The sequence below is a fragment of the Laedolimicola ammoniilytica genome (assembly GCF_025567165.1).
GTDB lineage: Bacteria > Bacillota > Clostridia > Lachnospirales > Lachnospiraceae > Laedolimicola > Laedolimicola ammoniilytica.
Genome location: NZ_JAOQKC010000026.1, coordinates 1 through 49911, shown reverse-complemented (window position 1 = coordinate 49911; position 49911 = coordinate 1). Strand labels below are relative to the sequence as shown.

General features: G+C 51.6%; 46 protein-coding genes, 3 tRNA genes and 1 rRNA gene. 43 read left to right on the top strand and 7 right to left on the bottom strand.

Annotated features, from left to right (window positions below):
- Together OCV63_RS15025 and OCV63_RS15020 are read left to right on the top strand one after the other, a co-directional pair.
- Window positions 1-90: ribosomal RNA gene (locus OCV63_RS15025) — 23S ribosomal RNA — on the top strand; the annotation flags it as partial.
- A gap of 147 nt (window positions 91-237) precedes the next feature.
- Window positions 238-309, top strand: a tRNA-Asn gene (locus tag OCV63_RS15020).
- A gap of 198 nt (window positions 310-507) precedes the next feature.
- Here OCV63_RS15020 and OCV63_RS15015 read toward each other — a convergent pair.
- The gene (locus OCV63_RS15015; RefSeq protein WP_158365118.1) at window positions 508-1038 is read right to left on the bottom strand and encodes a transcription repressor NadR; all 531 of its coding nucleotides are present in this window, start codon (window positions 1036-1038) and stop codon (window positions 508-510) included.
- Window positions 1039-1368: 330 nt separating this feature from the next.
- Between OCV63_RS15015 and OCV63_RS15010 the strand changes: the two genes are divergently transcribed.
- The 3 genes from OCV63_RS15010 to OCV63_RS15000 all read left to right on the top strand — a co-directional run bounded on the left by OCV63_RS15010 (window position 1369) and on the right by OCV63_RS15000 (window position 2706).
- Window positions 1369-2334 carry a D-2-hydroxyacid dehydrogenase gene (locus OCV63_RS15010; RefSeq protein WP_158365117.1) on the top strand — a complete coding sequence of 322 codons (966 nt, stop codon included), beginning with the start codon at window positions 1369-1371 and terminating at the stop codon, window positions 2332-2334.
- A 180-nt stretch (window positions 2335-2514) separates the two neighbouring features.
- Window positions 2515-2586, top strand: a tRNA-Glu gene (locus OCV63_RS15005).
- A 49-nt stretch (window positions 2587-2635) separates the two neighbouring features.
- A tRNA-Cys gene (locus OCV63_RS15000) sits at window positions 2636-2706 on the top strand.
- 184 nt (window positions 2707-2890) lie between these two features.
- Here the strand turns inward: OCV63_RS15000 and OCV63_RS14995 are convergent.
- Entirely contained in the window at window positions 2891-3643 is a 753-nt protein-coding gene (locus tag OCV63_RS14995) for a sulfite exporter TauE/SafE family protein (RefSeq protein ID WP_331485573.1), read from the bottom strand.
- Between the two features lie 215 nt (window positions 3644-3858).
- Here OCV63_RS14995 and OCV63_RS14990 point away from each other — a divergent pair, with 215 nt between their 5' ends.
- From OCV63_RS14990 to OCV63_RS14950, 9 genes are all read left to right on the top strand, one after another.
- On the top strand, window positions 3859-4053 hold the full coding sequence (locus tag OCV63_RS14990) for a hypothetical protein (RefSeq protein ID WP_158365116.1): 195 nt from the start codon (window positions 3859-3861) through the stop codon (window positions 4051-4053).
- Window positions 4054-4070: 17 nt separating this feature from the next.
- Window positions 4071-4484, top strand: a complete 414-nt coding sequence (locus OCV63_RS14985) for a C-GCAxxG-C-C family protein (RefSeq protein ID WP_158365115.1) — start codon at window positions 4071-4073, stop codon at window positions 4482-4484.
- A 10-nt stretch (window positions 4485-4494) separates the two neighbouring features.
- Entirely contained in the window at window positions 4495-5076 is a 582-nt protein-coding gene (locus OCV63_RS14980) for a 4'-phosphopantetheinyl transferase family protein (RefSeq protein WP_158365114.1), read from the top strand.
- A 12-nt stretch (window positions 5077-5088) separates the two neighbouring features.
- A complete protein-coding gene (gene srtB / locus OCV63_RS14975; protein ID WP_158365113.1) occupies window positions 5089-5928 on the top strand; it encodes a class B sortase in 840 nt (279 codons plus the stop codon).
- A gap of 34 nt (window positions 5929-5962) precedes the next feature.
- Window positions 5963-6688: an NAD-dependent protein deacylase gene (locus tag OCV63_RS14970; RefSeq protein ID WP_262670899.1), complete on the top strand. Its 726-nt coding sequence runs from the start codon at window positions 5963-5965 to the stop codon at window positions 6686-6688.
- A complete protein-coding gene (locus OCV63_RS14965; RefSeq protein ID WP_158365111.1) occupies window positions 6678-6869 on the top strand; it encodes a DUF951 domain-containing protein in 192 nt (63 codons plus the stop codon). The genes OCV63_RS14970 and OCV63_RS14965 overlap by 11 nt, the downstream gene beginning before the upstream one ends.
- 328 nt (window positions 6870-7197) lie before the next feature.
- The gene (locus tag OCV63_RS14960) at window positions 7198-7896 is read left to right on the top strand and encodes an ABC transporter ATP-binding protein (protein WP_158365110.1); all 699 of its coding nucleotides are present in this window, start codon (window positions 7198-7200) and stop codon (window positions 7894-7896) included.
- A gap of 10 nt (window positions 7897-7906) precedes the next feature.
- The gene (locus OCV63_RS14955) at window positions 7907-10225 is read left to right on the top strand and encodes an ABC transporter permease (RefSeq protein ID WP_158365109.1); all 2319 of its coding nucleotides are present in this window, start codon (window positions 7907-7909) and stop codon (window positions 10223-10225) included.
- 158 nt (window positions 10226-10383) lie between these two features.
- Window positions 10384-12195 (top strand): hypothetical protein, encoded by a 1812-nt coding sequence (locus OCV63_RS14950; protein WP_158365108.1) that lies wholly within the window; start codon window positions 10384-10386, stop codon window positions 12193-12195.
- Between the two features lie 161 nt (window positions 12196-12356).
- On the opposite strand, the gene OCV63_RS14945 is transcribed toward OCV63_RS14950, so the two are convergent.
- Both OCV63_RS14945 and OCV63_RS14940 read right to left on the bottom strand, forming a co-directional pair.
- Complete coding sequence (locus OCV63_RS14945; RefSeq protein WP_158365107.1) at window positions 12357-13487, bottom strand: pyridoxal-phosphate-dependent aminotransferase family protein; 1131 nt, start codon at window positions 13485-13487, stop codon at window positions 12357-12359.
- A gap of 33 nt (window positions 13488-13520) precedes the next feature.
- Window positions 13521-14057 carry an ECF transporter S component gene (locus tag OCV63_RS14940; RefSeq protein WP_158365106.1) on the bottom strand — a complete coding sequence of 179 codons (537 nt, stop codon included), beginning with the start codon at window positions 14055-14057 and terminating at the stop codon, window positions 13521-13523.
- A gap of 454 nt (window positions 14058-14511) precedes the next feature.
- On the opposite strand from OCV63_RS14940, the gene OCV63_RS14935 reads away from it, so the two are divergent.
- From OCV63_RS14935 to OCV63_RS14910, 6 genes are all read left to right on the top strand, one after another.
- Window positions 14512-15075: a hypothetical protein gene (locus OCV63_RS14935; protein ID WP_158365105.1), complete on the top strand. Its 564-nt coding sequence runs from the start codon at window positions 14512-14514 to the stop codon at window positions 15073-15075.
- A 10-nt stretch (window positions 15076-15085) separates the two neighbouring features.
- Window positions 15086-15637 (top strand): signal peptidase I, encoded by a 552-nt coding sequence (gene lepB / locus OCV63_RS14930; protein WP_158365104.1) that lies wholly within the window; start codon window positions 15086-15088, stop codon window positions 15635-15637.
- A gap of 653 nt (window positions 15638-16290) precedes the next feature.
- Window positions 16291-17955, top strand: coding sequence for a putative manganese-dependent inorganic diphosphatase (locus OCV63_RS14925; RefSeq protein WP_158365103.1), 1665 nt, complete (start codon window positions 16291-16293; stop codon window positions 17953-17955).
- A gap of 3 nt (window positions 17956-17958) precedes the next feature.
- Window positions 17959-18603, top strand: coding sequence for a flavin reductase family protein (locus tag OCV63_RS14920; protein WP_158365102.1), 645 nt, complete (start codon window positions 17959-17961; stop codon window positions 18601-18603).
- Window positions 18600-19109, top strand: coding sequence for a shikimate kinase (locus OCV63_RS14915; protein ID WP_158365101.1), 510 nt, complete (start codon window positions 18600-18602; stop codon window positions 19107-19109). Before OCV63_RS14920 ends, OCV63_RS14915 begins: the two co-directional genes overlap by 4 nt.
- A 73-nt stretch (window positions 19110-19182) precedes the next feature.
- The gene (locus OCV63_RS14910) at window positions 19183-20811 is read left to right on the top strand and encodes a M23 family metallopeptidase (protein ID WP_158365100.1); all 1629 of its coding nucleotides are present in this window, start codon (window positions 19183-19185) and stop codon (window positions 20809-20811) included.
- A gap of 65 nt (window positions 20812-20876) precedes the next feature.
- Here OCV63_RS14910 and OCV63_RS14905 read toward each other — a convergent pair whose 3' ends face one another.
- Window positions 20877-21281 carry an amino acid-binding protein gene (locus tag OCV63_RS14905; RefSeq protein ID WP_158365099.1) on the bottom strand — a complete coding sequence of 135 codons (405 nt, stop codon included), beginning with the start codon at window positions 21279-21281 and terminating at the stop codon, window positions 20877-20879.
- Window positions 21282-21475: 194 nt separating this feature from the next.
- On the opposite strand from OCV63_RS14905, the gene OCV63_RS14900 reads away from it, so the two are divergent.
- The 5 genes from OCV63_RS14900 to fic all read left to right on the top strand — a co-directional run bounded on the left by OCV63_RS14900 (window position 21476) and on the right by fic (window position 27782).
- On the top strand, window positions 21476-22732 hold the full coding sequence (locus tag OCV63_RS14900; protein ID WP_158365098.1) for a class I SAM-dependent methyltransferase: 1257 nt from the start codon (window positions 21476-21478) through the stop codon (window positions 22730-22732).
- The gene (locus tag OCV63_RS14895) at window positions 22729-25278 is read left to right on the top strand and encodes a hypothetical protein (RefSeq protein ID WP_158365097.1); all 2550 of its coding nucleotides are present in this window, start codon (window positions 22729-22731) and stop codon (window positions 25276-25278) included. The genes OCV63_RS14900 and OCV63_RS14895 overlap by 4 nt, the downstream gene beginning before the upstream one ends.
- Before the next feature lie 168 nt (window positions 25279-25446).
- A complete protein-coding gene (locus OCV63_RS14890) occupies window positions 25447-26562 on the top strand; it encodes an aminopeptidase (RefSeq protein WP_158365096.1) in 1116 nt (371 codons plus the stop codon).
- 98 nt (window positions 26563-26660) lie between these two features.
- Entirely contained in the window at window positions 26661-27146 is a 486-nt protein-coding gene (locus tag OCV63_RS14885; RefSeq protein WP_158365095.1) for a DUF6548 family protein, read from the top strand.
- Window positions 27147-27167: 21 nt separating this feature from the next.
- On the top strand, window positions 27168-27782 hold the full coding sequence (gene fic / locus OCV63_RS14880) for a protein adenylyltransferase Fic (protein WP_158365094.1): 615 nt from the start codon (window positions 27168-27170) through the stop codon (window positions 27780-27782).
- A gap of 302 nt (window positions 27783-28084) precedes the next feature.
- Here fic and OCV63_RS14875 read toward each other — a convergent pair whose 3' ends face one another.
- Complete coding sequence (locus OCV63_RS14875; RefSeq protein WP_158365093.1) at window positions 28085-28351, bottom strand: hypothetical protein; 267 nt, start codon at window positions 28349-28351, stop codon at window positions 28085-28087.
- Between the two features lie 249 nt (window positions 28352-28600).
- Here OCV63_RS14875 and rpsF point away from each other — a divergent pair, with 249 nt between their 5' ends.
- The 15 genes from rpsF to OCV63_RS14800 all read left to right on the top strand — a co-directional run bounded on the left by rpsF (window position 28601) and on the right by OCV63_RS14800 (window position 46574).
- The gene (rpsF, locus tag OCV63_RS14870) at window positions 28601-28888 is read left to right on the top strand and encodes a 30S ribosomal protein S6 (protein WP_158365092.1); all 288 of its coding nucleotides are present in this window, start codon (window positions 28601-28603) and stop codon (window positions 28886-28888) included.
- Between the two features lie 39 nt (window positions 28889-28927).
- Window positions 28928-29389, top strand: a complete 462-nt coding sequence (locus tag OCV63_RS14865) for a single-stranded DNA-binding protein (protein WP_158365091.1) — start codon at window positions 28928-28930, stop codon at window positions 29387-29389.
- Between the two features lie 43 nt (window positions 29390-29432).
- Window positions 29433-29699, top strand: coding sequence for a 30S ribosomal protein S18 (gene rpsR, locus OCV63_RS14860; RefSeq protein ID WP_158365090.1), 267 nt, complete (start codon window positions 29433-29435; stop codon window positions 29697-29699).
- Between the two features lie 258 nt (window positions 29700-29957).
- Window positions 29958-31892 (top strand): SUV3 family DEAD/DEAH box RNA helicase, encoded by a 1935-nt coding sequence (locus OCV63_RS14855; protein WP_262670898.1) that lies wholly within the window; start codon window positions 29958-29960, stop codon window positions 31890-31892.
- 541 nt (window positions 31893-32433) lie between these two features.
- Window positions 32434-33627, top strand: a complete 1194-nt coding sequence (locus tag OCV63_RS14850) for a sugar ABC transporter substrate-binding protein (protein ID WP_158365089.1) — start codon at window positions 32434-32436, stop codon at window positions 33625-33627.
- A gap of 81 nt (window positions 33628-33708) precedes the next feature.
- A complete protein-coding gene (locus OCV63_RS14845) occupies window positions 33709-34656 on the top strand; it encodes an ABC transporter permease (RefSeq protein ID WP_158365088.1) in 948 nt (315 codons plus the stop codon).
- An 18-nt stretch (window positions 34657-34674) separates the two neighbouring features.
- Window positions 34675-36174, top strand: a complete 1500-nt coding sequence (locus OCV63_RS14840) for a sugar ABC transporter ATP-binding protein (RefSeq protein ID WP_158365087.1) — start codon at window positions 34675-34677, stop codon at window positions 36172-36174.
- 10 nt (window positions 36175-36184) lie between these two features.
- A complete protein-coding gene (locus tag OCV63_RS14835; protein ID WP_158365086.1) occupies window positions 36185-37156 on the top strand; it encodes an ABC transporter permease in 972 nt (323 codons plus the stop codon).
- 39 nt (window positions 37157-37195) lie between these two features.
- Window positions 37196-38320, top strand: coding sequence for a GntR family transcriptional regulator (locus OCV63_RS14830; protein ID WP_158365085.1), 1125 nt, complete (start codon window positions 37196-37198; stop codon window positions 38318-38320).
- A gap of 66 nt (window positions 38321-38386) precedes the next feature.
- The gene (araA, locus tag OCV63_RS14825) at window positions 38387-39826 is read left to right on the top strand and encodes an L-arabinose isomerase (protein WP_158365084.1); all 1440 of its coding nucleotides are present in this window, start codon (window positions 38387-38389) and stop codon (window positions 39824-39826) included.
- A gap of 179 nt (window positions 39827-40005) precedes the next feature.
- A complete protein-coding gene (locus OCV63_RS14820; RefSeq protein WP_158365083.1) occupies window positions 40006-42054 on the top strand; it encodes a DHH family phosphoesterase in 2049 nt (682 codons plus the stop codon).
- Window position 42055: 1 nt separating this feature from the next.
- Entirely contained in the window at window positions 42056-42502 is a 447-nt protein-coding gene (rplI, locus tag OCV63_RS14815) for a 50S ribosomal protein L9 (RefSeq protein ID WP_158365082.1), read from the top strand.
- Window positions 42503-42514: 12 nt separating this feature from the next.
- Window positions 42515-43858, top strand: coding sequence for a replicative DNA helicase (gene dnaB, locus OCV63_RS14810; protein WP_158365081.1), 1344 nt, complete (start codon window positions 42515-42517; stop codon window positions 43856-43858).
- A gap of 464 nt (window positions 43859-44322) precedes the next feature.
- Window positions 44323-45867: an alanine/glycine:cation symporter family protein gene (locus tag OCV63_RS14805; protein ID WP_158365080.1), complete on the top strand. Its 1545-nt coding sequence runs from the start codon at window positions 44323-44325 to the stop codon at window positions 45865-45867.
- A 113-nt stretch (window positions 45868-45980) separates the two neighbouring features.
- On the top strand, window positions 45981-46574 hold the full coding sequence (locus OCV63_RS14800) for a helix-turn-helix domain-containing protein (RefSeq protein WP_158365079.1): 594 nt from the start codon (window positions 45981-45983) through the stop codon (window positions 46572-46574).
- Between the two features lie 29 nt (window positions 46575-46603).
- On the opposite strand, the gene OCV63_RS14795 is transcribed toward OCV63_RS14800, so the two are convergent.
- Window positions 46604-46774, bottom strand: a complete 171-nt coding sequence (locus tag OCV63_RS14795; RefSeq protein ID WP_158365078.1) for a DUF362 domain-containing protein — start codon at window positions 46772-46774, stop codon at window positions 46604-46606.
- 273 nt (window positions 46775-47047) lie between these two features.
- Here OCV63_RS14795 and OCV63_RS14790 point away from each other — a divergent pair, with 273 nt between their 5' ends.
- The 3 genes from OCV63_RS14790 to OCV63_RS14780 all read left to right on the top strand — a co-directional run bounded on the left by OCV63_RS14790 (window position 47048) and on the right by OCV63_RS14780 (window position 49804).
- Window positions 47048-47260, top strand: a complete 213-nt coding sequence (locus OCV63_RS14790; protein ID WP_158365077.1) for a DUF1858 domain-containing protein — start codon at window positions 47048-47050, stop codon at window positions 47258-47260.
- A 289-nt stretch (window positions 47261-47549) separates the two neighbouring features.
- On the top strand, window positions 47550-48074 hold the full coding sequence (locus tag OCV63_RS14785) for a DUF8052 family protein (protein ID WP_158365076.1): 525 nt from the start codon (window positions 47550-47552) through the stop codon (window positions 48072-48074).
- 2 nt (window positions 48075-48076) lie between these two features.
- Window positions 48077-49804, top strand: coding sequence for a carbon starvation CstA family protein (locus tag OCV63_RS14780; protein WP_158365075.1), 1728 nt, complete (start codon window positions 48077-48079; stop codon window positions 49802-49804).
- Window positions 49805-49911: the final 107 nt, after the last annotated feature.

Below are 49911 nucleotides of genomic sequence, written 5' to 3'. Positions count from 1 at the left end.
CCCTTGAAGACGACAAGGTAGATAGGGCAGAGGTGGAAGTGTGGTAACACATGGAGCTGACTGTTACTAATAGGTCGAGGGCTTGACCAAGAGTGTGAAGCGAAAGCGGAACGCGAAGCGTCATAGGATAGAAAATGTCTAAAAGATATGCAGTATATAGTTTTGAAGGTACAAGGAAGTACCTGAACACTTGACAAGCGTTGAGTGATCAGGTATTATGGTATCTGAATTAAATATTCCTCGATAGCTCAGTGGTAGAGCGTTCGGCTGTTAACCGAAATGTCGTAGGTTCGAGCCCTACTCGGGGAGCTTTAAAAACCTGTAAGCGTTGCTTGCAGGTTTTTTCTATATAAAAATCATTTTACCAATAGCTTATCCGAGAAATTAATTATCACAGGAAATAGAGAATAAATATCAAGTAAAAATAATTTTTACAAAGGAAATATAGATATAGAAACGGGACTTCCCGAGTAAATTCAGGCGAAGTCCCATTTCTAAGTTAATATTTTACTGTACTTGTTCCCAGGGCTGCAATGGGGCCAGGAAGCCGGCCTCCTGCAGTTTCGCCTGAATCATATCCAGACGCTTCTGACTGTCGGCAGCGACCAGATGATAGTGGTAGCCGGAGGTGACGTTGCTTAAGACGCTGGAGCGGCTGTTCTTCAGGGTTTCCATGAATTCATTCACATCCTGCCGGGAACGGATATCCATGTCGGCGGAGATGCGGCCATAGAGACGGTGGCTGATACTGATATTTTTGATGTGACCGCCACAGTCTACGATGAGGTTCATCTCGTCGGCTGTCTGCTCCGGCGTGTGGCAGACCTTAAATTCCCGGGCACTGCCATTGTCCTGCTGAAGGACGTAGCCCCGGGTGGTGGACAGAATTCCGGGTGTGGAGACACGTATCACGGCCATATCCTGCACAATCACCTGACGGCTCACCCCAAAATGCGCTGCCAGCTCCTTGGCAGCCACCGGAGTATCAGCCTTTTTCAAAATCTGTAAAATCTCTGTTCTACGCTGTGAGGTTGTCATGATATTGTGAGACTCCTTTCCTTAACTTGCGCAATCCTTTTTGCGCATCCAGGTATACCCGAAGGGTATTTCATTAGTTTGCACGTCTTTTTCCCAACTTATCTTTTTATATTGTAACACCTGTCCTGCCAGGTGGCAAGACAGCGAGAGGGAGATTTTGCGCAATTTTTCATAGGGTCAGGTGAAAGATAGAAGAAAAGGAAAATCAAACACCGCATAAAAAGCAAGTTTTATGAAGGGATAGAATATGCTATAATAGCGGCAGATAGGATACCTTGTCGAATATGATAATATATTAGAATCTCATAAAAATTATAAGGAGAACATACAATGAAAATCGTAGTATTAGACGGCTATACAGAAAATCCAGGCGATCTGAGCTGGAGCAGACTGGAGGAGCTGGGAGAGTTTATTGTATATGACAGAAGCTCTCTGACTGATGAGGATGAGGCGATCTCGCGTATCGGAGAGGCAGAAATCGTCATTACCAATAAAACGCCCATCACAAAGAGGGTACTGGACAGCTGCCCGTCCATCCGCTATATCGGCGTACTGGCTACCGGTTACAATGTAGTAGACTATACCTACGCCGCTAAGAAAGGCATTCCGGTCACCAATGTACCGGGCTACGGCACGGATACAGTAGCCCAGTTCACCTTCGCGCTGCTGCTGGAAATCTGCCATCACGTGGCACATCATTCCGAAGCCGTACACGCAGGCCGCTGGGAGCAGAGCCCGGACTTCTGCTTCTGCGATTATCCCCAGATCGAACTGGCAGGCAAGACCATGGGTATCATCGGATTTGGCCGGATCGGCCAGAAGGTAGGAACTATCGCGAAGGCATTTGGCATGAAGGTACTGGCGCATTCGCCTCATGAGTACGCGAGCGGCAAAGCTATCGGAACTTATGTAAACTTAGATACACTGTTGGCAGAATCGGATGTGATTTCCCTGCACTGCCCGTTGTTCCCGGAGACAGAAGGCATTATTAATCAGGCGACTATTGCGAAAATGAAGGACGGCGTCATTCTCCTGAACAATGGCCGCGGCCCGCTCGTTGTGGAGCAGGATCTGGCAGACGCGCTGAACAGCGGTAAGATACGGGCTGCGGCAGTGGACGTGGTAAGTGCGGAACCCATTAAGGGCGATAACCCGCTGCTCACCGCGAAGAACTGTTTTATCACACCCCACATTGCCTGGGCGACAAAAGAAGCCCGTCAGCGTATCATGGACTGCGCTGTGAACAATGTAAAGGCATTCCTGTCAGGCGCGCCGGAGAACGTAGTGAACCAATAAAATCCAGAAAAAAGTTATCACCGGGTTTCTGCCAATCCACGCCTGGGTGGTGAAAATCTGGCGATAACTTTTTTCGAGAAAACCCGAAAAAACCCTTGCAAACAGATAGAAAGTATGATAATATAATCGGGCACGGCAAAAGAACCGAGCTAACGCCCACCCAAAGGGGCAGATAAATAAGGCTCCTTGGTCAAGCGGTTAAGACATCGCCCTTTCACGGCGGTAACACGGGTTCGATTCCCGTAGGAGTCATTTATATCTTGACGAACTCGATTCGTTGTGATATAATCTAATAGTTGATGGCGACATAGCCAAGTGGTAAGGCGTGGGTCTGCAACACCCTGATCACCAGTTCAAATCTGGTTGTCGCCTCTAAAAAAAGATAACTCGATGAGTTATCTTTTTTTATGGAATAGGAAATTCTGATAGAATTCCCTATTCCATAAAAGCAAGCCGGTCATTCATGCCGATATCCGGGTACTTCTGGCTGAGGGCAATGAGCTGAACCCGGAGAAAAATAGATAGAAACACAGAAGAAAAATCCTGCCGATCTGATTTACAGACCGAGCAGGATTTTTATAAACAGGATTGCAAGGACCAGAAGAATGATGGGACGGACGATCCGGGAGCCGTTCTTCACGACCATGCCGGAGCCGATGAAGTGCCCGGCCACGCAGCAGGCGGCTGCCGGAAGCCCCAGGGGCAGGCAGACCTTACCGTTCAGCAGAAAGACAGTCAGCGCGCCCAGATTGGAGGCCAGATTGACAGCCTTGGTATTGGCGGAGGCAGTCAGGAGATCGAGCCGGGACAGTCCCGTGTATACAAGAATCAGGAAGGTTCCGGTGCCCGGGCCGTAGAAGCCGTCGTAGAGACCGATGAGCATGGAGGCGGGCATGGAGACCAGAAAGGTATTCCGACGGGAAAGGGGTTCCTTTTCTGTGACATTCAGATCCTTTTTACGGAGCACGTAGTAGGCCACTACGGGCAGAACCGGCAACAGCATAAAGCGCACCAGCTCTTCGCTGGCCAGCAGTGCCAGGGAGGAGCCGCCCCAGGATCCCAGGATGGAGCAGATCACGCAGGCACCGGCCAGGGGCAGATCCATATATTTGAAAAGCCGGGTGGCGGATACAGTGGTTCCGATGGAGGAAGACAGCTTGTTTGTGGCCAGGGCTGTGTGGGGCGGAACGCCCGCGAACAGGTAGGCCGGAAGGGAGATCAGTCCTCCGCCTCCGCCGATGGAGTCCACGAAGCCCGCCAGAAAGACCAGCGGACAGACGATGAGAAGCATATGCGGTGTCACTTGCATGATAAGTACCTTCTTCTGTAAATGTGATAGTAAAATTAGTGTACAGGAAAGAAAAAGGGCTGTCAATGTGGAAAATGTGGCTGTTTTTTCCGGCAGAAAGTGTAAAAAACTTTGTAGAATCAGTCAAACTGTAGTATACTGAACGGAGAAGAAAAACGGGCAGAAAGGTCTGGAAGCATCTGATACAAGGACAATGGAAGGAACGGGAGGGAGTTATGAAATTCAAGGAGAAATATCTGGCGGGCGAGTTGCCCTTTGAGGCCATCGACAAATACATCGAGGACTGGGGCAACAGCGACGAGACCTGCACCTTAAGAGAGTATCTGGGACTGAACGCGGAGGAAGAGGACGTGTGGATCTCCGACAGCGACGAAGCACTGCAGGAGATGCTGGATAAGCAGAAAAAGTAAAAAGGAGAATGTAAAAAATGGAAAGCAGAGTACAGAAGACACTGGAAAATCATAAGAAGGGTTATAACTGCGCCCAGGCTGTGGCGTGCGCCTACTGTGACCTGGTGGGCATGGACGAGCAGAGCGCATTTCGGGCGACGGAGGCCTTTGGGCTTGGCATGGGCGGCATGCAGGCCACCTGCGGCGCGGTATCCGGCGCAGTAATGCTGGCAGGACTGAAGAACAGCTGCGGCGATCTGGAAGCACCCATGAGCAAGGGAAAGACCTATCAGATCTCCAAAAAGATCGTGGAGGGGTTTCAGAAGAAAAACGGCGCCACGGTCTGTAAAGATCTGAAGGGTGTGGAGACCGGACATCCCTTACGTTCCTGCGACGGCTGTATTGAAGATGCGGCTGAGCTGGTAGAGCAGATCTTATTTTCAGAGGAATAGGGACTGGTAAATGGTAGAAATCCGTCTGATACGGACAAAAAAGGGCGAAAATCCGTCTGTGGCGGCCCGCCGCCTGCTTGCGTCCGCGCTGGAAACTGCATATGGAATTCCGGCGGCCTCGTGTCTTGTGGAGAAGGATGAAAAGGGGAAGCCCTGCCTGGCAGGACGGCCCGATCTCCACATCAGCATTTCCCACAGCGGGCCTTACGCGGCCTGTGCCTTTGGGGACAAACCGGTGGGTATCGACATCGAAATGTGGAGAACACACCCGAAATGGCAGCGGATAGTGGATAAAATGCACCCACGGGAGCGGGAGGCGATGACGCGGCTCTGCGGCGGAACTATTTCCCGGGATACGGCGGAGCCGGTGCGGCAGTTTTGCGACCTCTGGGTGCGGAAGGAGAGCTTCCTGAAGGCGGTCGGCGAGGGACTGCGGCTTTCCTTGGACGCCTTTGATACGACGGGGAATATGGTGTCGCAGGATCTGCGGGAGGGCCGCTGGTATATAAAGAGCTGGCAGCTCCCGGAAGAGGCGCTCAGTGTGGCGGTCTGTGGGCAGGAAGAGCTGGATTTTTCCCGCCTGGTCTGGTAAAATGAGAAATCAATGAGGAGTGACGAGGAGGCTATGATGGCGGACGAAACAAGAAAGAAGAAAAAAGGGAAAATGCCTCTGCCGATTCTGGTGGTGCTGGTCATCTGCGTGGTGGTGCTGGGCGTCAGCATCTGGCAGCTGTCCACTATTTTCCTGGAGTATAAGGCGGGAACCGATGAGTATGATAAGCTACAGACCTACGTGTCCGGAGATCCGGCGGAGGAAGTGGTTCAGACGGCTGCAGAGGACGGTGAAAATGCAGATGATACCGAGGCAGAAGACGCTTCGGAGGAGCGGGTGCAGCGCGTGGCGATCAGCGAGCTGCAGGCTCAGAATTCCGACACCGTGGGATGGATTCAGATCCCGGGGACGCAGATCAGTTATCCGCTGATGCATACGACCGACGATTCCTATTATCTGAATCATACCTTCAGCAAGAAGGTGAACGGCGCGGGCAGTATCTTCGTGGAGACCCTGAACAGCGCGGATTTCACGGATTTACATACGATTATTTACGGACATAATATGAAGAACGGCTCCATGTTTGCGGGGCTGAAGGAGTATCGTTCCGCGTCCTATCTGGTAGCTCATCCCAATGTCTATGTGGATCTGGCGGACGGCACCCATGCGTATCAGATCTTCTCGGTGTACGAGGCAGATGCGGACAGCGACAGCTATACCATCGGCTTCGCGCCGGATGAGACTTATGAGGAGTATCTGAAGACCATCAAGGGCCGGTCGTTGTACGATACCAGCGTGACGGTGACCAGGGAGGATTCGATCATTACGCTGTCTACCTGTACGAAGCATGGGGAGAAGCGGTTTTTGGTGCATGCGAAGAAGTTATATTAGTATGCTGTAAACGAAGTGAACAGGAGGGATGATCGTGGCAGCAGCGGAAGATAAGGTAAAGCTTTTGAAGCAGTATGTGGAGGAGAGCAGCTCTATCGTCTTTTTCGGCGGAGCGGGCGTGTCCACCGAGAGCGGCATTCCGGATTTCCGGAGCGTGGACGGCCTCTACCATCAGGAGTGGAAGTATCCGCCGGAGACCATCATCAGCCACAGCTTTTTCGTGCGGGAACCGGAGGAGTTCTACCGGTTTTACCGGAAAAAGCTGCTCTGCCCGGAGGCGAAGCCCAATGCGGCCCATAGGAAGCTGGCGGAGCTGGAGGCTACGGGTAAGCTGAACGCTGTCGTGACCCAGAATATCGACGGGCTTCATCAGATGGCCGGAAGCAAGCGGGTCTATGAGCTGCACGGCTCGGTGCACCGGAATTATTGTCAGAAGTGCGGAAAGTTCTATGATATGGAGTATATGCTGCATTCCGAGGGCGTGCCCCGGTGCGAGTGCGGCGGAATTATCAAGCCGGATGTGGTGCTCTACGAGGAGGGGCTGGACGACGCGACCATTCGGGGCGCGGTGCGGGCCATCTCCCAAGCGGATATGCTGATCATCGGCGGAACGTCCCTGGCGGTGTATCCGGCAGCAGGATTGATAGATTATTTTACCGGAAAGCATCTGGTGGTCATCAACCGGGACGCGACGCCCCGGGATGCCAGCGCAGATCTGCTGATCCAGGGTAATATCGGAGAGGTTTTAAGTGGAATATAAAGTAGGAGATATCGTAAAATTAAAAAAGGCGCACCCCTGCGGAAGCTCCGAGTGGGAGATCTTACGGGTAGGCGCGGATTTTCGCCTGAAATGCATGGGCTGCGGGCATCAGATTATGATTGCCAGACGGCTGGTGGAGAAGAATACCAGAGGGCTTCGAAGTCCGAAGGCAGACGCGTAAGGGGCGCCCGGTAAATTCTGTTTCAGGTATCGTTTAATAATAAGGCTGAGAATGCACAGGATTATGTTTTGGGACATGGTTCTGTGCATTTTTTATGGAATAGGAAATTCCGATAGAATTCCCTATTCCATAAAAGCAAGCAGAGCTTGCAAAGATGCGCACTCGCCGCAGGCGGAGAATCCTGCTTCGCAGGATTCTTTTTTATTGGTCGAAATACAAAAATTGAGTAAAAAAGTATGGAAATCTCCTGCGTCATGTACTATAATTGCCCTGTAAAGTTAGTTCGCATTAACTAACTGGTGAAATACAGTATACCTGGGAGGGAGTCATGTTTCTTACCATCAACGATATCAAAAAATCCTTCGGCTCCGGCGACAGCCGGGTAGAGGTGCTGAAGGGCATCAACCTGTCCATGGAGCGGGGCGAATTCTGCGTGCTGCTGGGGCCTTCCGGTTCCGGTAAATCCACGCTCCTGAATATCATCGGCGGCATCGACGCGGCCGACGAGGGCGACATCTGCATCGAAGGCGAGCGGATGGCCGATATGAAAGAGAAGAAGCTGACGGCCTACCGCCGGAAGCACTTAGGGTACATTTTTCAGATGTATAACCTGATCCCGAACCTGACCGTCCGGGAAAATATTGAAGTGGGCGCTTACCTCAGCGACAGGCCCCTGGACGTGGACGAGCTGCTCCATACCCTGGGTCTCTACGACCATCGGAGAAAGCTGCCGAACCAGCTTTCCGGCGGCCAGCAGCAGCGTACGGCCATCGGCCGCGCTATCGTGAAGAATCCGGATATTCTGCTCTGCGACGAGCCCACCGGAGCCCTGGACTATCAGACCTCCAAGGACATCCTGAAGCTCATCGAGACCGTCAACCAGAAGTACGGCAACACCGTCATCATGGTGACTCACAACGATGCCATCAAGGATATGGCGGACCGTGTGGTGCGGCTTCGAGACGGCATGATCCGCAAGGACTACCGAAACGTTCACAAGATTCCGGCAGAGGATCTGGAATGGTAGGGGGAAACGTATGAAAAATCCGCTGCGGAAGCGCTTATTGCGCGAGCTGAAAAGTGAAATTGGAAAATATCTGGTGATTTTCCTTCTGCTGGCCGGAACCATCAGCCTGGTATCGGGCTTTCTGGTGGCGGACGGCAGCATGATCATTGCCTATAACGAGGGTTTTGAAAAATACAATATCGAGGATGGAAACTTCCGGCTGGGCGAAAAGGCCAATAAAGCCCAGCTGAAAACCATTCAGGAGCTGGGCGTGACGGTCTACGACCTGTTTTACGCGGAGGAGGCTCTGACCAATGGCAGTACCCTCCGAATCTATCCGAATCGGGATCAGGTAGATCTGGTCTGCCTGATGGATGGCGCCATGCCCACAGGCACGGACGAGATTGCCATCGACCGTATGTATGCGGACAATAACGGCCTGACTATTGGCGACAGGCTGGAGAGTGGCGCCCGTTCCTGGATCATTACCGGCCTGGTGGCTTTGCCCGATTACAGTTGTCTTTTTTCAGACAATAACGACAGTATGTTTGACGCGGTGAAGTTCGGCGTGGCCATCGTGACGCCGGAGATGTTCGCGAATTTCAGTAAGGATGAGCTGTACTGGAATTACGCCTGGAAATACGACGTTCCGCCGGAGGAAGGCGAGCCCGAGCAGGACGCCGCCGAGGATCTGATGCAGGGTATCTTAAATGAGGCTGATCTGGAGAATTTCGTTCCCGCTTATCAGAACCAGGCCATTCAGTTTACCGGCGACGATATGGGAAGTGACCAGGCCATGATGGTCATCCTTTTGTATATTGTTATATTGATCATGGCTTTCGTTTTCGGAATCACCACCAGCAACACCATTTCCAGGGAGGCCAATGTGATCGGCACCCTGCGGGCTTCCGGTTATACGAAAAATGAACTGATCCGGCATTATATGACCATGCCGACCATCGTGACGTTGGTCAGCGCCCTGATCGGCAATATTCTGGGCTATACCTCCCTGAAGGAGGTCTGCGCCGGGATGTATTACGGCAGCTACAGCCTGCCCACCTACGTGACCATCTGGAACGCGGAGGCTTTTGTGGAGACCACGGTGGTTCCGGTACTTCTGATGATGGTGGTCAATTACCTGGTGCTTCGGCGAAAGCTTGGCTTGTCGCCGCTGAAGTTTCTGCGGCGGGATTTGAGCCGACGAAAGCAGAAACACGCCATGCCGCTGAGTCAGCATATTCCGTTCTTTACCCGGTTCCGCTTAAGGATCATTTTCCAGAATGTGGGTAACTATCTGATTCTTTTTATCGGAATCCTTTTCGCCAATATGCTGCTGATGTTCGGCCTGGCCCTTCCGGCGGTGCTGGACCACTATCAGGCGGAAATCGAGCAGAACCTGCTCTGCAATTACCAGTATATCCTGCAGGTGCCCTACGACGCCATGAATGAGGATAAGAAGCTGGAAAGTATGATTTCCATGCTGTATTTCCAGAGTGAGGTGGAGACGGACAACGAGGACGCCGAGAAGTTCACGGCCTACGCCCTGAATACGCCGGATGAACCCTATATGAAAGAGAGTGTAACACTCTACGGCCTGCAGGACGACAGCCGGTATATTCCCATTGATTTCCGGGATGACGGCGTGTATATCTCCTCGGCTTACGCGGAGAAGTATCTGCTGGAGCCCGGCGACACGATCACTCTGTACGAGGAGTATGGTACCGACGCCTATACCTTCCGGGTGGACGACGTCTACCATTACGAGGGCGGCCTGACTGTCTTCATGCCCCAGAAGCAGGTGAATGATCTGTTCGACCTGGGAAATGATTATTTCAGCGGCTATCTGTCCGACACGGAAATCACGGACATCGACGGGAAATACATCGGCACCATGATCGACGCGGAGGCCCTGACCAAGATATCCAGACAGCTGACCGTGTCCATGGGAAGCATGATGGGCCTGGTCAATGGATTTGCCATGCTGATGTTCATGGTACTGGTCTACCTGCTGTCGAAAATCATCATCGAGAAGAACGCCCAGTCCATCTCCATGACAAAGATTCTGGGCTATTCCAACCGGGAAATCAGCGGATTATACATTATGTCAACCACAATCGTGGTGATCCTGTTCCTGCTGAACAGTCTCCCCATCGAATATGAGGTCATGGTGGTGCTGTTCCGCGCGATGATGCTGCAAAGTATCAGTGGCTGGATTACCTTCTATATCGGGCCGGAGATCTACGTGGAAATGTTTGTCATGGGCTTTGGAACCTACCTGGCGGTGGCCCTTCTGGAATACCGGAAAATCCGGCATGTGCCCATGGACGCAGCCCTGAAGAATGTGGAATAACTGGTAATGGTTCGGTACAGCCCGAAGCACTTGCTGCTGAGGGCATAAGAAAGTGATTCAGGAGTGCAAAATCCCATCGGCGGAGTCGATTTTCATGGATTTTGCAGTTGTAACAGTTCAGGTACTGAACTGTTAGAATAACCGGGAGGAGTGAGAAGATGAACGGAAAGAAATTGCTGAAGGAGAAGCTGGGACTGCTTCTGACCCTGCTGGTAGTGGTAGCAGTGGGAGCGGCAGTCAGCTTTGGAATAAAAAGGAAAAACGCGGAGGAAGACGGGACGGATGCCGCGGCCAGTACGTCTACGGCGGACACCGCTTCCGGGACGACCGGAGAGGAGACTTATGAAAATCAGGATTCCTCCATGGAAAAAGATAAGATGGAGACAGTTTACATAAAATCAGACGCCGAGGGAAATACAAAAGAGATTACTGTGGAAACCATGCTGAAGCATCCGACCGACGGCTCCGATATCCAGGATCAGAGCAATCTGAAGGATATCCGCAATACCAGGGGTGACGAGGAATACAGCCAGGGCTCCGACGGAAGCCTGATCTGGAAGAATCACGGTGCGGACATTTCCTATAAGGGAACCAGCGACGCAGAGCCGCCGGTAAAGGTGAAGGTCAGCTACTATCTGGACGGAGAGCAGATCAGTCCGGCGGAGCTGGCCGGAAAGAGCGGCCAGGTGAGAATTCGCTTCGATTATGAAAATACAGCCACCGAAACCGTGACCGTAAAGAAGAAAGCCTACGAAGTACAGACGCCGTTCCTGGTCATGTCGGCTCTGGTACTGCCATCAGACATCTTCTCCAATATTGAGGTGGAAAATGGAAAACTGATGCAGATGGACGAGCAGAACATGGTTATCGGCTACGCCATGCCGGGACTGGCGGACAGCCTGCAGCTGTCCGGATATGAAGTGACGGAAGAGATCGACATTCCCGAATACGTGGAAGTCACCGCAGACGCGAAAGAATTCGAGCTGGAATTTACCGCTACGATCATCACGCCGGGGCTTTTGGAGGATCTGGATACGGAAAACCTGAAGGATGCAGACGACTTCGCGGACGGCATGGATGACCTGAAGGACGGTGTGAACGATCTGGACGAGGGCGTGGGGGAGCTCTATGACGGCCTCAAGGAGTTTTATGACTACCTGGATGAGTATACCAGCGGTGTGACGGCGCTTCGGGACGCCACTAGGCAGGTCTGGGAGGGTGTCGGCAAGCTGAATGAGAACAACAAGTCGCTGACCGATGGCGCGGCAGCATTGCAGAGCGGTCTGGAGCAGCTGAACACAGCCCTGGGCGCAGCAGGCGGCATGACTGGCAGTCCCGCAGAGGGCGGAAGCGGGGAAGCTGCAACCGGTGCGGACACAACGGCAGGTCAGGCTGCCTTCGCAAAAACCGTGGGAGCCCTGGCAGCGGCGGCAGCCGCTGATCCGACGACCCCGGAAGGCGAAGCACAGCAGAAAGCCCTGGAAACCCTGGGCCTGACAGCGGAAGACGCACAGGCGCTGGCGGCTTACGCCAAGACCCTCAGCGAAGCGGGAGCCTCCGCCGGAGAACTGCAGAAGACCCTGCAGACATCGGTGGCATCTCTGGCGGCCGGAAGTAAACAGTTGACCGAGGGCCTGACAGCCTACACCACAGGAGTCAGCCAGCTCTACGCAGGCACGGAAAAAGTCGTAGAGGGCGGCACCACCCTCTGCACCGCGGGCGGCGAGCTCTACGACGCTTTTGGGGAAGCCCTGGACGGCGTAAGCGAACTGCGGGACGGTGTCCGCGATTTCAAGGACGACGGCATCGACGAGCTCATGAAGCTTGGAGGCTCCGACTTCCGCAATGTCATGAACCGCCTGCGGGCAGTGAAAGAAGCCGACGACAGCTATGACAATTTCGCGGGTCTTGCCGAGGGCAAGACCGGAAGCGTCCGCTTCATCGTAGAAACCGAAGAGATCAAAAAGTAAATAGAAGCCACACGACTACTTATGTAAACTAAGCTAATTAAAAAAGTTCTAAAGTAGTTATATACAAAAACAGCGGCTGCGGGAAAAATTTCCTAAGGAGGGCCTAATTGTGCCCGAGCGTGGAAAATTTTTCCCGCAGCCGCGTCCGTCTTAAACAAACCTTATTTCAAAGCATCCAAATAGGCTTCTGTGAGAGATCCCTTCATCGGCACGCCCAGCTCCGGCAGCACCGCGTCAAGCGCCTTCATTACAGCCTCCAGCTTCGAAGGATACGCATTTTCCCCCATGTGTCCAATCCGGATTACCTGGCCTTCCAGCACATCAAAGGATCCAGCCAGCATAATGTTATACTTTTCACGCACCGCCGTCAGAATCGCAGCCGCGGTCGTCTCCTCCGGTACGTCAAACACAGACACCGTATTCGAATACCCATTGCGCGTATGCAGCTTCAAGCCGCAGGAAGTCAGCGCCGTCCGCACTGCCTGGGCGATCTTCGCATGCCGCTCCAGGATGCTGGCATCCGCCTTAATATTCTCAAAGGCAGCCCTTAAGCCCCGGATATCACTGATGGGCATGGTATACGGAAACCACTGCTTCTCAAAATACCCGTCAAAGGTCATCAGATTCGCGTAGAACGAAGCAATCGGCGTCTTACGCTCCTTCATAGCCGCCCATGCAGCAGGGCTCACCGTCACAAAGGTCAGTCCCGGAGGGGCGGAAACCACCTTCTGGGAGCCGCCGCAGAGCAAATCAATCTGAAAATCATCTACACGGACCTCCTCGCCAAACATGGCGGAGACAGAATCCACGACGGTCAGAATGCCATAGGATTTCAGCAGCGGACAAATCCGCGCGATATCATTGAGCACGCCGCTGGGGGTGTCGCAATGCACCACCGTGGCGTATTTGAAGTTGTGATCCTTCTCCAGATAAACTGCCAGCGCGTCCACATCGACCGTCTCCAGATAATCCACCGTATAAAGCACCGGATTCCCACCGTACATCTTCACAAAGTCCGCAAAGCCTTTGCCGAAGACGCCATTGTCGATGACCAGCACCCGGTCGCCCGGCTCCGTGAGACCGGCACAGGCCGCTTCCAGGCCAAGGATGCCCTCACCGCCCAGAATCAGCGCCTCATTCTTCGTGTGAAGCAGGGCGCTGATGAGCTCGCAGGTCTCCTTATAGAATGTATAAAAGTCCGGATCCAGATCCGGATTGGTACAGGGCAGGCTTCTGGCTGCCAACACATTTTCCCGGACCTGTGTAGGCCCGGGCGTCATAATCTCGTACATGTAAAAACCTCCTTTAAAGTAGTGAACCGAAACTTAAAGTCTCTTCTGAACGGTAATTCTCAGGCGCTCCGCAATGGGGATCACGATGATAGCAGCGACGCCGATCTGAACCAGGTTACCCGGAATAGAGGTTGCCGGAGCGATCCAGTTGCCATAGATAAAGCCCTCGGCGATATAGTAGCCGACCACCTTGATGACACAGGCAACAGCGATAGCCAGCGCATTCCAGCCGTAGCCGTGATGCTTCTCGGTGATAGCGCCTACGGTGAAGCCCATGAAGCCGACGATGACGAAGGTGAACGGAGCCCAGAGATACCAGCCGGACAGCAGGTCAAAGAGACCCATTCCGAAAGCGCCAGCCAGGGTGCCGGTGCGGCGTCCGAAGATAATGGCAGCCAGGAACAGCGGCACATTTCCCAGATGAATCAGTCCGCCGTTGGCTGCGATGGGCAGGCGAAGGTTGACAAATGCGGTAAAGATATAGGTGAGCGCAATCAGCATTGCGTCGATAACGAGTTCCCTGGTGGTGATGCCGCTCTTCTTTACTGCGGCTGCTTCTGTAGTCTGCATAGATAAATTTCTTGCAACTGTTCTGTTTTTCCATAACAGTTACATTTCCTCCTTACTTATTTTCCCCAGCAGATTTATATGGAATCCATACAGAGGTGCACGCTCTGTGTCACTGCTGTTGTCAGGTGCTACTATAACCGTTGACTGGCTGTTTTGAAATAGCCAGTTTTTATCAAAATGACCAGACCAGATACAAATTTTTGATAAAACATACAGAAAAAGTGGGAAAATACAATAAGTATTGTAAAATCGCGGATTATAAGGTATTATGAAAAAGGTAAAGGACAGGCTGAAGCACTTGCTGCGGAAGCCGTATGAACGTGATTCAGGTGTGAGCAGATTTCATTCGGAAACGAATTCTCATAAATCTGCGAATCATAATTATGAAATAATTATGATGATGAAACCAAGTAATTTGTACGGAAGATCATATCGTAAGAAGGGGGAGCGTCACATGGAGGACCAGAGCAAGGCAATCGTGGAAGGCAAGCCTCTCGAATATCCCGAGATCGTGCAGGATACCGTGGAGGTGGAGTTTCCGGAGATAACAGATTTTGTGAGGAATATGAAATTGAAGAGTGGAATATTTGGATTTCAAAAAGAAGATGTCTATGAGAAAATGCAGCAGCTGAACAAGATGTACCAGAGCCGGGCCCAGCAGATGCGGGATCAGAACCGGGGACAGTTAAAGCAGATGCGGAAACAGCAGCAGGAAGAGCTGGAGGATATGAAAGCCCGTCTGGCGGCGGAGCGCGCCGAAGAGCAGCAGAAGCTGGCTGAGGAGCAACAGGCCATGAAGGAGAAATTCGACGCGGAGCAGAAGGAAGCCTACGAAAAAATGCAGGAGCAGATCGCTGCGGCCCGGATCGAGATCCGTCGGGAAATGCAGGCGCAGATGGACGAGAAGACTGCGCAGCAGAAGCGGGAGCTGACCATGATCAGCGAAGAGCTGGAGCGCCTGAACGAGCGATTCCTCCTGCTGAAGACGAGAATCGTAGAACTGGCAGAACAGGAGTAGACAGATATAGATGAAAAAAGAACAGCTTCAGTCAGTGGACGAGATACTGGAAGAACGAAAAGAAAAGCTGTACCGGCGAAGAGAATTCCGGTGCTTCCTCGTGGAATGTGTTGTGCTGGTGGCGCTGGTCTATGCGGCCTTTCATTATATCATTGGTCTGGCGGTGGTAAGCGGCGAATCTATGGAGCCGGGCCTGACAGACGGCGAACTGGTGCTTTTCTACCGGCTGGATGAGTCCTATCAGACCGGCGATCTGGTCATCATCCACCGGGCGGACGGCGTGGAATACATCAAGCGCGTGGTGGCGGAGCCGGGCGACGTGGTGGAGCTCTCGGAAGAGGGCGCGCTTTTGGTCAATGGAGTGAAAGACGCCACCCTGACTGCCGTAGGAAAAACCGAAGCCACATCCGAAGACGTAACCTATCCCTACACCGTTCCGGAAAATAGCTATTTCGCGCTGGGCGACAACCGGGAGAATTCGAAGGATTCCCGAAGCTTCGGAGCCGTGACGGCAGATGATATCACCGGGCGGGTGTTTGTGTATATGGGGATGACAAGATAAAAGATGGAAAGCAAGCAAAGCTTGCAAAGATGCGCACTCGGCGCAGTGGTAGATGGTTGCTGAAGCAACCGCGCCTCGGCGCGAGAATGTGCCATTGGCACATTCTTTTTTACAGAAAATGCAGTGCAGCCGGGAAAATGTTTCCCATAAAATGAGGAGTGCCCCGACGTACCAGGTACGCCGAGGCTATTATGAAAAAATTTATCTATATGTGTAGTGAAAGCATTTTCATTGTTAAGAGGTTGCTCCCTTAACTTGAATATAGTATAGCAATTGATTATGAATAAACTATGAACAAAATGTGAACTTAATGTAAAAACGCACAAAACAAGTGAGAAAGCAAAGAAAAAACAGGACAAAATAGACAAAAAGCATAAAAATATCCGAAAAGATGGTTCGGCAAAACGCAGAGGAATAATAGGAAATAGGGAGAATAAATCGTGCAGTCCGCACAATACGAATGAATGTCCGCGAGAGACGGAACTAAATGGGCGGAGCACAGCGCGAAATTACGTAGTAATTTCTGTGCATCGCGAAGTGTTTCCTGTGAACGGAGTGAACAGAAAAAAATACAGGAATCCCTCTTGTATACAGGGCCGCGGCAATGGTAAAATAGGAGAAAGTGAATAGTTTACGAATAAAAGAGGTTTAAAATGGAAAAAGACAATACCAGACCGGTGTATATCATCGGTCACAAGAATCCGGACACGGATTCCATCTGTTCGGCCCTGGCCTACGCGTATCTGAAGAACACCCTGGAGGGTGGTGGATACATCGCGGCGCGGGCAGGACAGCTGAATCAGGAGACACAGTATGTGCTGAACTATTTCCAGGCGGAAGCGCCGGTGTACGTGGCCGATGTGATGACGCAGGTCAAGGACATCGAGATCCGCAAGACCGAGGGCGTACAGGGCAATCTGTCCCTGAAGCAGGCCTGGAATCTGATGCGCCGCATCGGGGCGGTGACCCTGCCGATTACCAAGGATCAGAAGATTGAGGGATTGATCACCATCGGCGACATCGCCACCTCCTACATGGACGTGCTGGACAGTAAGATTCTGGCTCAGGCCAATACCCAGTACCGGAATATCATTGACACTCTGGAGGGTACGATTCTGGTGGGCTCCGCGGAAGACTATTACAACAAGGGCAAGGTGCTCATTGCGGCAGCGAACCCGGATCTGATGGAGGATTACATAGAGGAGGGCGACCTGGTTATCCTGGGTAACCGCTACGAATCCCAGCTGTGCGCCATCGAGATGCGCGCGGGCTGCATCATCGTCTGCGAGGGCGCAAAAGTCTCCATGACCATCAAGAAACTGGCCCAGGAGCATCACTGCGTCGTCATCAGCACGCCCCACGATACCTTTACGGCGGCCCGCCTGATCAACCAGAGCATGCCGATCCGCTACTTTATGAAGTCCGACAACCTGACCATTTTCAATGTCAATGAGAAGACTGACGATATCAAGGAAATCATGGGTCAGAAGCGTTACCGGGACTTCCCGATCGTGGACAAGGACGATAACTACATCGGCATGATTTCCAGACGGAACCTGTTGAATCTGAAGCGGAAGCAGGTCATCATGGTGGATCATAATGAGGAATCCCAGGCTGTGGATGGCATCGACCATGCGGAAATTTTGGAGATCATCGACCATCACCGTCTGGGCACTTTGGAGACCATGTCCCCGGTATTTTTCCGGAACCAGCCCCTTGGCTGCACCGCGACGATTATGTACCAGATGTATCAGGAGCGGGGCGTGGAGATCCCGAAGAAAATTGCGGGTCTCCTGTGCTCAGCTATTATTTCTGATACCCTGATGTTCCGCTCCCCGACCTGTACGGCCATCGACAAGGCAGCGGCGGAGAATCTGGCACAGATCGCGGGCATTGATATCGAGGATCTGGCTGTGGATATGTTCTCCGCAGGCAGCAATCTGGGTTCCCGCACCGCAGAGGAGATTTTCTACCAGGATTTCAAGCGCTTTGACGTGGGAAATGTGGAGTTCGGCGTGGGTCAGATCAATTCCATGAACGCGGTGGAGCTGGAGGAGATCCGCGAGAAGCTGATTCCCTACCTGCCTGTGGCGCACCGGGAAAGCGGCCTGAACATGATTTTCTTCATGCTCACCAATATCATCAAGGAGTCTACAGAGCTTCTGTGCTACGGTCCCAATTCCGACACCCTGGTGAAGGAAGCCTTCCAGCTGCCGGATGACGGCGACACCTATGAGCTGAAGGGTCTGGTATCCCGCAAGAAGCAGCTGATTCCTTCTCTGGCAGGCATGATTCAGCAGATGGAAGAGATGAGATAATCCATGGAAGCAAAGAAAGAACGAAAAAAGCAGCACTGGAGAGCAGGCAATATGCTCTATCCTCTTCCCGCCGTCATGGTAAGCTGCGGGCGGGAAGGCGAGAAACCGAATATTATTACGGTGGCATGGGCAGGGACCATCTGTTCCGACCCCGCGATGGTATCCATTTCCGTGCGCCCGAACCGCTATTCCTACGATATCATCCGGGAGACCGGCGAGTTTGTCATCAATCTGACCACGAAGGCCCTGGCGAAGGCCACCGATTACTGCGGCGTGCGCTCCGGCCGGGACGTGGACAAGTTTGCCCAAATGCATCTGACGCCGGGCAAGGCGCAGCATCTTAAGTACGCGCCCACCATCGAGGAGAGCCCGGTGAACATTGAGTGCCGGGTGACCGAGGTGAAAGAACTGGGCAGCCATCACATGTTCCTGGCGGAGGTGCTGGGCGTCACCGTGGACGGGGCCTACATGAATGAAAATGGCCGCTTCGAGCTGAACAGCACGAATCTGGTGGCCTATTCCCACGGAACCTATTTTACGCTGGGACAGGAGATCGGCACCTTCGGCTACAGTGTGCGGAAAAAGAAGTCGGCGAAGGCCGCGAAGAAGAATACGAATCAAGTCAGCAAAGGAAAGGGCAGAAGATGAAAAAGAACGTCGTACTGATTGGAATGCCGGGAGCCGGAAAGAGTACCATCGGCGTCATTCTGGCGAAAATGATGGGAAAGGATTTTATTGACGCGGATCTGGTGATTCAGAAGGAAGAGGGTCTGCTTCTGAAGGATATCATTCAGCGGGACGGCCCGGACGGCTTTCTGGCCGTGGAGAACCGGGTCAATGCGGGACTGAATCCGGCGAACGCCGTCATTGCCACCGGCGGAAGCGTGGTGTACGGCGAGGAAGCCATGAAGCATCTGGGCGAAATCAGTGTGGTGGTGTATCTGCGCCTCTCTTATAAGGCAGTGAAATCGAGGCTCCGGGACGTGAAGGGCCGCGGCGTGGTGCTGCGGGACGGACAGACCCTGCACGACCTTTATGCGGAGCGCGAGGGTCTCTACGAAAAATACGCCGACGTGACCATCGAAGAGGACGGTCTGGGCGTGGAAGAAACCTTAGAAAAGACTTTACAAGCCCTGGAAATGTTGGTAGAATAAAAAATGTTACAAAAATATTACACCTCGGAGCTGCTCCGGGGTGTACTTGAGATTAAAGAAGATTTAAAAACCAATGAAAAAAAAGAAATTATTTTTTAATAAAAAATCACAGCTTGTATTTGCGGAATCCATGATGATTACCTGCGGTTGTATGCTGCTGGGCGTGCCGCTTATCGGCAGTGGCTTCGGAAGCGGCGACAGCTACTACGAGGTTACACTGGCGGGTAAGACGGTGGGATCGGTTAAGAATCCTTCCGTGGTGGAGAACGCCTATCTGCAGGCCAGGGCCCGGATTTCCAGGGAGACGGACGGTCTGGTGCTGGCGGATGTGGAGTACGAGCTTGATAAGGTGCCGAAGATCTTCGGTTCCACCATGGACAGCGATACGCTGAGCGATGCCTTTTACAAGGAACTGACCCAGATTGTGGCGAAGGCCAAGAAAAAGGCTTACCTGATGAAGATTAATGAGTTCACGGTGACGCTGGGAAGCTATCAGGACGTCATGGACGTGCTGTACGCCACAAAGGACCGATTTGACACGGACAATGAGTTCCAGATCAACATCGTGTCCGACGCAGCCCGGGAGCTGAATGTCTATACCGTAGAAGTGTCGAAGCAGAATACCGCGGAGGAAACAGCAGCCGAGGTGGCGAAGCTGGGCGGTATCGCGGGCGTCGGCGAAGCCTGCGCGGGTATCGGCGAGTATGACGTAAGCCAGGCAGTGGAGAGCGTCATCACGAAGACGGTCACAGAGGAAGATGTGGCGGAAGAGAACGCTGCTGACAATGCGGAGCAGCAGGTGGAGGGAGACGGCCTCCGCTCGGTGGATTTCGCGGAGAAGGTGGAGATTGCCGAGGCCTATGTGTCTGCGGATGAGATTACGCCCACGGACGAAGCCATCGATCTGGTGACCAAGGATACGGCGAAAAATGAGATCTATGAGGTCAGGTCAGGCGACACTCTGTCTGTGATTGCGAACAGCAACGGCCTTCGTGTGGCGGAGGTGCTGGCACTGAATGAAGGCATGAGCGAGAATACAGTGCTCCATGAGGGTGATGAGATCATTATCACTGTGCCGGAGCCGGAGCTTTCCGTGGAGACTGTGGAGGAATCCACTTATCAGGAAGAGTATTACGCGGAGGTTCAGTATATCGATAACGACGAATGGTACACCACGAAGACCGAGGTGCGCCAGGAAGAGCAGGCCGGTTATCATGAGGTAACGGCACTGATTACGAAGAAAAATGGCGCGGAGGAGAATCGTGATGTAATTTCCGAGACAGTTCTGCAGGAACCGGTTCCGAAGATCGTGGAGCGCGGCACCCAGACGCCGCCCACCTACGTCAAGCCCATTTCCGGCGGGCGTTTCACCTCCGGCTTCAAGAGAAGATGGGGCCGCATGCACAAGGGTGTGGACTGGGCGTGCCCCATCGGCACGGCGGTTATGGCCTCCTGTGGCGGCACCGTTGTCCAGGCCGGCTGGTTCAGCGGCTACGGCAACTGTATCACCATCCGTCACCCGGACGGCAAGCAGACCCGGTATGGCCATCTGAGCAAGATTCTGGTATCCTCCGGGCAGAAGGTAACCCAGGGCCAGAAGATTGCGCTGAGCGGCAATACAGGACGAAGTACGGGACCCCATGTACACTTTGAGATTATTATCAATGGCAGTCAGGTAAATCCGCTGCCGTATCTGAATTAAAAGATTTTCGTGAAAAATCAGGCCGCCGCACTGAATGTTTTTTCAGTGCGGCGGCCGTTTTGGATTTATACCACCGAGAATCCCTTGTTTTTCAAACAAACCTCAACCTCCGCCGTATCTTCAGTCTGGAATACCAGAACCGGTTTACCGGAGGCGCGGTTGAAGGACAGGTAAATGTAGTTGATGTTGATGTTGCTCTCAGCCAGGGCCTTCAGAAGCTTATTCAGGTTGCCGACCTCGTCCTCAACCTCTACGCCAATGACGGAAGTGAGCTTACAGAGATAGCCCACAGCCTCCAGGGCCTCCATGGCTTTCTGCGGGTTGGAGACTACCATACGATTGATGCCGTACTCTGCGCCGTCATTGGTGCAGGAACCCCAGATATTGATATTTTCATCGGCCAGTACCTCGGTGATGTTCTGCATGGTGCCTTTCTTATTTTCTGCGTAGATGGATAACTGCTGTAACATAATGTAACTCCTCCTCTTTCCTTTCAAAATATAAAATCAGGGAATATATCCCGTAGCTTTAGAACTTCGCAGTGCGAAACTATTTCTATCATAACACAGGCCCCCACATTTTACAATGGTATTTAAAAATAGATTGTGCTATACTGATTCTGTTTAGAAACCTGAAAAATAAATGGATAGAATAAGTATAACATATGGAAGAATTAAAATCATTATTAGAAAAATATTTAAATGAAAATCTGGAACTCATCACCTTAAGCGCCCCCCGCAAAGGCCGCGACGAGCTGAAGGTCCGGATCCGCCCGATGCTGCTGCGAGGTGAGTTGAAATTCCAGTTTGAGACATTCCGCGGAGCCAAGGCCTTTCACGAAAATCTCCCCCCGGCAGAGGCGGTAGACCGAATTGCCGAACAGATGACGGACGTATTCTGTCAGCTCCAGCTGCAGGCCGTTGCAGGCCAGGTGACCGCGCTGGTCAGCAAGAAGGGCAAAATCACGGTCAGGGAAAAGCAGGGAGCCGCCGGAAAAGCCGCGCCGGAAGCCCTACAGGACGCAAGAGTAAAACGGACTGCGCTTGCCCATAATAAAAAGAAACGATACCTGCTGGAGGAGGGCCGCCCGGTGCCTTTCCTGGTGGATCTGGGCGTCATGACCCCCGAGGGTAAGATTGTCCACGCCCGCTACGATAAATTCCGCCAGATCAACCGCTTCCTGGAATTTGTCGAAGATATCCTCCCGGCACTGCCGAAAGACCGGGAGCTGACGATTCTTGATTTTGGCTGTGGTAAATCCTACCTGACTTTTGCCATTTACTATTATCTGCGGGAATGTCAGGGGCTGGATGTGCGGATCATCGGCCTGGATCTGAAGGAAGACGTCATCCGTAAATGCAGTGATCTCAGCAGCAAATATGGTTATGATAAGCTAACTTTCCTCCAGGGAGACATCGCCGGATACGAGGGCTGCACCCGGGTGGACATGGTCGTGACCCTGCACGCCTGCGATACGGCTACCGATTATGCCCTGTATAAAGCAGTCAAATGGGGCGCCAGCGTCATCCTTTCCGTCCCCTGCTGTCAGCATGAGTTGAATAAGCAGATAGAAAATGAGACTCTGGCTCCGGTGCTGAAATATGGCCTCCTGAAAGAGCGGATGTCCGCCCTGATCACCGACGGCCTCCGGGCCGGGCTTCTGGAACAGCAGGGCTACGATACCCAAATCCTGGAATTTATCGACATGGAGCACACGCCGAAGAACATCCTGATCCGCGCGGTAAAGCGGAAGAACGGAAAGAAGGCGGAAGCAGCCTCTGCGGCGGCCTTTGAGAACTGCACGGAGGCTCTGCACGCGGATCTGACCTTGGAGAAGCTTCTGAACGCAGGGACATCCCCGGCGGAAAGCTACCGCTCCAGACGAAAAAATGCTGAAAACGCGAAAGGAGAGAGCCGGTGAAAAAGTTAGTCATAAGAATCGCGACCATTGCGGCGGCCTTCCTTCTGGGCGTGGCCGGCATGAGCTATTTCCTGATGGCGGGCAATACAGATTCCACGGCGGAGATGGCCGGAGCCACCCTGCCGCTGATTTATATGGAACAAAATGGCCGTGACCTGAACCTGTTGCACGGCTACACCAAAAGCATGGACGCGGCCTCCATACGGGACGCCGTCTATCTGCTTCCCCAGGATCGCACGGTATCCTTCCGGGTGGAGTACCCGGATGCCAGGGTGCAGAAGGTTTATTATGAACTGCGAAGCGTAGACACCACCCGCCTGATCGAGGACGGCGAGCTGACGGATTACAGCCGCGAGGGCCGGATGCTGACCGTGGATCTGAAGCTGAAGGATCTGCTGGACGACGGCGAGGAATATCTTCTGGTTATCCGCCTGGGTCTGGAGAAGGATCAGGAGGCCTATTATTACACACATGTGAAGAAACTGAATGACAACCATCTGGACGAATGCCTGGCTTTTGTGGATGAGATTCACAGTGCTCTTTTCGACAAAAATAATACCGTCAGCATCGCCCAGTATCTGGAATCCGACGACAGCATCAGCAATAAATCCCTGGCTCATGTATCGATTCATTCCAAATATAAGCAGCTCATCTGGGGCGACATGGACGTGCAGGAGCCGGACACAGCAGACGTTCGCACCTATGTGACCGAGATAGACAACTCCGTGGCGTCCGTGCGTCTGGAATATCCGGTGACTTATATCAACGACGCGGAGGAGACCGAAACCTACGAGGTGACAGAATCCTATCGAGTGCGTTACACCTCACAGCGCATGTATCTGCTGAATTATGACCGGAAGGCGGATCGCGTCTTCGACCCCACCTTGGACATTTTCACAAAGAAGGGTGTGGAGTTGGGCATCCTGGATACGGCGGTGGAATATCGGAAAAATGACGAGGAAAATATCGTCGGCTTCGTCCAGAACGGGGAACTTTGGTGCTACGATGTGGCCCAGAACAAGCTGTCCCTGGTTTTCGGCTTCCGGGAGGGCAGCGACCTCCGGGGCTCCTATGACGAGCACGCCATCCGTATCCTGAAGGTGGATGAATCCGGCAGCATGGATTTCCTGGTGTACGGCTATATGAACCGGGGCACCCACGAGGGTGAGACCGGCGTGGCCCTGTACACCTACGACGCGCTGACCAATTCCGTGGAGGAGCGGGTTTTTATCGAGAGTCAGGAGTCCTTCGCGGTGCTTCAGTCCAAGCTCGGGGAAATGGCCTACGTGAATAACGACGGACAGTTCTATATTTTCCTGGATGGAACCGTGCTTCGCGTGGATCTAAGCACCATGGGGTATGAGGCTGTGGCGGATGGCATCGCCTCGGGCAGCGGCATGGTCTCTGAGGACGGCCATCTGGCGGCCTGGCACAAGGGAAATTCCCTATATGCCTCCAGAAACGTGGCTGTGCTGAATCTGGACACCGGCAAGAGCCGGGAGGTGCAGGCGGACGAGGGCTATTACATCCGGGCGCTGGGCTTCATGGGGACGGATTTTATTTATGGTGAAGCCCGTCAGAGCGACGTGCAGAAGGGGCTGACCGGCAATGAGCTGTTCCCTATGGGCCGCATCGTCATTGAAAATGAGCAGGGCGAGCTGGTCCGGGAATTCGACTACGAATCCCAGGGAAAATATGTGACCGACATTTCCATCGAGAGCAACCGCATTTCTCTGAACTGTGTGCAGCGGAGCGCGGACGGCAGCTACGTGGAGGCGGATCCGGAGCCCATTACGAATAAAACCACAGAGATCGTGGAAAAGATATCCTTAGAAACGAAGTCCAGCGAGCCCAAGAAGCAGGAATACTATTTTGCACTGTCAGGTACCAGAGGCAGCGGCAAGCTCCGCACCCTGATGCCGAAGCAGGTGGTCTATGAGGGTAGCAGAACTCTCACCCTGGGAAATGAGACAACCGACCAGCGTTACTATGTATACAATTTCGACGGCATCTTCGGAGGCGCATTTACAGGAGCCGATGAGGCCGTGCAGACCGCCAATGAAAATATGGGCATCGTCGTGGATCGGCAGCAGAATATCCTGTGGACCCGGGGCGGTCGGAAGACCCGGACCGATCTGGGAACCATGAGAAATCCGCAGCAGAAGGACGGTGAATCCGCACTGCAGGCGGCACTTGAGATTCTGCTGGGAACCCAGAAGACCTACGGCGACGTGGGCGCATATCTGGCCCAGGGCTACACGCCCTATGAGATTCTGGTGGAACAGACCGGAGACCGGGTGCTCGATCTGTCCGGCTGCTCCGTGAGCATGGTGCTCTACTATGTGAGCCAGGGCTATCCGGTGCTGGCACTGGAGGGCGGAAGTTCCGCAGAACTGATTACCGGTTACGACCCACAGAACATCATCGTCACGGACCCGCTGACTGGCGAGAGCAGCAAGCGCGGCATGAATGACAGCACAGAACAGTTTGCACAACTGGGCAATCTGTTCCTGGTATGCCTGCCGGAGACAGAAAACGAAAAGTAACAGTCTGTACAGCCCAAAGCATTCGTTGCCAAGGGCGTAAGAAAGTGATACAGGAGCGCTGCGTAGAGTAGACGGTAAAAGCGAGACAGACGGGAGCGCGCAGAAAGCGGGCTCCCGTTTTGCAAACAGAATGCGTTTAGATTGTAAGATATCAGGAGGAAAATGATTATGGATAAGAGAATCCGAACATTGGCAAAAAATCTGGTAAATTATTCCTGTAAGGTAAAACCGGGAGACAAAGTATACGTTCACTACACCGGCCCGTCCACCGAAGATCTGGCGCGGCAGATTATCAAGGAAGTGTATGCTGTTGGCGGACAGCCCTTTCCCCATTACACAGACCCGAAGGTACAGCGGGAAATGCTGCTGGGCTGTACAGAGGAACAGCTGAAGCTGATGGCTGAAATCGACGCGGCGGAAATGTCGAAGATGAACTGCTACATCGGTGTGCGCGGCGGCGACAATGTGTCGGAGTATTCCGATGTTCCTTCAGAGAAAATGCATCTTTATGAAACCCTGTACGCGACGCCGGTTCATCACAATATCCGGGTGCCGAAGACCCGGTGGGTAGTCTTGCGCTATCCAAACGAGTCCATGGCGCAGCTCTCCGGCACCAGTACCGAAGCCTTCGAGGACTTCTATTTTGACGTCTGCAACCTGGATTATTCGAAGATGAGTGAGGCCATGAAGCCGCTGGTAGACCTGATGAACCGCACGGACAAGGTGCGTCTGACCGCCAGGGGCACGGACCTGACCTTTTCGATTAAGGATATTCCGGCCATCGCCTGCGACGGCCAGATGAATATTCCGGACGGCGAAGTCTACACCGCGCCGGTGCGCGATTCCATCAATGGCGTCATCACCTATAACGCTCCGTCCATTTGCCAGGGTACCACCTTCGAGAACATCCGCTTAGAGTTCCGGAACGGCAAAATCGTGAACGCCACCGCCAACAACACCGGGCGCCTGAATGAGATCCTGGACACCGACGAGGGAGCCCGCTATGTGGGCGAGTTCGCCATCGGCGTGAACCCCTATATCCTGAAGCCCATGAAGGACATTTTATTTGATGAAAAAATCATGGGTTCCATTCACCTGACTCCGGGCAACTGCTACGATGAAGCGCCCAACGGCAACGTCAGCGCCATCCACTGGGATCTGGTCCTGATCCAGCGGGAAGAATTCGGAGGCGGCGAGCTCTGGTTTGACGATCGCCTGATCCGGAAAAACGGCCGCTTCGTAATACCGGAGCTTGAGTGCCTGAACCCGGAGAAGCTGATATAGAAGAAAACAGGGCATTGTTTTTGGAATACCTTTACGGCATAATAAAAGTAGTGCCCTGTTGTTGAGAACAGAAACATAGTATTTGGAAGGCAAAGCCCATGGGATTTCTTGATTCATATAAGCACCTGGAAAAGATATGCGGGGAGATTATGAAGGATGAGAGAAAAGTATCCGCATACATAGAAGAGATGCAGAGAATTTTCGACGGCTCGTATTACGTAAAAAGCTGGAATGATGATCTGAAGCAATTGAAACATTACCGCTGGATTCGAAATCAAATCGTACATGAGCCGACTTGCACAGAAGCAGCGATGTGCGTACCTGAGGATACGGCATGGTTGGACGGTTTTTATACGCGGATTATGGAGCAGACAGATCCACTCGCACTGTACTATAAAGCCATAAAATCACGGAATGCAGTTGAAGAAAAACGAAATGTGGAATCGCAAAAGCAGACTGATACACATTGTATGGAGGAACATAGGAGAACAAAACCGACGGGTATAGTACTCCCGGGTATTATTTTGGTGATTGCTATGTTATTCTTGGCATTTGTTATAGTTGGAATTATGGGTATGATGTAAGTAAAATTTTGGAGGAACAACATGACTCTTGAAAATAAATTAGGGATCACCGATTCCGCGGAGCTTGCCCGGGAAGAGGAGCGGATCAGTAAGAAAAAGGCAGTCTGGCTGTTTGAAAGTGGTAAATTGGATACCTTGGCGGCAGGAACCTTTGTAGCGCTGCAGGAAATCCATCGGTGTTTGTTTGAGGATATCTATGAGTTCGCGGAAAAACTAAGGACAGTAAATCTGGCGAAGGGTAATTTCCGATTTGCACCGCTAATGTATCTGGAAGCAGCACTGGCCAATATCGACAAAATGCCGCAGTCTACCTATGATGAAATCATTGAAAAATACGTGGAAATGAATATTGCCCATCCGTTCCGGGAAGGCAATGGCCGAAGCACCCGCATTTGGCTGGATCAGATGTTGAAAAACGGAATCGGCCAAGTTGTGGATTGGAGCCGCGTGGACAAAGAAGATTACCTTCTTGCGATGGAGAGAAGCCCCATTAAGGATGTGGAAATCAAAGTCCTGCTGAAAGAGGCTCTGACTGACGAGGTGGATAGCAGGGAAGTCTTTATGAAGGGGATTGACCACAGTTATTACTATGAGGGGTATAACACATTTAAGACAGAAGAACTTTGGAAGAAATAGTATGTGATTAAATAAGACGTACGGAACTGGGTTTGCCCTGGTTTTCCCTGCAATGCAAACCCGGTTCCTGACATTATATATAATGTTATTTTAGAAAAACAGCCACAGGAGAAACAGCCTCTCTGCCGTGATGGTAGCCGGAGTTCCCGTCCATAGCCTGCACCCTGGCAGCACCCGAAGGAGGCACTGTCTGAGGCCCTTTAGGGCCGAGTTTGCCGGTCGGGTGCGAATAAGCCGGGTGCAGGCTATAGGGAACGCAGGCGTATCACGGCAGAGAGGCTGTTTCTCCTGTGACGTCCGTTTTAATAATCCTCCTCGATCACCTGTACCTCCAGATAATCAAACTCAATCGGATCAATAAAGCTATCCTGATAAAACCGTACCTTCGCCGTCCGTTTAAAATCCGCGATGCACGACTCCAGCCAAATCGGCTTACTCAAATCAAACTGATGACAGATCTCATCCAGCGCATTGAAAATCTTGTGCGTCCGCGTTTCATCCGAAAAATCCTCAACCACCATATCCTTTAACATATGATTACTCTTAAACTCTCTGGCCCAGATTCGCATAAAAACCTCCCGTTTCAAAAATTATTTCTATAATAAAGAAAATAGATATCAAAGCGATAAAACAATACTTAGAGTATAAAGGCAGCCACCCGGTTTGTAAAGGAAGAATCCATTGGAAAAACGCAAAAACTTCGAAAAAGTCCTTGCTTTCAAGGAAAATCTATGATATAGTATTACCTCGTGATATATTATTAAAATTCCTTGTTTCCCCCATCAGTGAGGAAGCCAGAGACCAAAAGGAGGAAAAGCATGAACAAGTATGAATTAGCATTAGTTGTGAATGCAAAGGCAGAGGATGACGTCAGAACCGCTACCGTAGAGAAAGCGAAAGAGTATATCGCTCGTTACGGCGGTGTAGTGACAGAGGTGGAAGATTGGGGCAAGAAGCGTCTTGCTTACGATATCCAGCACATGAGAGAAGCGTACTACTACTTCATTCAGTTTGACGCTGACGCAACCTGCCCGGCAGAGGTGGAGAAGCACGTTCGTATCATGGAGAATGTCATCCGCTATCTGTGTGTTCGCAAAGACGCATAGAGACAAGGTTTTTAACCGAAAAAGTGGAGGATTGTTGGTATGAATAAAGTAATTTTAATGGGACGTTTAACCCGTGACCCGGATGTTCGTTATTCTCAGGGAGAGAACGCGAGCGCATTCGCAAGATATACACTGGCAGTGGACAGAAGATTCAGACGGGACGGAGAGGCAACCGCTGATTTCATCGGCTGTGTGGCATTCGGACGTCAGGCTGAGTTTGCTGAGAAGTATCTGCGCCAGGGCACGAAGATTGCGATTACCGGACGTATCCAGACCGGCAGCTACACGAACCGTGACGGACAGAAGGTCTACACTACAGACGTGGTCGTAGAGGAGCAGGAATTCGCGGAGAGCAAGGCGGCAGCCAGCGAGCATGCAGGTGGCTTCCAGCCCCAGAATAATTCCAATCCGTTCCAGTCTGCACCGGCTCCTTCCGCAGCAGCGGGAGACGGATTCATGAATATCCCGGATGGCATCGACGAAGAATTACCGTTTAACTAACAATCGTGGAACAGAATTGAGAGATTAACAGGAGGTAAAAGCCATGGCTTACACAAAATCCGATAGAGGCGACGCTCCCATGAGACGTAGAGGCATGGGACGTAGAAGAAAGAAAGTCTGCGTATTCTGCGGCAAAGAGAATAATGAGATCAACTACAAGGATGTAGCAAAATTAAAGAGATACGTATCTGAGAGAGGAAAAATCCTTCCCAGAAGAATCACAGGAAACTGTGCAAAGCACCAGAGAGCTCTGACTGTAGCTATCAAGAGAGCACGTCACATTTCCCTGATGCCGTACGTAATGGACTAATTCATTTACGGGAATCAGACCCCGCAGTCGTAATGGCTGCGGGGTTTTGTTGCTCTATAGGAAACACTATGTTATATTAAAGTGTAAAAGCTATGATTCCTATAGAGCAAAAAGCCCCTCCGGGGGATCGCACTGCGGCGGTAAGGTAGTATGTCGCTTACGCGACCCGCCGCAGGCGGAGAATCCTGCTTCGCAGGATTCTTTCTTATATAGTCAGGGCGCGTCTGCGTCCGGAACTTTAATGAAAGAGGAAATCACATGATTCAAAAGAAAAAACTGAATCAGTTTTATATAGAACAATACGAGCGTGCAGGCCGCAAAAAGCCGAAAAAGCCGGTAAAAGAAGCAGGCATGCAGGCACGTATCTCGAAGATTCAAAAGACTTTAAAGAGCGCCCGCCCGGGTCAGATCAACATCCGTACCCTGGAGGAGCTGCACCGTCAGCTGAAGAATACGGCATCCTACGCCTACCGCAGAAATAAAGAGGAGCTCATCGAGACGCTGAATCAGGAAATGCTGCCGAGGCTGATGGAACTGGACTTGGGTATGCTATTGACCGAGCAGAAGGAAGGCTTGAACGGCGAATTCCTGGCCTGGGTGCGCCGGACTATGCCCTGTGCCATCTGCCAGGAGCCCATGTTCACTCTGTACCCGAAATTTCGCCAGTATAAAGTGAAAAATAAAATTCTGGAGTTGGTTCCGGCCAGACCTGAGATGGAGTTCGCTGAGGTGCGGGAACTGCCCCGGCATTTCGTGCTGCATATCGGCCCCACCAACAGCGGAAAGACCTTTCGGGCACTGGAGCGTCTGAAAAAGGCGAAAAACGGAAGCTATCTGGGACCTTTACGTCTGCTTGCCCTGGAGGTTTATGAACAGATGCACGCTGCGGGCATCCCCTGTACCATGCGGACGGGGCAGGAATGCATTGAGGAAGAACACAGCCTGGTGACAGCTTCTACCATAGAAATGGCAGATTTCGATGAAAATTATGACGTGGCGGTCATCGACGAGGCACAGCTGGTGGCGGATACGGATCGTGGCCATTCCTGGACGAAAGCCATCCTGGGACTGCGGGCGGCGGAAATTCATATCTGCATGAGCCCTGCGGCTGAGCAGGTGGTCTGCCATCTGATTGAGCTCTGCCGGGATACCTATGAGGTGAAACGCTATGAGCGGAAGACGGAGCTGATTTGCGAGGAGAAACCTTTCCTTTTTCCGGAGGATGTACAGAGCGGTGACGCCCTGATTGCATTTTCCAAAAAATCAGTGCTGGATATAGCCGGGCGGCTGGAGGAAGCGAGAATTGCTTCCAGCGTCATCTATGGCAGCCTGCCGCCGGAGATCCGTCGGAGACAGACCCGGATGTTCAATAAGGGAAAAACAAAGGTGGCCGTAGCCACGGACGCCATCGGCATGGGTCTGAACCTGCCGGTACGCCGAATCGTCTTCATGCAGACGGATAAGTTCGACGGCGTCAGCCGCCGTCCTTTGAAGATTCCGGAGGTCAAACAGATCGCAGGCCGGGCGGGTCGTTTTGGTATCTACGACAAAGGCTATGTGAGCGCCCTGGGCGAGACTGAACTGGAATTTATCCGGAGCCTCTATGAGGCCGAGGAGGAGCCACTGACCCAGGTGAACTTAGGTTTCCCCCAGGTGCTGCTGGACATCGACGCGCCCCTGGACGAACTGATGAAGATCTGGTACTCCGTCACTCCGTCGGAGCCCTTTGTCAAAGAGAATATCGACGAGGCTCTGTATCTCTACGAGCAGGCCAGGCGGTACAAAAACCAGATTGACGGCTTCGAGAACAAGCACCTTGTATACAAAATGATTACCTGTCCCATCGACATCAAGGACCGCCGGGTGGTCATGCTGTGGCTGGATTACTGCAGAAGCTACACGGCGGACGTATCCCTGGAGAAGCCGACTTTCTACCGGGATCGTAAGGGCGGCATCGCCCAGTACGAGACCTATTACAAGCAGCTGGACCTGTATTATCAGTTTTCCCACCGTATGCAGAAGGAGCTGGATGAGGAATGGCTGGCCGAACAGCGGGAAAAGACCGAGATGCGGATCATGAACTACCTGACCCGTGGAAAACAGAATTATATCGCACGCTGCAAATACTGCGGAAGGCTCCTGCCCCTGGGCTCCCCGTTCCAGGTGTGCGACGATTGCTTTGGGAAGCGCTGAGGCGCTTCCTTTTTTATGGAATAGGAAATTCCGATAGAATTCCCTATTCCATAAAAGCAAGCAGAGCTTGCAAAGATGCGCACTCGGCGCAGTGGTAGATGGTTGCTGAAGCAACCGCGCCTCGGCGCGAGAATGTGCCAATGGCACATTCTTTCTTATATTGTAAATTAGGTAGAAAGGCAAAAAATACAGATTGTATTTGTGAAAAGACAAAAAGAGACAAAATTAATACAGGTTATAGCATAGATAAAGCTGTACTATAAATAGTGTTAAAAATGCAACAAACATAGCTGAGAAATGGTAAAAAGTCACAAAATGACGAGGGAAAGCACGGGAAAGGGAGAGATAAATTGGCTAATATAACCATGTGTTACGGATGAATGTTAAAAAACAACAAGATAAAACGGTTAAAACAATACAACTTAGAAAATTTATTTTGCTGTATTCTATTGCAAGTTTTTGACAGCCTGCATATAATAAAGTCATCAACAAGGTTACGGACATAACCCAAAAGGAAAAAACAAAACAGGGAGGAAAAAACATGAACAAGCTTTTTAAAAAAGTGACTGCCACAGCACTGGCAGCAACCATGGTTCTGGGAATGACAGCCTGCGGCGGTTCCAAGGACACTACAACAGCAGACAGCTCCAGCTCAGCAGCAACTGAGACTCCGGCAGCGGCAACAGACAACAAGGACATCAAGATCGGCGTTTCCATCTGGTCCTCTACTGACGTACTCGGTTCCCAGTGTAAGCTGATTCTGGACGAGGCAGCAAAGGCACTGGGCGTTCAGGTACAGTATGTTGACCAGGGACATGTATCCGAGAAGGTTACAGCTTCTGTAGAGCAGCTGGTAGCAGCAGGCTGCCAGGGTATCATCATCTGCAACTCTTCTGATACAGAGATGACCTCCGCAATCAAGACCTGTAACGATAACAAAGTATATCTGGCACAGTTCTTCCGTGTCATCAGCAAGGACAACAGCGCAGACATCTACCAGATGGCTACGGACTCCGCTTACTACATTGGCGCAGTTCACGAGGACGAGCCGGCCAACGGTGAAGAACTGGTAAATATCCTTCTTGAGAAGGGCGACAGAAACATCGGTCTGATTGGCTGGGAGCAGGGAGATGCAACCTGGCTTGGAAGATGGGAAGGCTACAAAGCAGGCGTTGAGAAATGGAACGAGGCGAACCCGGATGACAAGGCTACCCTGTCTGAGCCGCAGTACGCAGGAACAACCTCTGAGGGCGGTTCCAAGGCAGCAGAGGCTCTGATGGCAGCAGACCCGAACCTGGATGCACTGATTCCGGCAGGCGGCGGCGGAGACCCGCTTCAGGGTGCAATCGCAGCTGTAGAGCGTGCAGGCAAGACTCAGGACATCGACATCGTATCCACAGACTTCCTTCCGGACCTGGGAGAGAGACTTGAGAACGGTTCCATGGCTGGTGAGTCCGGCGGACATTACTGCGACCCGCTTATCGCGTTCATGATGGTTTACAACGCAATCAAGGGTAACTACACAGATTTCGCAGGCAAGTTTGAGGACGTTCCGTTCCCGTACCTGTATGTATCATCTGCAGATGACTACAAGGCATACGAGCAGTACTTCGTAGACCAGCTTCCGTACACAGACGAAGAGCTTGTAGCTATGTCTGAGCTGGATCTGGCAGGACTGAAGGAAGCAGCTGCTAAGGTATCTATCGAGGATGCAGCAGCACGTGCAGGCAAATAAATTCTAAGGGCTTAGAGTTTGTAGGAGCCGGTGTCGCGCGGCGATACCGGCTCCTATTATCAAAAAAATGAGGTAAAGAGTATGGGTTCTAAAAAGCTGTCGGGAAGTACAAAGGGTTATCTGATTCTGTTGGGTCTGGTCGTACTTTCCTGGGGTATCTTTAAAGTACTGTCACCGCATAACTTCGGTTCCGCAGCCAACATGCTGAACTATTTCCAGGCCAGCCTGATTGCGACCGTGGGCGCGGTGGGATTCTATTTTGTAATGGTAATGGGTATGTTCGACTTCTCTATCGGAGCGAACATCATGCTTTCCGCTATTGTGGGATGCGTATTTGCGACAAAGTTTAATCTGGGTTATGTGGGCCTGATTGCAGGCTGTATCATCTGCGGCGCTATCGTAGGCGTGCTGAACGGTATCTTCTATGTAAAGCTCCGTATTCCGTCCATGATTGTTACCACCGGTCTGGCTCTGATCTATGAGTCCGTCGCCAACTACATCGCAGGCGGCGTGGAGCAGACCCTTCCGGCAAACCTTCGTATGTTCGGACAGATGCCGGGCGACATTATCCTGGCTGTTCTGGCCTGTGTGGCAGCGTACATCTTCCTGAACTACACGAAAATCGGAACTTATACATACGCCATCGGAAGCAACGAGTTTGTTGCCAAAAACATGGGTATCGATGTAAATAAATACAAAGTTCTGGCATTTATCCTGAGCGGCGCGTTCCTGGGCGTGATGGCAATCCTGACCATCAGCTATGGATCTTCCATGGTAGCTGTAACCGGTATGGCATCCATGAGCCGTAACTTTGTACCGACCATGGGCTGCTTCTTCGGTCTGGCATTTAAGAAATACGGTATGCCGCTGCAGGCCATTGTCATTGGTGAGTTTGTCATCAACATTATTTTCTTCGGCTTTATCGCTCTGGGAGCTCCGACCGCTATCCAGGACGTTATCACCGGTCTGGCACTGCTGATTATCATTACCCTGACCACCAAGGTGACCAAGGGCGAAATCGTGAAGTAATCGAAGGAGGAGAATGCAATGAGTGAAGTAAGATTACAGGTTAAAAATCTTTGCAAGTCCTTCGGTATTACGAAGGCGGTACAGAATGTATCTTTCAATGTAAATAAGGGCGAGGTTCACGCGCTGATTGGCGAGAACGGATCCGGTAAATCCACACTGACCAATATGCTGACCGGTATCTACAGCATCGACAGCGGTACCTTCGTACTGGATGGAAAAGAAATTCATCCGAAGAATCAGGTAGAGGCCAATGAAGAAGGCGTATCTATCATCGTACAGGAGCTGGGAACCCTGTCTGGCCTGACCGTAGCGGAAAATATTTTCCTGGGTCACGAGGACCGCTTCGTACACTTCGGAATCAAAAATACAAACGCCATGAACAAAGAGGCTACCGAGCTTCTTCATAAGTATGGCTTCGACAGAATCAAGGCTTCTGATATCATCGATAACTACAATTTCGAGGACAGAAAGCTGGTTGAGATTGTAAAGGCTACTTACTTCGACCCGAAGATCGTAGTCATTGATGAGACCACCACAGCCCTTTCCCAGGAAGGACGTGAGGAGCTGTACAAGCACATGAACCGGATTCGCGAGAGCGGTAATACGGTCATCTTTATCTCTCATGACCTTCCGGAGATTCTGGATAAATCCGATACCATCACCATCCTGCGTGACGGCGTCTACATCGACACCGTAAAGAGCGCAGATGTAAATGAGGACGACCTGAAACGTCTGATGGTAGGCCGTGAGGTAAGCGGAGATTACTATCGTGCAGATTACGGCGAAAAGGTATCTGACGAAGTGGTTCTTTCTGTGAAGGATGTGACGGTTCCGGGACTCATTGAGGACGTATCCTTCGACCTGCATAAGGGCGAAATCCTGGGCTTCGGCGGACTGTCTGAATCCGGTATGCACGAAATTGGTAAAGCCATTTTCGGTGCTTCCTATGACAGAACCGGTAAAGTCGTTCTGGCTGACGGAACCGAGATTAACGATATCCCCACTGCAATTAAGCACAGCATCGCGTATACTTCCAAGGACCGTGATAATGAGTCCGTAGTCCTGAATCAGAGTATCGGCGACAACATCTGCCTGCCGTCTCTGGACGACCTGGCCAATAAAGCACATATGCTGAACGACAAGAAGCTGAAGGAATTCTCCAACAAGTTCGCGAAGCAGATGTCTGTCAAGATGGTCAATGTGGATCAGTTCGTATCCGACCTGTCCGGCGGCAACAAGCAGAAGGTAGTACTGGCAAGATGGATTGGAAAGGATTCCGACATCGTTGTGCTGGACAGCCCCACACGAGGAATCGATATTAAAGTAAAACAGGATATCTATCAGCTGATGAATCAGATGAGAAAGAACGGAAAGTCTATCATCATGATTTCCGAGGAGCTGATGGAGCTGATTGGTATGTGCGACCGTATCATAATCATGAAGGACGGAAAGCTCAGCGGCGAGCTGGAGAGAAGTCCGGAGCTGGATGAGAACAGTCTGATTACGATGATGGTATAAGGAGGCAGTTATGGAGAATCAAGTAAAGACAAATACAGAACAGAAAGAGCAGCAGCTCAAGAAATTATCAAAGATGTCGATGATCCGCGCCCTTCTGCCGATCGCAGGACTGATTGTAGTATTCCTGGTATTCAACGTTCTGACCAACTTCAGAATGATGAACAACATGTCTCTTGTACTTTCTCAGGTATATGTTACAATGATCGCGGCAACAGGCGTATTCTTCATCATGACCATGGGCGGTCTGGATTTTTCCCAGGGCTCTATCCTGGGTATCGCATCCATCGTAGTATGTATGCTGTCCAAAATCAGCATCCCGCTGGCTATCGTAGGCGGTATTGCAGCAGGCGCGGCTATCGGGGCCATCAACGGATACTTCTATGTATGCCGGAAAATTAAATCATTCATCGTAACTATTTGTACCATGTTCCTGTTCAGAGGCTTTATCAAGTATCTGACCACCAACGCTCCGGTTACCGGCTCAGCGCTGCTTATCAACTATGACAGCACAGCACTGAAGGTTACCTGTACGGTAGTGGTTCTGGTTATCGGCTTTGTACTGTTCCGTTTCACCAAGTTCGGAACCTACTTAAAGGCCATCGGAGCAGGCGAGAAGGCGGCCATGTTCTCCGGTATCCGTACAGATAAGATGAAGTTCCTCATCTATGTACTGGCAGGTGCCATTACAGGCTTCGCCGCATTCATCAACGTTATCAAGGTTGGTTCTGTAACCTCCTCCGGCGGAAATCAGCTGGAGACACAGATTCTGATTGCGTTGGTACTGGGCGGCATGCCGATCTCCGGCGGCGCGAAGGTCAGATTTGAAAATATCATCGTAGGTTCCCTGCTGTACATCGTGCTGAATAGCGGACTGACCATGATGGGCTTCTCTACACAGATGATGCAGCTGATCCAGGGCGTCGTATTCCTGGTATTCGTAGCTGTATTCGCGGATCGTCAGTCCCTTCAGGTTATCAAATAGTTAAGACGGAAATACGAGACAAAAGGGCGGGAGACAGATATGTCAAAAAAAGGAAATGCGCACAGCCAGGATTTGCTGAAATACCAGAAATTATATAACTGGTGCAGAACGCTGATTACGAGCGGAGTCATCAAAAACAAAGACAAATTTCCCTCGGAAAATATTCTGCAGAAGAAGTTCGGATATTCCCGGCAGACTGTGCGGACTGCGCTGAATCAGCTTGAGGAGGACGGCCTGATTGTCCGCGTCAAGGGAAGCGGAACCTATGTATCTTATGAAAATAAGAACGAGGATAAGGGAAAGCCGCGGGTTGGACTGATTTTGAGCTATTTTTCCGATTATCTGTTCCCGAGAGTATACGACGGAATCGAATCCGTCATGACGGAAAAGGGCTATGAGATCGATGTGGCGGTGACGAAAAACCGCCTGAATGACGAGGCCATGTACCTGGAAGGGCTGCTGTCCAGCAACCTTTCCGGCCTCATCATAGAGGGAACGCGCTCCAGCTTCCCGAACCCGAATATCCGTCTCTACAATGAGATTCGAAAGAGAAACATACCGACTCTGTTTATCCATAATCATTATCCGAACCAGAAGTTTGACAGCGTGGAAATGTCGGACGCCCGGGCGGGCTACGAGGCCGCGAAGATTCTGATTCAGAACGGCCACCGGAGAATCGGAGGTATTTTCAAATACGACGATATGCAGGGGATGGAGCGCTACAAGGGCTTTATCGAATGCCTGTCGGATTATGGCGTCAAATTTGACGATGACTGGATTCGGTGGTACTCCACCAAGGATATGGAGGAGAAGCTGAGCAAGAAGGGGCTGATGCGGATGTACCGCAGAACCAAGGACTGCACAGCGATGATTCTCTATAACGACGAGGTGGCCGAGCACTATATGGAATTCCTGGAGGACAGGGGCCTGAAGGTGCCGGAGGATATCTCACTGATTTCTTTCGATGACGCGGAGCTGGCCCAGAACGTGGATGTGAAGATCTTATCAGTCGTTCATCCCAAGTATAATCTGGGACGTGTTACAGCCCGGAATCTGCTTCGTATGATGGGAGATCCGGACTGGCAGAACAAAAATTATTCTCACCGTTTTCCGGTCACGTTCAACGACGGAAATTCGGTCAAGGATATACGCAGCCAGGCGTAAAGCCGGGCAGCCGGAACGATGAAAGTTGGCAAACGTTTTGGAAAATTATTCCAGGAGGTAACAAAAATGAAAAAACTGTATTTTGTAGTAGGATCTCAGGATCTGTACGGCGAAGAGTGCCTGAAGCAGGTGGCGGCAGACGCCCGCGAGATGGCAGAGTTCCTGAATGAAAAGCTGGAAGGAATTGCGGCAGTGGAAGTGCTTCCGACCGTAGAGACTTCCGAGATCTGTATTGAGGATATGCGCAAAGCATCCTGCGACGATGACTGCATCGGCGTTATTACATGGATGCACACCTTCTCCCCGGCCAAGATGTGGATCAAGGGCCTGCAGGAACTTAGAAAGCCCATGCTTCACCTGCATACTCAGGCCAATGAGAAGCTTCCGTATGATGAGATCGACATGGACTTCATGAACCTGAACCAGGCAGCCCACGGCGACCGCGAGTTCGGCTTCATCGTAGCCAGAATGGGCATCCCGCACGAAGTAGTGGCAGGATATTATAAGCATGACGACGTAGTAGCGAAGATTAAGAAATTCGCGCAGGTAGCAAAGGCTATTTCCTATTCCAAGTCCCTGAAGGTAGCTTCCTTCGGTAACAACATGAGACATGTGGCAGTTACAGACGGCGACCGTGTAGAAAGCCAGATCAAGTACGGCTGGGAGTGCAACTACTATGCGCTGGGCGATGTGGTAGACATCATCAACGAGGTAACTGAGGAAGAAATCGACGCGAAGATGAAGGAGTATACCGATAAGTATACGATGAAGACAGACCGCATCGATGCAGTCCGTGAGCAGGCAAAATACGAAGTTGGCTTCGAGAAGTTCCTGAAAGAGAACGGCATCGGCGCATTTGCAGATACCTTCCAGGATCTGCATGGCCTGAAGCAGCTTCCGGGTATAGCCGCGCAGAACCTGATGGACAAGGGCATCGGCTTCGGCCCCGAGGGAGACTATAAGATCGCAGCCTTCGGCGCGGTTCTGATGGAGATGGCAAAGGGACGCGAGGGCGCTACCGGTTTCATCGAGGACTATACCTACGACCTGACAGAGGGACAGGAGCTTGAGCTGGCTTCCCATATGCTGGAGGTTCCGGTGGCATTCGCGGCTACCAAGCCCGAGATTGACGTAATCCCCCTTGGCATCGGTGGTAAAGAGGATCCTGCAAGACTGATCTTTGACGGCGTAACCGGAGACGGAATCCAGGTAACCATGGTAGATATGGGCGACCACTTCCGCATCATCTGCGCGGACATCGAACTGGTAAAACAGCCGAAACCCATGCCGAAGCTGCCGGTAGCCAGAATTATGTATCGTCATAAACCGAACTTTGCTATCGGCACCGCAGCATGGTGCTACGCAGGTGGCGCTCACCACTCCGTAGTATCCACCGCCCTGACCAGAGACGATATCGCCATGTTTGCACGTCTGACCGGCACTGAGCTTGTCACTATCGGCGAGGACACCACAGAGGCAGACCTTCAGAAATTTTTCGTGAAATAAGATAATAATACTATAACTGGCAATACGATTAGAACCCATATTGCAGGAGACGCCGCCGAGTCCGGGAGGATTCGGCGGCGTTTCTGAGTTGTTTTAATTGTAATACAGGGGATGCTTGTGCTATAATAGGAATATTAAGTAGCAGTCAAAGATGAAAAAGAATGATAGAGGGGACAAAAATGAAAAGAAAGGTTCATTTAAAGGGCCGATTGAAACGGTACGTGCAGTGGCCGATTCTGATGAGTATTCTGCTTCTGGTGATGAATCTCTGTATGTACCCCATATCGGTGAAGGCCGGTGTGGTTATGAGCGCCTTTGTGCTGGTGTATATTGCAGTGGTTATGGGGCTGTATGTACAGAACCGGGCGCAGATCTACGGCGAGCTGGTGTCCTTCGCGACCCAGTACGGACAGGTACAGCGGAAGCTTTTAAAGGAGCTGGCCATACCCTACGCCCTGCTGGATGAGGACGGAAGAGTGCTGTGGGCCAACAGCGCGTTTTTTACGGCCAGCGAGAAGGGCAAAAAGAATCTGCGGAAATCCATCAGCTATTTCTTCCCGGATTTCACCGTGGATTTGCTTCCGGAGGATGATTTCGAGGACACACGGATCGTGCGGTTTTCCTCGGAGGAGCGGGATTACCGGGCAGATGTGCGCCGGGTATATATGGATCACATCATGGAGGACAATACCTTTGTGGAGGTGGAGGAGGACGACAGCTTCCTGATCGCCGTATATCTCTTTGATGAGACGGAGATGAACCATTATATCCGCATGAACAAGGAGCAGCGTCTGGTGGCCGGATTGATCTATCTGGATAACTATGACGAGGCCCTGGACACGGTCGAGGAGGTCCGCCGATCCCTTCTGGTGGCATTGGTTGACCGAAAGATCAACAAGTATATCTCGTCCTTCGGCGGTATCGTAAAGAGCATAGAGAAGGATAAGTATTTTGTGGCTATCCAGGAGAAGGATCTTCCGGTAATGCGGGAGAATAAGTTTGAGCTTCTTCAGGATGTCAAGACTGTCAATATCGGCAATGAAATGGCGGTTACCCTGAGCATGGGCTTTGGCTGCGCGGGAAAAACCTTTGCGGAAAATTATGAGTTTGCCCGGATCGCCATCGATCTGGCCCTGGCCCGCGGCGGCGATCAGGTCGTTATCCGGGAGGGCGAGAAGATCTCATATTTTGGCGGAAAGACCCAGCAGGTAGAGAAAACCACAAGGGTCAAGGCCCGGGTCAAGGCCCACGCTCTCCGGGAGTTTATCGAGAGCCGGGATAAGGTAATGGTAATGGGACACCGCCAGACGGACGCGGATTCCTTCGGCGCGGCCATCGGTATCTACCGGGCAGCCAAGGTGCTGGGTAAGCGCGCTTATGTGGTAATGAATGAGGTGACCACTTCGGTGCGGCCTATGAAGGCCTGCTTTGAGGATAATCCGGTCTATGAGCCGGACATGTTCCTGAGCAGCGAGCAGGCCATCGAGATGATTGACCGGAATACGGTACTGGTGGTAGTAGATACGAATCGGCCCAGCTATACGGAGTGCCCGGAGCTTCTGTCCCGGACGCCTACCATCGTGGTGCTTGACCATCATCGTCAGACCAATGAGCAGATTGAAAATGCGGTGCTTTCCTATATCGAGCCCTATGCGTCTTCCGCCTGCGAGATGGTAGCGGAGATTCTGCAGTATTTTGACGAGGGATTGAAGATTAAGGCGGTGGAGGCAGACTGTCTCTACGGTGGCATTATCATTGACACCAACAATTTCACCAGCAAGACGGGCGTGCGGACCTTCGAGGCCGCGGCGTTCCTGCGCCGGTGCGGAGCGGACGTAACCCGTGTCCGCAAGATGTTCCGCAATGACATGACGGAATACAAGGCGCGGGCCGAAGCGGTGCGCCACGCGGAGCTGTATCACGGCTTTGCCATTGCCATCTGTCCCAATGAGAATCTGGAGAGCCCCACCATTGTGGGAGCCCAGGCAGCCAATGAGCTGCTGGATATCAACGGCGTCCGGGCTTCGGTGGTGCTGACGGATTATCAGCATAAGACCTTTGTCAGCGCGCGTTCCATTGATGAAGTGAATGTGCAGCTTCTGGCAGAGCGTATGGGCGGCGGCGGCCATCTGAATATGGCCGGAGCCCAGCTGGACTGCGGCATGGAGGAAGCGCTGGAAATCGTAAAACACACCATCGACAAGCTGCATGAGGAAGGAGAATTTTAAAATGAAAGTAATTTTGATTGAAGATGTAAAGTCTTTGGGAAAGAAGGGACAGTTAGTAGAGGTAAACGATGGTTACGCAAGAAACTTTATCCTGGCAAAGAAGCTGGGGCTGGAAGCAACTCCGAAGAATCTGAACGATCTGAAGCTAAAAAAAGCAAATGACGAAAAGGTAGCCAAAGAGATTTACGAGGAGGCCAAGGCCTTCGGCGAGCGCCTGAAGGAGATGGAGGTCAACGTATCCATCAAAACTGGCGAGGGAGGCAAGATTTTCGGTTCCGTATCCTCCAAGGAAATCGCAGAGGCAGCCAAGGCGCAGCTGGGAATCGAGCTGGATAAGAAGAAAATGGTTCTGCCAAGTCCCATCAAGACACTGGGAACCACCCTGGTTCCGATTAAGCTGCATCCGAAGGTAACCTCTGAACTGAAAGTCAACGTAAGAGAAGCGTAAGAGAGCTAAAACATGGAAGAAGCAATCATCAAACGAGTGATGCCCCACAGTATCGAGGCAGAGCAGTCGGTCATCGGTTCCATGCTGATGGACCGGGAGGCAGTACTGGTGGCGTCGGAGATTCTGAAGGGCGAGGATTTCTACCAGCGGCAGTACGGCGTGGTCTTTGACGCCTGTGTGGATCTGTTTAGCCGGGACGAGCCGGTGGATCTGGTGACGCTGCAGAACGAGCTGCGGGCCCGTGATGTGCCGGAGGAGGTCAGCAGCATGGAATTCGTCCGGGATATTCTGGAACGGGTTCCCACCTCCGCCAATGTGAAATATTACGCTAATATCGTGGCAGAGAAATCCACTCTGCGGAAGCTGATCCGCCTGAACGACGAGATCAACAACCTGTGCTATGCAGGTACCGAGCCTTTGGAAAATGTGCTGGATCAGACGGAAAAGAAGGTTTTTGATCTGGTACAGCGCCGGAACGCGGGAGATTTCGTTCCGATCAAGCAGGTGGTACTGAACGCCATTGAGAAAATCGAGATTGCGTCCCGCACCAAAGGAAACGTCACAGGTATTGCCACCGGATTTAAGGATCTGGACTACCAGACATCCGGCTTCCAGCCCTCGGACCTGATTCTGATCGCGGCCCGTCCGTCTATGGGAAAGACCGCGTTTGTTCTGAATATCGCCCAGTATATGGCCTTCCGAAGCGGCGAGACCGTTGCCATTTTCAGCCTGGAGATGTCCAAGGAGCAGCTGGTGAACCGACTCCTGTCCATGGAGTCTGGCGTGGACGCCCAGAAGCTCCGGAACGGCAACCTGTCGGATACAGACTGGGAGCGCCTGGTGGAGGGCGCCGAGGGCGTAGCCCGTTCGAACCTGATTATCGACGATACGCCGGGTATCACCCTGGCGGAGCTTCGCAGCAAGTGCCGTAAATACAAGCTGGAGAACAAGCTGGGCATCATCATGATCGACTACCTGCAGCTCATGTCCGGTGGAGGACGTTCCTCCGATTCCAGACAGCAGGAGATCTCCGATATTTCGAGAGGGCTTAAGAGTCTGGCCCGTGAGCTGAATGTGCCGGTGGTGGCACTGTCCCAGCTGAGCCGTGCCGTAGAGCAGCGTCCGGATCACCGGCCCATGCTTTCCGACCTGCGTGAGTCGGGAGCCATCGAGCAGGATGCGGATATGGTCATGTTCCTGTACCGTGATTCTTATTATAATAAGGATACGGAAATGAAGAACCTGGCCGAGGTTATCGTAGCCAAGCAGAGAAACGGCCCCATCGGTACCATCAACCTGCTGTGGATGCCGGAATACACCACCTTTAAAAATTTCAAGCCGGGTCCGCCCATGTAGGGATATGGCTTTCGTGCTTTTGTGTTCTCACGGAATGGAAGCTGTATGCTGGCGCAGGAGTTTTGCTCAGAGCTAAAATATAGGAAAAACAGACTGCAATTCCGTATAGAACGAATGCATATCAAAAGAAAAACAAAAATATTTCGGAAATATTATTTACAAGAAAAATATTTTTGGAACATACAACTAAAATACTACGAAGACAGAAAAAAATGCTTGAAAGCCTCGTGTTGCCTATGGTAAGATATAGAAAATCGCGCAGGAATAAAACAGTGAAATGTCGACGGAGACAGCCAGATACAGGCTGTCTCCGTTTTTATGTTACAACGTATCTGTAAGAAGCGGCCGGTGGCAGTTCCTGCAGGTAAGAGGATAATTGCCGGGGAAACTTTTGTTACATAAAAAGACGTTTCGAAGTATACATAGGTTTTCGGAAAATCGGCGCGCGTGAGGAGGACGAGGTTATGATTGAGATGATTACAAATGTAAATAGTGCGGTCAACAACGTGGTATGGGGTTGGCCCGCACTGATTCTGCTTGGCTTTACGGGAGTACTGATGACCAGTATGACTGAATTTTTCCAGCTTTCCCATCTGGGCCACTGGCTGAAGAATACCATCGGTTCTATTTTCAGTGATCGGAGTATTACGAAGCATACAGAAGACCGGAGCATTTCCCAGTTCCAGTCTCTGTGTACGGCGCTGGCGGCCACGGTCGGCACCGGCAATATTGTCGGCGTGGCGGGAGCCATTGCAGTAGGCGGACCAGGCGCGGTATTCTGGATGTGGCTCATCGCCTTCTTTGGCATGATGACCAACTATTCCGAAAATGTGCTGGGTATCCTGTACCGCCGCAAAAACAGTAAAGGCGAGTGGGCTGGCGGCGCCATGTATTATCTGCGGGACGGTCTGGGATCTAAGAAAGGATGTAAAACTTTGGGCGCGGCTCTGGCGGTTCTGTTTTCCTGCTTTTGCCTGCTGGCCTCCTTCGGTATCGGCAATATGAGCCAGGTGAACTCCATGGTCAGCAATGTGTATACTGCCTTTGGCATTCCGAAGCTGGCGACGGGTATCTTCCTGTTCGCGGCAGTGGCGCTGGTGGTGCTGGGCGGTCTGAAACGGATCGCGGCGATTACGGAGAAAATTGTTCCCTTCATGGTGGTGCTGTATCTGCTGGGTACGCTGGTTATCATCGGTATGAATATTGCTACGATTCCGGCTGTATTAGTATCTATTTTTAAGGGTGCGTTTGCCATGAAATCCGTGGGCGGCGGCATCGTAGGCTCCGGTATCGCCCTTGCTATGAAAATGGGTATGAAGCGAGGCGTATTTTCCAACGAAGCGGGTCTTGGTTCTTCGGTTATGGTACATTCCAGCTCCAATGTAAAGGAGCCGGTGCGTCAGGGTATGTGGGGCATCTTCGAGGTGTTTGCGGATACCATCATCGTCTGCACGCTGACAGCGCTCACCATCTTAAGCTCCGGCGCTGTGGATCTGACGACGGGGCAGCTGACCGGTGAGGCAGCGGCCATTGAATCCAGCTCTCTGGTGAGCTACGCCTTCGGTAACCATTTTGGTTTTCTGGGCGCAGCCTTTGTGGCGGTTGCGATTCTGCTTTTCGCGTATTCTACGGTACTGGGGTGGAGCCATTATGGAGCGACAGCCTGTGAGTACCTGTTCGGCACCGGCGCAACGAAGATCTACCGGATGGTTTTCGCGGTCATCGTGCTGGCTGGTTCTGTGATGAAAGCCCAGCTGGCCTGGGATATCTCAGATACTTTTAACGGCCTGATGATGCTTCCGAACCTGATAGGCGTCGTGACACTGTCGCCCATCGTTATGCGCTGTACGAAGAATTACGTGGCGCGAAATCTGCATGGCAAGGAAATAGAACCTATGCTGTCCATGTTCCCGGATATTCAGAAAGTACAGGAGGAGGCCCTGAGAGAAGAGTTGAGAGAGGAAGCGCTCTACACGATGGATACCGATAAAAATATCGTGAATGAATAAAAATTTCCAAATTTTGGTTGAAAATTCTTCTAAACCTGATATAATGTAGGATATGGAAAAATATTACATTTCCATAAAGCGAAAACCGGCAGAGAGACAGGGGAGGAAGAGACATGAGCGAGACACGCTATATGATTTCCGACGCTTCCAGGCTGGTGGACGTGGAAGCGCATGTGCTGAGGTATTGGGAAGAGGAACTGGAGCTTCCCATCGGGCGCAACGAGATGGGCCACCGTTACTATACCGAGGAAAATATCCGGTTATTCCGGCATATTAAAGCACTGAAGGACGGAGGCGTGCAGTTAAAAGCGATTAAGCAGCTGCTCCCGGAACTGGAAAAGGGCGATGTAAAGCTGGAGGGGCTGTTGGCCAGAGCCGGCGGCATCCCGGTATCCACCGATGCTGAGACCGCCCGGAAGGAGAAGATGCAGCAGTTCCAGTGTATCATGAGCCGCCTGATAGCGGAGGCTCTGGAGGATCACACGGAAAAGATGGGCTGTGAAATCAGCACCCAGGTCAGCGGCCAGGTCATCAAGGAGATGGACTATCTGCTCCGCATGAAGGAGGAACGGGAGGACGAGCGTTTCCGCCGTCTGGACGAGACTATCCGCAACTCTCAGAAGAGCCGTAGGGAAAAAGCAGCCATTGCCAAAGAAGAAAAGCGAAAATGGAATTTTTTCGGACAGAAAAAGGGACAGGCCGTGTAGGTCTGTCCCTTTCGTTTTACTTCGTCAGATTACTCTGCGCTGATAGCACCGTGCGGGCACTCAGCCTCGCAGGTACCGCAATCCAGACATGCGTCTGCGTCGATTACGTACTTTCCGTCTCCCTCACTGATAGCCTCAGCCGGACATACTGCTGCACATGCGCCACAATCCTGACAGTCATCACCAATTACATAAGCCATGATGTAAATCCTCCTTTTATAATCCTGCGCGACAGCGTCCGCAGGTGATATGTGTTGTAAGTATCGCCATGGGCGATATCCTTGTACAGCTGTATTTTATAATAAATGTGCGGAATATACAAGTGAAAAATCTATAAACTTGCCATTGTATTGAAAATTACACAAAAAAATCCTTGCAAAACACTCGGAATTAGACTATAATAGTAACGCTATACGTGAATAATACCGTTAAACGGCGGTAACGATACGGAACATAATAAGGAGGAAATTCAAATGGCACAGGTAAATAAAGATATGCTCATCGCTGACGTACTGAAGACAGACGAGAACATGGCAGGTATCCTGATGCGCGAGGGTATGCACTGCGTAGGATGTCCGGCACACCAGATGGAGTCTCTGGGCGAGGCTGCTATGGTTCACGGCATTGATCCGGATACACTGGTAGCAAGACTGAACGCGTTCCTGGCAGCAAGCCAGCAGGCATAAGTCCGGCGGACAGGCATTACAGACGAAGGATGATAAAGGGCATTGCAGCGAAGCTGCAGTGTCCTTTTTTATGTAATAGGAAATTTCTACAGAATCCCCTATTCCATAAAAGCAAGCAGAGCTTGCAAAGATGCGCACTCTTTTTGGCATTGCAATACATCTTTTTGTAAAAAAACGTAGATTTTTCGCAGGAAAGGTATTGCAACTATACTTATAAAGTATTATACTATAAAAAGTTTTTAAGAAAGTTTATCAAATTTTAAGATTTACATAGAAAGAGCTATATAAAATGCAGGACACTAGAGAGGCGGTCATCGAACGACTGCTGAAAAGCTATAGAACCTATTACGATATCCACATGCTTGATGACGAGACTCCAATCACAGCACGCTGTGATTTTTTTGAACATTCGGAGAAATACGTCCTGTCCAGGAAGGCCGAGCTCTGGTCCGCGGACAATGAGGAATTTCTCTATCTGGTGGATATCCCGCACCTGACCCTGGAGCTCTATGAGAAGTGGAGAGCTTACATCCAGGAGGACGGGATGCAGCGCATTAAGCCGGGTCCGGGTCACATGGCCTCCTATATCACACCCGTATTCATTTGCGATACCTGCGATGAGGATGCGCGGAAGGCATTGAAGAAATGCCGCATTTCCAAAAGTTTTCATTTTTCACTGCACGGCTGGATGGACCACCATACAGCGGTAGTCCAGGTTGCCACTGGTCAGATTGACGCCAATGGAGGCGGCCGCCACACAGCGAAAATTTTGAAAAAAATTTTATATACAAAGAAAAAGAAAGGGAGTATGTAACAATGAATTCACTGGTACTTCTTCTCATCTGCGTTGCAATTCTGATTGTAGGCTATATCTGCTACGGTGGATGGCTGTGCAAGCAGTGGGGCGTAGGTGACAGCAAAACTGAGACACCGGCTCATGCCATGGAGGACGGCGTAGACTACGTTCCGGCAAAAGCTCCGGTTCTGATGGGCCATCATTTTTCCTCCATCGCAGGCGCAGGCCCGATTACCGGACCCATCGGCGCGGCAATGTTCGGATGGCTGCCCGTAACCCTCTGGGTTCTGGTTGGCGGTATTTTCTTCGGCGGTGTCCATGACTTCGGCGCTCTGTTTGCTTCTGTCCGCAACAAAGGACAGTCTATCGGTGAGATTATCTCCTCCAATATGAGCAAGCGCGCAAAGCAGCTGTTCATCATCTTCTCTTACCTGACCCTGATTCTGGTGGTGGCAGCCTTTGCTTCGATCGTAGCTTCTACCTTCGGCGCTGTATACGATGAGAGCGGCGCCCTGAACCTGGCGGCGTCCGAGACTCCGGCTACCGTAGCCATGATCTCCATGCTGTTCATCGTCATTGCGATTGTATTTGGCTTCTGTGTATACCGCCGGAATATGCCCATGGGCATCGCTTCCGTAGTCGGCGTACTGGCTATCGTTCTGATCATGGTAGTCGGTATGAATTTCCATCCGATTTACCTGTCTACAAAGACATGGATGTGGATTGTAGGTATCTATATCGCCATCGCATCTGTAACGCCGGTATGGATCTTGCTGCAGCCCCGTGACTACCTGAGCTCCTTCCTGCTTTACGCAATGCTGATTGTGGCGTTCTTCGGTGTCGTTGTGGCGCACCCGACCTTCGACAGCACCTTCCCGGCAGTGACCAGCTTCGCTGTAGACAACGGAAATGGTGTGCAGTATATGTTCCCGGTTCTGTTTACTACGGTTGCCTGCGGCGCGATTTCCGGTTTCCATTCTCTGGTATCCTCCGGAACGACCTCCAAGCAGCTGGACAGAGAAAAAGACGCAAAGCCCATCGCTTACGGCGGAATGCTTCTGGAGTGCGTGCTTGCAATCCTGACTCTGTGCGCCATCGGCTATGCTTACAAGTGGAACGCAACCCATCCGGATGCAGCTCTGACCGGAGCAACCGCTATCTTCGGTGGCGGTATCGCCCACATGATCGACGACGTCATCCCGGGAAGCTACAGCATCCTGAATTCCCTTCTGGTGCTGACCTATTCCGCGTTCTGTCTGACCTCTCTGGATACAGCTACCCGTCTGGCACGTTTCATGTTCCAGGAGTTCTGGCTTGAGCCGGGCGAGACCGCAAAGGATGTAAAGGAAGGCTGGAAGAAGGTTATGGTAAATCCCTATTTCGCCACCATCCTGACCGTAGTTCTGGGTATCCTGCTCGGTATGACAGGCTACGCAAAGATCTGGGGTCTGTTCGGAGCCGCGAACCAGCTTCTGGCCGGCATCGGTCTTCTGGCTGTAGCTACCTGGCTTGGCAACGTAGGCAAGAACAATAAGATGTTCCTGATCCCGATGGCCTTCATGATTGTCGTAACCATCTGCTCTCTGTGCCTGACGGTAAAGAACCAGATTGGCATGATTGCGGCAGGCGGCGCGGACTGGGGTCCCTGGGCGCAGACCATCTTTGGTATCCTTCTGATTGCCCTGGCCATTGTCCTGGTAATCGAGGGCGTTCAGACATTGAAGAACCCGAAGAAGGCAGCGGCCTAATATTATCTGACATTCGAAAAGGGGCTGTGAAAAAACATAACCTATAAAAAAGAAGGACCAAGGATTCATAATGAATCCAAGGTCCTCTTTTTGTGTTAAAATTAATC

Excerpts from the sequence above, each read along its gene's own strand:
- OCV63_RS14985 (WP_158365115.1), top strand. The coding sequence starts at position 4,071 with ATGGAAAGCAGAGTACAGAAGACACTGGAAAATCATAAGAAGGGTTAT.
- OCV63_RS14795 (WP_158365078.1), bottom strand. The coding sequence starts at position 46,774 with ATGGCTTATGTAATTGGTGATGACTGTCAGGATTGTGGCGCATGTGCA.
- OCV63_RS14925 (WP_158365103.1), top strand. The coding sequence starts at position 16,291 with ATGGAAAAAGACAATACCAGACCGGTGTATATCATCGGTCACAAGAAT.
- OCV63_RS15015 (WP_158365118.1), bottom strand. The coding sequence starts at position 1,038 with ATGACAACCTCACAGCGTAGAACAGAGATTTTACAGATTTTGAAAAAG.
- OCV63_RS14830 (WP_158365085.1), top strand. The coding sequence starts at position 37,196 with ATGTCAAAAAAAGGAAATGCGCACAGCCAGGATTTGCTGAAATACCAG.
- OCV63_RS14875 (WP_158365093.1), bottom strand. The coding sequence starts at position 28,351 with ATGCGAATCTGGGCCAGAGAGTTTAAGAGTAATCATATGTTAAAGGAT.
- OCV63_RS14845 (WP_158365088.1), top strand. The coding sequence starts at position 33,709 with ATGGGTTCTAAAAAGCTGTCGGGAAGTACAAAGGGTTATCTGATTCTG.
- OCV63_RS14865 (WP_158365091.1), top strand. The coding sequence starts at position 28,928 with ATGAATAAAGTAATTTTAATGGGACGTTTAACCCGTGACCCGGATGTT.
- OCV63_RS14785 (WP_158365076.1), top strand. The coding sequence starts at position 47,550 with ATGCAGGACACTAGAGAGGCGGTCATCGAACGACTGCTGAAAAGCTAT.
- araA (WP_158365084.1), top strand. The coding sequence starts at position 38,387 with ATGAAAAAACTGTATTTTGTAGTAGGATCTCAGGATCTGTACGGCGAA.
- dnaB (WP_158365081.1), top strand. The coding sequence starts at position 42,515 with ATGGAAGAAGCAATCATCAAACGAGTGATGCCCCACAGTATCGAGGCA.
- OCV63_RS14920 (WP_158365102.1), top strand. The coding sequence starts at position 17,959 with ATGGAAGCAAAGAAAGAACGAAAAAAGCAGCACTGGAGAGCAGGCAAT.
- OCV63_RS14890 (WP_158365096.1), top strand. The coding sequence starts at position 25,447 with ATGGATAAGAGAATCCGAACATTGGCAAAAAATCTGGTAAATTATTCC.
- OCV63_RS14820 (WP_158365083.1), top strand. The coding sequence starts at position 40,006 with ATGAAAAGAAAGGTTCATTTAAAGGGCCGATTGAAACGGTACGTGCAG.
- OCV63_RS14995 (WP_331485573.1), bottom strand. The coding sequence starts at position 3,643 with ATGCAAGTGACACCGCATATGCTTCTCATCGTCTGTCCGCTGGTCTTT.
- OCV63_RS14840 (WP_158365087.1), top strand. The coding sequence starts at position 34,675 with ATGAGTGAAGTAAGATTACAGGTTAAAAATCTTTGCAAGTCCTTCGGT.
- OCV63_RS14950 (WP_158365108.1), top strand. The coding sequence starts at position 10,384 with ATGAACGGAAAGAAATTGCTGAAGGAGAAGCTGGGACTGCTTCTGACC.
- OCV63_RS14990 (WP_158365116.1), top strand. The coding sequence starts at position 3,859 with ATGAAATTCAAGGAGAAATATCTGGCGGGCGAGTTGCCCTTTGAGGCC.
- OCV63_RS14850 (WP_158365089.1), top strand. The coding sequence starts at position 32,434 with ATGAACAAGCTTTTTAAAAAAGTGACTGCCACAGCACTGGCAGCAACC.
- rplI (WP_158365082.1), top strand. The coding sequence starts at position 42,056 with ATGAAAGTAATTTTGATTGAAGATGTAAAGTCTTTGGGAAAGAAGGGA.
- OCV63_RS14790 (WP_158365077.1), top strand. The coding sequence starts at position 47,048 with ATGGCACAGGTAAATAAAGATATGCTCATCGCTGACGTACTGAAGACA.
- OCV63_RS14980 (WP_158365114.1), top strand. The coding sequence starts at position 4,495 with ATGGTAGAAATCCGTCTGATACGGACAAAAAAGGGCGAAAATCCGTCT.
- OCV63_RS14910 (WP_158365100.1), top strand. The coding sequence starts at position 19,183 with ATGAAAAAAAAGAAATTATTTTTTAATAAAAAATCACAGCTTGTATTT.
- OCV63_RS14805 (WP_158365080.1), top strand. The coding sequence starts at position 44,323 with ATGATTGAGATGATTACAAATGTAAATAGTGCGGTCAACAACGTGGTA.
- fic (WP_158365094.1), top strand. The coding sequence starts at position 27,168 with ATGACTCTTGAAAATAAATTAGGGATCACCGATTCCGCGGAGCTTGCC.
- OCV63_RS14940 (WP_158365106.1), bottom strand. The coding sequence starts at position 14,057 with ATGCAGACTACAGAAGCAGCCGCAGTAAAGAAGAGCGGCATCACCACC.
- OCV63_RS14960 (WP_158365110.1), top strand. The coding sequence starts at position 7,198 with ATGTTTCTTACCATCAACGATATCAAAAAATCCTTCGGCTCCGGCGAC.
- OCV63_RS14915 (WP_158365101.1), top strand. The coding sequence starts at position 18,600 with ATGAAAAAGAACGTCGTACTGATTGGAATGCCGGGAGCCGGAAAGAGT.
- srtB (WP_158365113.1), top strand. The coding sequence starts at position 5,089 with ATGAGGAGTGACGAGGAGGCTATGATGGCGGACGAAACAAGAAAGAAG.
- OCV63_RS14885 (WP_158365095.1), top strand. The coding sequence starts at position 26,661 with ATGGGATTTCTTGATTCATATAAGCACCTGGAAAAGATATGCGGGGAG.
- OCV63_RS14945 (WP_158365107.1), bottom strand. The coding sequence starts at position 13,487 with ATGTACGAGATTATGACGCCCGGGCCTACACAGGTCCGGGAAAATGTG.
- lepB (WP_158365104.1), top strand. The coding sequence starts at position 15,086 with ATGAAAAAAGAACAGCTTCAGTCAGTGGACGAGATACTGGAAGAACGA.
- rpsF (WP_158365092.1), top strand. The coding sequence starts at position 28,601 with ATGAACAAGTATGAATTAGCATTAGTTGTGAATGCAAAGGCAGAGGAT.
- OCV63_RS14855 (WP_262670898.1), top strand. The coding sequence starts at position 29,958 with ATGATTCAAAAGAAAAAACTGAATCAGTTTTATATAGAACAATACGAG.
- OCV63_RS14800 (WP_158365079.1), top strand. The coding sequence starts at position 45,981 with ATGAGCGAGACACGCTATATGATTTCCGACGCTTCCAGGCTGGTGGAC.
- OCV63_RS14780 (WP_158365075.1), top strand. The coding sequence starts at position 48,077 with ATGAATTCACTGGTACTTCTTCTCATCTGCGTTGCAATTCTGATTGTA.
- rpsR (WP_158365090.1), top strand. The coding sequence starts at position 29,433 with ATGGCTTACACAAAATCCGATAGAGGCGACGCTCCCATGAGACGTAGA.
- OCV63_RS14905 (WP_158365099.1), bottom strand. The coding sequence starts at position 21,281 with ATGTTACAGCAGTTATCCATCTACGCAGAAAATAAGAAAGGCACCATG.
- OCV63_RS14955 (WP_158365109.1), top strand. The coding sequence starts at position 7,907 with ATGAAAAATCCGCTGCGGAAGCGCTTATTGCGCGAGCTGAAAAGTGAA.
- OCV63_RS14835 (WP_158365086.1), top strand. The coding sequence starts at position 36,185 with ATGGAGAATCAAGTAAAGACAAATACAGAACAGAAAGAGCAGCAGCTC.
- OCV63_RS14900 (WP_158365098.1), top strand. The coding sequence starts at position 21,476 with ATGGAAGAATTAAAATCATTATTAGAAAAATATTTAAATGAAAATCTG.
- OCV63_RS15010 (WP_158365117.1), top strand. The coding sequence starts at position 1,369 with ATGAAAATCGTAGTATTAGACGGCTATACAGAAAATCCAGGCGATCTG.
- OCV63_RS14935 (WP_158365105.1), top strand. The coding sequence starts at position 14,512 with ATGGAGGACCAGAGCAAGGCAATCGTGGAAGGCAAGCCTCTCGAATAT.